General features: G+C 73.3%; 51 protein-coding genes, 1 pseudogene and 1 riboswitch (1 of these 53 only partly in view). Of the genes and pseudogenes, 37 read left to right on the forward strand and 15 right to left on the reverse strand.

The genetic code is table 11. The features are described from left to right. Positions 1-128: methionine adenosyltransferase domain-containing protein (locus ACFV9J_RS31870; protein WP_385360143.1), on the forward strand; the 128-nt coding region annotated here is incomplete at its 5' end. A gap of 124 nt (positions 129-252) precedes the next feature. Continuing rightward, positions 253-2,403, forward strand: a complete 2,151-nt coding sequence (locus tag ACFV9J_RS31875; protein WP_385359972.1) for a primosomal protein N' — start codon at positions 253-255, stop codon at positions 2,401-2,403. Between the two features lie 161 nt (positions 2,404-2,564). On the opposite strand, the gene ACFV9J_RS31880 is transcribed toward ACFV9J_RS31875, so the two are convergent. Continuing rightward, positions 2,565-3,116, reverse strand: a complete 552-nt coding sequence (locus ACFV9J_RS31880; protein WP_385359974.1) for a hypothetical protein — start codon at positions 3,114-3,116, stop codon at positions 2,565-2,567. 309 nt (positions 3,117-3,425) lie between these two features. Here ACFV9J_RS31880 and fmt point away from each other — a divergent pair, with 309 nt between their 5' ends. Both fmt and ACFV9J_RS31890 read left to right on the forward strand, forming a co-directional pair. Continuing rightward, entirely contained in the window at positions 3,426-4,358 is a 933-nt protein-coding gene (fmt, locus tag ACFV9J_RS31885; protein ID WP_385359977.1) for a methionyl-tRNA formyltransferase, read from the forward strand. Between the two features lie 88 nt (positions 4,359-4,446). Continuing rightward, entirely contained in the window at positions 4,447-5,874 is a 1,428-nt protein-coding gene (locus tag ACFV9J_RS31890; RefSeq protein WP_385359979.1) for an RsmB/NOP family class I SAM-dependent RNA methyltransferase, read from the forward strand. A 22-nt stretch (positions 5,875-5,896) separates the two neighbouring features. Here ACFV9J_RS31890 and ACFV9J_RS31895 read toward each other — a convergent pair whose 3' ends face one another. Continuing rightward, complete coding sequence (locus ACFV9J_RS31895) at positions 5,897-6,193, reverse strand: trypco2 family protein (RefSeq protein WP_016325785.1); 297 nt, start codon at positions 6,191-6,193, stop codon at positions 5,897-5,899. Between the two features lie 75 nt (positions 6,194-6,268). On the opposite strand from ACFV9J_RS31895, the gene ACFV9J_RS31900 reads away from it, so the two are divergent. From ACFV9J_RS31900 to ACFV9J_RS31960, 13 genes are all read left to right on the forward strand, one after another. After that, positions 6,269-8,713, forward strand: coding sequence for a trypsin-like serine peptidase (locus ACFV9J_RS31900; protein WP_385359981.1), 2,445 nt, complete (start codon positions 6,269-6,271; stop codon positions 8,711-8,713). After that, a complete protein-coding gene (locus ACFV9J_RS31905; protein ID WP_385359983.1) occupies positions 8,710-11,076 on the forward strand; it encodes a tetratricopeptide repeat protein in 2,367 nt (788 codons plus the stop codon). Before ACFV9J_RS31900 ends, ACFV9J_RS31905 begins: the two co-directional genes overlap by 4 nt. 66 nt (positions 11,077-11,142) lie before the next feature. Next, on the forward strand, positions 11,143-12,612 hold the full coding sequence (locus ACFV9J_RS31910) for a VWA domain-containing protein (protein ID WP_385359985.1): 1,470 nt from the start codon (positions 11,143-11,145) through the stop codon (positions 12,610-12,612). After that, positions 12,609-13,547, forward strand: a complete 939-nt coding sequence (locus ACFV9J_RS31915) for a hypothetical protein (RefSeq protein WP_385359987.1) — start codon at positions 12,609-12,611, stop codon at positions 13,545-13,547. The genes ACFV9J_RS31910 and ACFV9J_RS31915 overlap by 4 nt, the downstream gene beginning before the upstream one ends. Continuing rightward, positions 13,544-14,749, forward strand: a complete 1,206-nt coding sequence (locus ACFV9J_RS31920; protein WP_385359989.1) for an ABC transporter substrate-binding protein — start codon at positions 13,544-13,546, stop codon at positions 14,747-14,749. The genes ACFV9J_RS31915 and ACFV9J_RS31920 overlap by 4 nt, the downstream gene beginning before the upstream one ends. Positions 14,750-14,906: 157 nt before the next feature. Continuing rightward, a complete protein-coding gene (gene rpe, locus ACFV9J_RS31925; protein WP_385359991.1) occupies positions 14,907-15,593 on the forward strand; it encodes a ribulose-phosphate 3-epimerase in 687 nt (228 codons plus the stop codon). Between the two features lie 77 nt (positions 15,594-15,670). After that, positions 15,671-16,714 carry a sugar-binding transcriptional regulator gene (locus tag ACFV9J_RS31930; RefSeq protein WP_385359993.1) on the forward strand — a complete coding sequence of 348 codons (1,044 nt, stop codon included), beginning with the start codon at positions 15,671-15,673 and terminating at the stop codon, positions 16,712-16,714. 39 nt (positions 16,715-16,753) lie between these two features. Continuing rightward, positions 16,754-17,107 (forward strand): barstar family protein, encoded by a 354-nt coding sequence (locus ACFV9J_RS31935; RefSeq protein WP_385359995.1) that lies wholly within the window; start codon positions 16,754-16,756, stop codon positions 17,105-17,107. A 108-nt stretch (positions 17,108-17,215) separates the two neighbouring features. Beyond that, the gene (locus tag ACFV9J_RS31940) at positions 17,216-18,658 is read left to right on the forward strand and encodes a GuaB1 family IMP dehydrogenase-related protein (RefSeq protein ID WP_385359997.1); all 1,443 of its coding nucleotides are present in this window, start codon (positions 17,216-17,218) and stop codon (positions 18,656-18,658) included. Positions 18,659-18,732: 74 nt separating this feature from the next. Beyond that, on the forward strand, positions 18,733-19,128 hold the full coding sequence (locus ACFV9J_RS31945) for a hypothetical protein (protein ID WP_385360000.1): 396 nt from the start codon (positions 18,733-18,735) through the stop codon (positions 19,126-19,128). 297 nt (positions 19,129-19,425) lie between these two features. Further along, positions 19,426-20,916 (forward strand): amino acid permease, encoded by a 1,491-nt coding sequence (locus tag ACFV9J_RS31950; protein ID WP_385360002.1) that lies wholly within the window; start codon positions 19,426-19,428, stop codon positions 20,914-20,916. A 15-nt stretch (positions 20,917-20,931) separates the two neighbouring features. Next, positions 20,932-21,384 (forward strand): Lrp/AsnC family transcriptional regulator, encoded by a 453-nt coding sequence (locus ACFV9J_RS31955; protein WP_003977367.1) that lies wholly within the window; start codon positions 20,932-20,934, stop codon positions 21,382-21,384. A 169-nt stretch (positions 21,385-21,553) separates the two neighbouring features. After that, the gene (locus ACFV9J_RS31960) at positions 21,554-22,792 is read left to right on the forward strand and encodes an MFS transporter (protein ID WP_385360005.1); all 1,239 of its coding nucleotides are present in this window, start codon (positions 21,554-21,556) and stop codon (positions 22,790-22,792) included. Here the strand turns inward: ACFV9J_RS31960 and ACFV9J_RS31965 are convergent. Continuing rightward, positions 22,740-23,240: pseudogene (locus ACFV9J_RS31965) on the reverse strand (Repetin). The gene ACFV9J_RS31960 and the pseudogene ACFV9J_RS31965 overlap by 53 nt on opposite strands. A 309-nt stretch (positions 23,241-23,549) precedes the next feature. Here ACFV9J_RS31965 and ACFV9J_RS31970 point away from each other — a divergent pair. Both ACFV9J_RS31970 and ACFV9J_RS31975 read left to right on the forward strand, forming a co-directional pair. Then, positions 23,550-24,338 carry a carbon-nitrogen hydrolase family protein gene (locus ACFV9J_RS31970; protein WP_385360008.1) on the forward strand — a complete coding sequence of 263 codons (789 nt, stop codon included), beginning with the start codon at positions 23,550-23,552 and terminating at the stop codon, positions 24,336-24,338. 72 nt (positions 24,339-24,410) lie between these two features. Next, a complete protein-coding gene (locus ACFV9J_RS31975) occupies positions 24,411-26,108 on the forward strand; it encodes a flavin monoamine oxidase family protein (protein ID WP_385360010.1) in 1,698 nt (565 codons plus the stop codon). A 16-nt stretch (positions 26,109-26,124) separates the two neighbouring features. Here the strand turns inward: ACFV9J_RS31975 and ACFV9J_RS31980 are convergent, their stop codons facing one another. Next, the gene (locus ACFV9J_RS31980) at positions 26,125-27,057 is read right to left on the reverse strand and encodes an LLM class F420-dependent oxidoreductase (RefSeq protein ID WP_385360013.1); all 933 of its coding nucleotides are present in this window, start codon (positions 27,055-27,057) and stop codon (positions 26,125-26,127) included. A 133-nt stretch (positions 27,058-27,190) separates the two neighbouring features. Continuing rightward, complete coding sequence (locus tag ACFV9J_RS31985) at positions 27,191-27,886, reverse strand: DUF5995 family protein (RefSeq protein ID WP_385360016.1); 696 nt, start codon at positions 27,884-27,886, stop codon at positions 27,191-27,193. A gap of 221 nt (positions 27,887-28,107) precedes the next feature. Here ACFV9J_RS31985 and ACFV9J_RS31990 point away from each other — a divergent pair, with 221 nt between their 5' ends. Then, positions 28,108-29,205 carry a glycoside hydrolase family 6 protein gene (locus ACFV9J_RS31990; RefSeq protein ID WP_385360145.1) on the forward strand — a complete coding sequence of 366 codons (1,098 nt, stop codon included), beginning with the start codon at positions 28,108-28,110 and terminating at the stop codon, positions 29,203-29,205. Here the strand turns inward: ACFV9J_RS31990 and ACFV9J_RS31995 are convergent. After that, positions 29,187-30,656: a uracil-xanthine permease family protein gene (locus ACFV9J_RS31995; RefSeq protein WP_385360019.1), complete on the reverse strand. Its 1,470-nt coding sequence runs from the start codon at positions 30,654-30,656 to the stop codon at positions 29,187-29,189. The genes ACFV9J_RS31990 and ACFV9J_RS31995 overlap by 19 nt on opposite strands. Before the next feature lie 213 nt (positions 30,657-30,869). Between ACFV9J_RS31995 and ACFV9J_RS32000 the strand changes: the two genes are divergently transcribed. Then, positions 30,870-31,328: an acyl-CoA thioesterase gene (locus ACFV9J_RS32000; RefSeq protein ID WP_385360022.1), complete on the forward strand. Its 459-nt coding sequence runs from the start codon at positions 30,870-30,872 to the stop codon at positions 31,326-31,328. Here ACFV9J_RS32000 and ACFV9J_RS32005 read toward each other — a convergent pair. Next, a complete protein-coding gene (locus ACFV9J_RS32005) occupies positions 31,288-32,499 on the reverse strand; it encodes an MFS transporter (protein WP_385360024.1) in 1,212 nt (403 codons plus the stop codon). The genes ACFV9J_RS32000 and ACFV9J_RS32005 overlap by 41 nt on opposite strands. A 112-nt stretch (positions 32,500-32,611) precedes the next feature. Between ACFV9J_RS32005 and ACFV9J_RS32010 the strand changes: the two genes are divergently transcribed. Beyond that, positions 32,612-33,811, forward strand: coding sequence for an ROK family transcriptional regulator (locus tag ACFV9J_RS32010; protein ID WP_385360027.1), 1,200 nt, complete (start codon positions 32,612-32,614; stop codon positions 33,809-33,811). A 21-nt stretch (positions 33,812-33,832) separates the two neighbouring features. Here ACFV9J_RS32010 and ACFV9J_RS32015 read toward each other — a convergent pair whose 3' ends face one another. The 3 genes from ACFV9J_RS32015 to ACFV9J_RS32025 form a co-directional block, all read right to left on the reverse strand. Next, complete coding sequence (locus ACFV9J_RS32015) at positions 33,833-34,270, reverse strand: hypothetical protein (RefSeq protein ID WP_385360029.1); 438 nt, start codon at positions 34,268-34,270, stop codon at positions 33,833-33,835. Beyond that, the gene (locus tag ACFV9J_RS32020) at positions 34,267-35,031 is read right to left on the reverse strand and encodes an SDR family oxidoreductase (protein ID WP_385360031.1); all 765 of its coding nucleotides are present in this window, start codon (positions 35,029-35,031) and stop codon (positions 34,267-34,269) included. Before ACFV9J_RS32020 ends, ACFV9J_RS32015 begins: the two co-directional genes overlap by 4 nt. A gap of 162 nt (positions 35,032-35,193) precedes the next feature. After that, a complete protein-coding gene (locus ACFV9J_RS32025) occupies positions 35,194-37,575 on the reverse strand; it encodes a chitinase C-terminal domain-containing protein (RefSeq protein WP_385360033.1) in 2,382 nt (793 codons plus the stop codon). A 215-nt stretch (positions 37,576-37,790) separates the two neighbouring features. Beyond that, a riboswitch (FMN riboswitch) is annotated at positions 37,791-37,921 on the forward strand. Between the two features lie 148 nt (positions 37,922-38,069). Here ACFV9J_RS32025 and ACFV9J_RS32030 point away from each other — a divergent pair. The 9 genes from ACFV9J_RS32030 (at position 38,070) to ACFV9J_RS32070 (ending at position 45,429) form a co-directional block, all read left to right on the forward strand. Beyond that, entirely contained in the window at positions 38,070-38,672 is a 603-nt protein-coding gene (locus tag ACFV9J_RS32030; protein ID WP_385360035.1) for a riboflavin synthase, read from the forward strand. Then, positions 38,669-39,313 (forward strand): nicotinamide riboside transporter PnuC, encoded by a 645-nt coding sequence (locus ACFV9J_RS32035; protein ID WP_385360037.1) that lies wholly within the window; start codon positions 38,669-38,671, stop codon positions 39,311-39,313. Before ACFV9J_RS32030 ends, ACFV9J_RS32035 begins: the two co-directional genes overlap by 4 nt. Further along, positions 39,310-40,599 (forward strand): bifunctional 3,4-dihydroxy-2-butanone-4-phosphate synthase/GTP cyclohydrolase II, encoded by a 1,290-nt coding sequence (locus ACFV9J_RS32040; protein WP_385360039.1) that lies wholly within the window; start codon positions 39,310-39,312, stop codon positions 40,597-40,599. The genes ACFV9J_RS32035 and ACFV9J_RS32040 overlap by 4 nt, the downstream gene beginning before the upstream one ends. 21 nt (positions 40,600-40,620) lie before the next feature. Then, positions 40,621-41,106 carry a 6,7-dimethyl-8-ribityllumazine synthase gene (ribH, locus tag ACFV9J_RS32045; protein ID WP_385360041.1) on the forward strand — a complete coding sequence of 162 codons (486 nt, stop codon included), beginning with the start codon at positions 40,621-40,623 and terminating at the stop codon, positions 41,104-41,106. 33 nt (positions 41,107-41,139) lie between these two features. Continuing rightward, complete coding sequence (locus tag ACFV9J_RS32050; RefSeq protein WP_385360043.1) at positions 41,140-41,412, forward strand: phosphoribosyl-ATP diphosphatase; 273 nt, start codon at positions 41,140-41,142, stop codon at positions 41,410-41,412. A gap of 48 nt (positions 41,413-41,460) precedes the next feature. Then, on the forward strand, positions 41,461-42,345 hold the full coding sequence (gene hisG / locus ACFV9J_RS32055) for an ATP phosphoribosyltransferase (protein ID WP_385360045.1): 885 nt from the start codon (positions 41,461-41,463) through the stop codon (positions 42,343-42,345). A 37-nt stretch (positions 42,346-42,382) separates the two neighbouring features. Further along, positions 42,383-42,853, forward strand: a complete 471-nt coding sequence (locus tag ACFV9J_RS32060; protein WP_385360047.1) for a PH domain-containing protein — start codon at positions 42,383-42,385, stop codon at positions 42,851-42,853. Between the two features lie 204 nt (positions 42,854-43,057). Then, a complete protein-coding gene (locus tag ACFV9J_RS32065) occupies positions 43,058-44,389 on the forward strand; it encodes a hemolysin family protein (protein ID WP_385360049.1) in 1,332 nt (443 codons plus the stop codon). Beyond that, positions 44,386-45,429, forward strand: coding sequence for a hemolysin family protein (locus ACFV9J_RS32070; RefSeq protein WP_385360051.1), 1,044 nt, complete (start codon positions 44,386-44,388; stop codon positions 45,427-45,429). Before ACFV9J_RS32065 ends, ACFV9J_RS32070 begins: the two co-directional genes overlap by 4 nt. 206 nt (positions 45,430-45,635) lie before the next feature. Here ACFV9J_RS32070 and ACFV9J_RS32075 read toward each other — a convergent pair whose 3' ends face one another. Then, entirely contained in the window at positions 45,636-47,492 is a 1,857-nt protein-coding gene (locus ACFV9J_RS32075; protein WP_385360053.1) for an AAA family ATPase, read from the reverse strand. Positions 47,493-47,921: 429 nt separating this feature from the next. Then, a complete protein-coding gene (locus ACFV9J_RS32080) occupies positions 47,922-48,596 on the reverse strand; it encodes a uridine kinase (RefSeq protein ID WP_385360147.1) in 675 nt (224 codons plus the stop codon). 131 nt (positions 48,597-48,727) lie between these two features. Between ACFV9J_RS32080 and ACFV9J_RS32085 the strand changes: the two genes are divergently transcribed. From ACFV9J_RS32085 to ACFV9J_RS32095, 3 genes are all read left to right on the forward strand, one after another. Beyond that, positions 48,728-50,119 (forward strand): peptidase C39 family protein, encoded by a 1,392-nt coding sequence (locus ACFV9J_RS32085; protein ID WP_385360055.1) that lies wholly within the window; start codon positions 48,728-48,730, stop codon positions 50,117-50,119. Positions 50,120-50,248: 129 nt separating this feature from the next. Next, positions 50,249-50,392 (forward strand): SCO1431 family membrane protein, encoded by a 144-nt coding sequence (locus ACFV9J_RS32090; RefSeq protein WP_385360057.1) that lies wholly within the window; start codon positions 50,249-50,251, stop codon positions 50,390-50,392. Positions 50,393-50,469: 77 nt separating this feature from the next. After that, positions 50,470-51,132: a TetR/AcrR family transcriptional regulator gene (locus tag ACFV9J_RS32095; RefSeq protein ID WP_385360060.1), complete on the forward strand. Its 663-nt coding sequence runs from the start codon at positions 50,470-50,472 to the stop codon at positions 51,130-51,132. 134 nt (positions 51,133-51,266) lie between these two features. On the opposite strand, the gene ACFV9J_RS32100 is transcribed toward ACFV9J_RS32095, so the two are convergent. Next, positions 51,267-52,523: a glycoside hydrolase family 18 protein gene (locus ACFV9J_RS32100; protein WP_385360063.1), complete on the reverse strand. Its 1,257-nt coding sequence runs from the start codon at positions 52,521-52,523 to the stop codon at positions 51,267-51,269. 380 nt (positions 52,524-52,903) lie between these two features. On the opposite strand from ACFV9J_RS32100, the gene ACFV9J_RS32105 reads away from it, so the two are divergent. Next, positions 52,904-54,079 (forward strand): acyl-CoA dehydrogenase, encoded by a 1,176-nt coding sequence (locus ACFV9J_RS32105; protein WP_385360065.1) that lies wholly within the window; start codon positions 52,904-52,906, stop codon positions 54,077-54,079. Here ACFV9J_RS32105 and ACFV9J_RS32110 read toward each other — a convergent pair. After that, entirely contained in the window at positions 54,042-54,359 is a 318-nt protein-coding gene (locus ACFV9J_RS32110) for a hypothetical protein (RefSeq protein ID WP_385360067.1), read from the reverse strand. The two genes, ACFV9J_RS32105 and ACFV9J_RS32110, sit on opposite strands and share 38 nt — an antisense overlap. Before the next feature lie 164 nt (positions 54,360-54,523). Continuing rightward, positions 54,524-54,961, reverse strand: a complete 438-nt coding sequence (locus ACFV9J_RS32115) for a hypothetical protein (RefSeq protein ID WP_385360069.1) — start codon at positions 54,959-54,961, stop codon at positions 54,524-54,526. Positions 54,962-55,228: 267 nt separating this feature from the next. On the opposite strand from ACFV9J_RS32115, the gene ACFV9J_RS32120 reads away from it, so the two are divergent. Continuing rightward, positions 55,229-55,669, forward strand: coding sequence for an Lrp/AsnC family transcriptional regulator (locus tag ACFV9J_RS32120; RefSeq protein WP_104633953.1), 441 nt, complete (start codon positions 55,229-55,231; stop codon positions 55,667-55,669). 89 nt (positions 55,670-55,758) lie between these two features. Next, positions 55,759-56,466: the start of an amidohydrolase gene (locus ACFV9J_RS32125; protein ID WP_385360072.1), read on the forward strand. Its footprint extends 897 nt past the window's final position; the window shows 708 of its 1,605 coding nt (coding positions 1-708); the start codon lies at positions 55,759-55,761; its stop codon lies beyond the right edge, outside the window.

Raw genomic sequence — 56,466 nt, forward strand, 5'->3', positions numbered from 1 at the left:
ATCTCGACCTGCTGCGCCCGATCTACGCCCAGACCGCGGCGTACGGTCACTTCGGCCGTGAGCTGCCCGACTTCACCTGGGAGCGCACCGACCGCCTGGACGCGCTGCGCGAGGCCGCGGGCCTGTAAGGATCCGGGGCGCACCGCGCCCCACGGCATGTGACGAGGTCCGGCGCTCCCCGAGGGGGCGCCGGGCCTCGCCACATGTGCCGGTCCCGGCGGTGTTGTCAGTGGCCTTTGCGAGAATGCAGGCGTGAGCAGCGAGAACGGACCGGAGCAGGGCGGCGCGCAGGACGCGCCGCCCGAGCAGCTCGCGCTCATCCGGGAGACGGTGCGCAGGACGGCGGCCCCGAGGGCCAAGCCGCGCACCTGGCGCGGGGCCGCGCTCGCCAAGGAGCTGCCGGTCGCCAGGGTCCTCGTCGACAAGGGCGTGCTGCACCTCGACCGGTACTTCGACTACGCCGTACCCGAGGAGCTGGACGCCGACGCCCAGCCGGGTGTCCGGGTGCGGGTGCGGTTCGGCGCCGGACGGCACCGGGTGCGGGACGGGCGGCGCGAGGGCGGCGGGCTCATCGACGGCTACCTGGTCGAGCGGCTGGCGGAGTCCGACTACGCGGGGCCGCTGGCCGCGCTGGCCCAGGTCGTCTCGCCCGAGCGGATCCTCGACGAAGAGCTGCTCGGCGTCGTCCGGGCGGTCGCCGACCGGTACGCGGGCAGCGTCGCCGACGTCCTCCAGCTCGCCGTGCCCCCGCGCAACGCGCGCGCCGAGAAGCGGGCCTCGCCGCAGCCACTGCCCGCGCCGCCGGTCCCCGAGCCGGGGTCGTGGGCGCGATACGAGCAGGGGGCCGCGTTCGTGGCCGCCCTCGCGTCCGGCGGCGCGCCCCGCGCGGTGTGGAACGCGCTGCCCGGTCCGCAGTGGACGGACGAGCTGGCGCGGGCCGTCGCGGCGACGCTGGCCTCCGGCCGGGGCGCCCTGGTGGTCCTGCCGGACGGGCGGGCGGTCGCCCGCGCCGACGCCGCGCTCACCGCGCTCCTGGGCGAGGGGCGGCACGCGGTGCTCACCGCCGACGCCGGTCCCGAGAAGCGGTACGCGCAGTGGCTCGCGGTGCGCCGGGGGGCCGTACGGGCCGTGATCGGGACCAGGGCCGCCATGTTCGCGCCGGTTCGGGACCTCGGTCTGGTCGCCCTGTGGGACGACGGCGACGACAGCCACAGCGAGCCGCACGCTCCGCAGCCGCACGCGCGCGAGGTGCTGCTGCTGCGCGCCGCCCAGGACCGGTGCGCCTTCCTGCTGGGCGGCTGGAGCTGCACCGTGGAGGCGGCCCAGCTCGTGGAGACCGGCTGGGCCCGGCCGCTGATCGCCGCGCGGGAGCAGGTACGGGCCGCCGTGCCGCTGGTGCGGACCGTGGGGGACCAGGACCTGGCCCGGGACGAGGCCGCCCGCGCCGCGCGGCTGCCCACCCTGGCCTGGCAGGCCGTCCGGGACGGGCTGCGGCACGGACCGGTACTCGTACAGGTGCCCAGGCGGGGTTACGTACCCCGGATGGCCTGCGCGGCGTGCCGGACGCCCGCGCGGTGCCGGCACTGTTCGGGCCCCCTGGAGGGGCAGGAGTCCGGATCCGCACTGCGGTGCGGCTGGTGCGGGCGCGAGGAGAACGCCTGGCACTGCCCGGAGTGCGGGGCGTTCCGGCTGCGGGCGCAGATCGTGGGCGCCCGGCGGACCGCGGAGGAGCTGGGGCGGGCCTTCCCCGCCGTGCCCGTGCGCACCTCCGGGCGGGAGCACGTGCTGGACACCGTGTCCGAAACCCCGGCGCTGGTGGTGAGCACCCCGGGGGCCGAACCCGTCGCGGAGGGCGGCTACGCGGCGGCGCTGCTGCTCGACGGCTGGGCGATGCTCGGCCGCCCCGATCTGCGCGCCGGGGAGGACGCGCTGCGGCGCTGGCTGGCAGCCGCCGCCCTGGTGCGCCCGCAGAGCGCCGGGGGCACCGTCGTCGCGGTCGCCGAGCCGACGCTGCGGCCGGTGCAGGCGCTGGTGCGCTGGGACCCGGCCGGACACGCGCTGCGAGAGCTGGCGGAACGGGCCGAGCTGGGCTTTCCGCCGGTGTCGCGGATGGCGGCCGTGGCGGGGCCGCCGGAGGCCGTGACCGGCTTCCTCGACGCGGTGGAACTGCCCCGGGAGGCGGAGGTGCTCGGCCCGGTGCCCCTGCCGGTCACGCCGGCGGGGCGGCCGCGGCGGGTGGGGGCGCCCCCGCCCGGGGAGCACTGGGAGCGTGCGCTGGTCCGGGTCCCGCCGGGGCGCGGGGCGGCGCTGGCCGGTGCGCTCAAGGCGGCTCAGGCGGCACGGACGGCCCGGGGGAGCGACACGGCGGTGTGGGTGCGGATCGATCCGCCCGACATCGGATGAGGCGCGGAATCGGATGAGGCGCGGAATCGGGTGAGGCACGGACACGCCGTGGCCCCGCCGTCCCCGGGGAGCCGGGCGGGCGGGGCCGGTGTGACGTCTTGAGCGGCCGGCACGAGCGGCCGGCGCGGGCGGTCGCCCGGTGTGGGGCGGGCCGGTGCGGATCAGCCGTTGCGCGGGCCGGGGAAGGCGGTCGGACGGACCTCGTCGCGCAGGGACGGGCTGCCGGACGTCGGCTGGGTCGGCATGGAGCGGGCCGCCGGGACCGTGGGCACCGGGGGGAGGCCCGAGCCCACGTTGACCGGGCGCGTACCCGTCGGCTCCTGGGTGTGCTCGTCGGCCTCGGGGGCGGCCACCGTCTGGGCGGCGGCGCGGCGGGAGCCGTAGCGCCGGTGCACCGCCTGCTTGGTGACGCCGAGGGCGGAGCCCACCGCGTCCCACGAGAAGCCGAGCGAGCGGTCGAAGTCGACGGCGGCGGTGACCAGGGTCTCGACGCTGTCCCGCAGCTCCTGGGCGAGGCGGACGGTCGGGGCGGGGGCACGTCCGTAGACGACGAAGCCCGTGGAGGGGCCGGAGCGGCGCGGGCGGTAGACGTTGCCCAACTGGGCGGTGAGGGTGCGCAGTGCGTCCACCTGCCGGCGGACCCGCTCGATGTCCCGCACCAGCAAGTGCAGGCTGGCCCGAGCCTGGGCGTCGTGGGTTGCGTGGTCGGCCATGAACAAGCCTCTCGAACCGGCGTTGAAAGGAATCGGGCCGCGCGGGCGGCCCGGTGTGTCAACTCTTTCTTGACCAACGTGTGGGTGCGGAGTTGGTCACGGGGCGGGGCGTGGGGGTTTTGTCGTGCGCCCCTTCGGCCTTCGGCCTCGGGGGTCTCCCACCCGCGCACCACCCGTTCGCCGTCGGTCGAGAGGTGGGCGTGTGCCGTCGTGGTGCCGCGCCGTCGGCGGCTTTCCGTGACCTTGGGGGCTCGTAGACTGGTGCGTCGCCCGCAACAACAGCCCCCGCCCGAGAGGCCCGTCCCACCCATGAAGCTCGTCTTCGCCGGTACCCCCGAGGTCGCCGTTCCCGCCCTGGACGCCCTGATCGCCTCCGGGCGGCACGAGGTGGCCGCCGTCGTCACGCGGCCCGACGCTCCGGCCGGGCGGGGGCGCCGGCTGGTCGCCTCTCCCGTGGCCGAGCGGGCCGAGGAGGCGGGCATCGAGGTGCTCAAGCCGGCGAAGCCGCGCGACCCGGACTTCCTGGAGCGGCTGCGCGAGATCGCGCCCGACTGCTGCCCCGTCGTCGCCTACGGCGCCCTGCTGCCCCGCGTCGCCCTGGACGTGCCCGCCCGCGGCTGGGTCAACCTGCACTTCTCGCTGCTGCCCGCCTGGCGCGGCGCCGCCCCCGTGCAGCACGCGCTGATGGCGGGCGACGAGATCACCGGCGCGTCCACCTTCCTGATCGAGGAGGGCCTGGACTCCGGCCCCGTCTACGGCACGGTCACCGAGACCGTCCGCCCCACCGACACCAGCGGCGACCTGCTGACCCGGCTGGCCTTCGCCGGTGCCGGCCTGCTCGCGGCCACCATGGACGGCATCGAGGACGGCAGCCTGGAGGCCGTACCGCAGCCCGGCGAGGGCGTCACCCTGGCCCCGAAGATCACCGTCGAGGACGCGCGGGTCGACTGGACCGCCCCGGCGCTGCGCGTGGACCGGGTGGTGCGCGGCTGCACCCCGGCCCCCGGCGCCTGGACCACCTTCCGGGGCGAGCGGCTCAAGCTCGTGCAGGCCGTTGTCCTGCCCGACCGGAGCGACCTGGCCCCGGGGCAGCTCGCCGCCGGGAAGAACACCGTGTACGTCGGCACCGGCTCGCACGCCGTCGAGCTGCTGTGGGTGCAGGCGCAGGGCAAGAAGCCGATGCGGGCCGCGGACTGGGCGCGCGGGGCGCGGATCACCGAGGGCGAGCGGGTCGGCGACTGACCCGCGCCGCAGCGTCTCCGCATCACCGTTCACCTGCCCGGCGTACGCTGGGGAGCGCACTTCACCCCACACCCGGAGCACCTTTTTCGTGAGCGAGCAGCCTCGTCGTCCCCGCAAACCCGGCAAGCCCTACCGCAGGCCCCAGAAGGACCCCGTCCGCATGCTCGCCTTCGAGGCGATCAGGGCCGTGGACGAGCGGGACGCGTACGCCAACCTCGTCCTGCCGCCCCTGCTGCGCAAGGCACGGGAGAAGGAGGGCCCCGAGAAGTTCGACGCCCGGGACGCGGCCCTCGCGACCGAGCTGGTGTACGGGACGCTGCGGCGGCAGGGGACGTACGACGCGATCATCGCGGACTGCGTGGACCGGCCGCTGCGCGAGGTCGACCCGCCGGTGCTCGACGTCCTCAGCCTGGGCGTGCACCAGCTGCTCGGGACGCGCATCCCGAGCCACGCCGCCGTCTCCGCCTCCGTGGAGCTGGCGCGGGTCGTGCTCGGGGACGGACGGGCCAAGTTCGTCAACGCCGTGCTGCGCAAGGTCGCGCGGGACGACCTGGACGGCTGGCTGGAGCGGGTCGCCCCGCCCTACGACGAGGACCCCGAGGACCACCTGGCCGTCGTGCACTCGCACCCGCGCTGGGTCGTCTCGGCGCTGTGGGACTCGCTGGGCGGCGGCCGGGCGGGCATCGAGGAACTGCTGGCCGCCGACAACGAACGCCCCGAGGTCACCCTCGTCGCGCGGCCGGGCCGGGCCACCCGCGAGGAGCTCCTCGGCGAGGAGGCCGCCGTACCGGGGCGCTGGTCGCCGTACGCGGTGCGGCTGAGCGAGGGCGGCGAACCCGGGGCCGTCGAGGCCGTGCGGGAGGGCCGCGCCGGGGTGCAGGACGAGGGCAGCCAGCTGGTCGCCCTGGCCCTCGCCAACGCGCCCCTGGACGGACCGGACCGGCGCTGGCTGGACGGGTGCGCGGGCCCGGGCGGCAAGGCCGCGCTGCTCGGAGCCCTGGCCGCCGAGCGGGGTGCCTTCCTGCTGGCCTCCGAGAAGCAGCCGCACCGCGCCGGGCTCGTGGCCAGGGCCCTGGACGGAAATCCCGGCCCCTACCAGGTGATCGCCGCCGACGGGACCCGCCCGGCGTGGCGGCCCGGGAGCTTCGACCGCGTCCTGGTCGACGTGCCGTGCACGGGCCTGGGCGCCCTGCGCCGCCGGCCCGAGGCGCGCTGGCGGCGTCGCCCCGAGGACCTGGACGGCTTCGCCCCGCTCCAGCGCGGGCTGCTGCGCGGCGCCCTGGAAGCCGTACGGGCCGGGGGCGTCGTCGCCTACGCGACCTGCTCGCCGCACCTCGCCGAGACCCGCGCCGTCGTCACGGACGTCCTGAAGCAGCACCCCGGCACCGAGCTGCTCGACGCCCGGCCGCTGCTGCCCGGCGTCCCCGGCCTCGGCGAGGGACCCGACGTCCAGCTGTGGCCGCATGTGCACGGCACGGACGCCATGTACCTGGCGCTCCTGCGCCGGACCTCGTGAACGACGCTGCGAGTCGATACACCTAGCGTCTGCTCACCTTCACCCGCTCCCCGCCCGCCAGCTCCGGTTTCAGGTCCACCTGGACCTGATGGGTGGTCTGATGGTCGACGGAGCCGCCCAGTTCGGCGGTCACCACGCCGATCCGGACGCCGCCCCGGCCGCTGCCCGCGCGGTGGACCTGCACGGTGAAGGTCAGGCTCACGTTCTCCACGGCGAAACCGAGGTCCCGGCCCTCCGCGTCGGCGCGGGCCTCCTCCAGTTCGCCCCGGATCCGGCCGATCACCTCGGCCAGTCCCACGAAACCCGGTTCGTTCGTCAATTCGCCTCCGTACAAAGCCCGTTCACTCTTGTCGCAGCAGTATGCGACAGGAGCAGACGCCCGTATAGTTCGCATATGGCTGCTGGCGGGGGAGGCCCGGCCGTCTCGCCGATGACGACGCCGAGCTGGGCGGTGCGGATCCGGGGAGCGGACGGGGAGATCGCGGGAGCCGGCATTCTGCTGACTCCGCACTGGGTGCTCACCTGCGCCCACGTGGTGGACCGGACGGCGGACCCGATGACCGCGGAGTTCGTCGGCGCGGCCGGCCACGGCGTGCCCGCGGTCCCCGCCAGGCTGGAGCGCGACGCCTACGTGCCGGAGACGCTGGACGCCGACGGCGACCCCAGCGGCGACGTGGCGCTGCTGCGGCTGGAGCGGCCCCGCCCGGTCGAGGAAACGGTTCGGCTGCACCGGCTGTCCGCACCCAACCGTGAGGTGCGGATGTACGGCTTCCCGTACGAGCACAACGGCGGCATCTGGTTCCGCGCCACCGCCGTCGGGGTCTGCGGCCGCGACGGACAGGTGCAGCTGATCCCGGCCAGCCCCGGTGAGCTGGCCAGCCCGGGGTGCAGCGGTGCGGGCGTCGCCGACAGCGACACCGGCGAGGTCATCGGCATGGTGCTCAGCGGTCAGGAGGACCGGCACGGCAACCGGTTCTCCTTCATGAGTCCCGTCGAGACCATCGTGCGCCACCTGCCCCGGCTCGACCCCGTCACCACGGGCCCCAGCGCCGTCGACCCCCAACTGCGGTCCACCGCCGACGACATACTGCCGGAGCTGCTCGACCGGCCGTTCGCCCAGCGCCTCGCCGCCTGGCTGCGCGACGACGGCAGCCAGGTGAAGATCAGTGTCGTCCGGCACGGCGACGCGGCGCGCGAGGCCACTCTGCGCCGCGCCATCACCCTCGCCGACCGCGAGTTGCGCACACCGGTCTCCGTCGACCGGGCCTCCCTCGACCCGCCGGGCACCGTCCCGCAGGCCGGCGGTCACGACCTCGCCGTCCACGCGCAGGGGCGGACCTCGGCCGGTATCGCCGAGCGGATCGCCGAACGCCTGGGGCTGCCGCATCCAAAGGAAGCCCCGCTGGATCGCATCCGCGCCGCGAGGGCCGTCCTCAACCTGGTCGTCGTCGGAGTCGACGAGGCGGTCGATCCGCTCGGCGTGCTGGACCTGCTGGACGTGCTGCGTGCCGACGGCAGCCGTCTGCTGCTCGTCCTGCGCACGGCCGGGGACTGCCACCGCCGTGCCCGCGAGCAACTGCTCACCGGGCCCGAGCGGGGGCGGCGTGCCCGGCTCGTCGAGCGGCTGAAGGAGATCACCGGTCCGCTCGCCGCGGACCTGCGCGAACGCCTCGCCGCCGTGGTGCCCCAGGGCATGCGCCCCCTCGACTCCGACCTGGTGGCCGCACACGCCGCCCTCGCCGACCTGCTCCGCGCGGCGGGCGCGGCGGACCACGACGGGGAAGGTCATGGGGAAGCGGTCCCTGGACCCGGCCCGGACCTCCCGCGCTACGAGCGGCTGGCCGACCGGGTCGGGGGCCGCCTGACGGCGGGTGTCGCGGCACTCGACCGGCTCCGCGACCGGCGCGACGAACTCGCCGGGCGCCTGCGGAGCTACCAGGTCATGCACCAGCACTCCCTGCGGGGCGAGGAGGACCCGGCGGTGGACGGCCTCTACCTCCGGGCCCACACCCTGCTCCGGGCAAGGCCCTGCGACGTGCGCGCGGCGGAAGCGGCGGTGGACGCCTACACCCGGCGCGTCGACGCCCACGCCGGAGGCCCCGGACCGGACGCCCGGGACGGGTACGGCGCCGGGGACGCGTTCGGGGCCGGGGACGGCTACGGCGCCAGGGACGGGCACGCCGGAGGGGACGGGCCGCGGCCCCCGGGACGGGTACGGCGCACGGGACGCCTACGGCGCCCGGGACGGGAACGGCCGAGGAGACGGCCGCGGAGTCCCGGATGGTCACGGGACCAGGGAGGGCCGCGGGTACGGGCACGGCGGAGGGGACGGGCACGGGTCCGGAGACGGCCACGGCCCCCAGGATGGGTATGCCGGAGGGGACGGGCACGGTGCCCGGGACGGGTACGGGTCCGGAGACGGCTACGGCGCCCGGGATGGGCATGCGGGAGGGGACGGACACGGCCCCCGGGATGGGCGCGCCGGAGGGGACGGCCGGGGAGCCGGGGACGGGTATGCGGGAGGGGGCGGTCGCGGAGCCTGGGAAGGCCACGGTGCCCGGGACGGGTACGGGTCCGGGGACGGCTACGGCGCCCGGGATGGGCATGCGGGAGGGGACGGACACGGCCCCCGGGATGGGCGCGTCGGAGGGGACGGCGGGGGAGCCGGGGACGGGCATGCGGGAGGGGACGGCCACGAAGCCCGGGACGGGTACGCCGGAGGGGGCGGTCGCGGAGCCCGGGACGGCTACGGCGCCCGGGACGGTTACCGCGGAGGGGATGCGTCATGACACCGAGAACGCCACGGCACGACCCGCCGCCCGGGGAGCCCCCGGCATGAGCGGGCGAGCCTGCGCCAGAGCCGACTGCCGGGGCGGCGGCCACATCATGGTCACCGGGTTCTGCGACACCTGCTTCCGCCGGCCCCTCGCACCCGAGCCCGCCGCCACGCCGCCCGACACCGACCCGGCCGGGCCCGACGCACCGGCCCGGCCCGCGCAGGGCCCAGGGGCCCCCACCACCGGAGAGCTGGACCGCGACGGGCTGCTGGTCCTGCCGCACCTCCCCTCCCCGGAACCCTCCGAGGCCGCCGACCCCGTCGCCCGGCCTCCCACCGGCGGCCGGCGCTGCGGCGTCGACAACTGCGCCGGCATCATCGGTGTCTCCTACGACGGCGGCCCCGCGCCCGACCACGGGTTCTGCCCCGAGTGCGGGACCGAGTACTCGTTCCGGCCGAAGCTGCGCCCCGGAGACCGGGTCGCCGGGCACTACGCGGTGCTCGGCTACCTCGCCGTCGGCGGCCACGGCTGGGTCTACCTCGCCGAGGACACCCGGGTGCCCGGCCTGCACGTCGTCCTCAAGGGCCTGATCAACACCGGCGACGCCGTGGCCCGCCGGGCGGCCGTCGAGGAGCGCCGCTCGCTCACCACGCTGCACCACCGGGACATCGTCCGCATCGTCACCCACGTCCAGCATCAGGCACCCGGCGACGCCGAACCGACCGGCTACATCGTGATGGAGTACGTCGGCGGCCGGTCCCTGTCCTGGATCCGCTTCGCCCCCGAGGAGGAGCTGGCGCGGCTGTTCGGCACCGGCGGCTTCGAGTTCGGGCACGTCATCACCTACGGCTGCAAGATCCTCGGAGCCCTGGAGTACCTGCACGACCGGGGCCTGCTCTACTGCGACATGAAGCCCGAGAACGTCATCCACTACGGCCGGGAGATCAAGGTCATCGACCTGGGCGCCATCCGCCGGATCGACGACCGCTCCTCTGGGCTCGTCCACACCCACGGATACGCCCCGCCGAAGCGCGAACGCGACCGGCGCGGACTCGACGTCGACAGCGACCTGTACACCGTCGGCCGGACCCTCAAGGTGCTCGCCGAACGCGCCGCCCGGCCCGCCGGACTGGCCGCCCGCTCCTTCGAGGCGCTGATCCGCCGCGCCACCCATCCCGAGCCCGCCGCCCGGTTCCGTTCCGCGGCCGAGATGTCCCGCCAGCTGTGGGAGGTGCTGCGCGAGGACCAGGCCCTCGGCGGGCACGACCCGTATCCCGAGCGCTCCACCCGCTTCGAGCCGACCGCGGCGGTCTTCGGCGCCGCCCTCGGCACCGTCCCGGCGCTCCAGTGGTGGACGCGACGCCCCGGAACCGGGACACCCGAGCTGCCGGCCGGCGCCCCCGAACCCCGGGCGGCGGCCCGGGCCCTGCCGGTCCCGCTCCCCGACGCCTCGGACCCGGCGGCCGTACTGCTCGGCGGGCTCGCCGCGGACACCCCCGACCGCATCGCCGAACGCTCGGAGGGCGACCCGGCGCTGCGGACCGTGGAGACGGCGCTGTGGCTGTGCCGCGCCTATCTGGAGGCCGGGGACGCCGCGCGGGCCGAGGAGTGGGTGGCCCGCGCCAAGGGGTGGAGCGGCGACTACGACTGGCGGATCTTCTGGCACCGGGGACTGATCCACCTCACGCGTGGCGCGGTGGACAAGGCGGAGGACGAGTTCGCCGCCACCTACGCGGCCCTGCCCGGCGAGGCGGCGCCCAAGCTGGCGCTCGGATTCTGCGCCGAGTACCTCGCGGAGCGGCCCCGCGAGTCCGCCGAGGGAAGGGGCGGACCGGCCGGCGCACCGGCGGCCGCACGGATGCGGGCCCGTCAGGCGCAGGCCGAGGAGTTCTACGAGGCCGTCCTGCGCCGCGACCCCACCCAGGGCAGTGCCGCCTTCGGACTGGCCCGTATCCGGCTGCGCCGCGCCGGACGCCGCCCGGCCGTCGACGTCCTGGACGGCGTGCCGACCACCTCCCGGCACTACGACGCCGCCCGCGTCGCGGCGGTGCGGATCCTGACCGGCAAGGTGCCGGACCGGCCCGCCCCGCTCGCCGACGAACTGCGCGAGGCCGCCGAACGGCTGGCGGGGCTGCACCTGGACGGCAGCGGGTCCTGGGACCGGCTGGTGACCGAACTGCGCGAGCACGCGCTCGCCTGCCGCCCGCCCGGCGGCTGGGGGAGCGGCTTCCCCGCCGGCGAGCTGTGCGGCCCACAGGACACCGAGGAGGCGCTGCGCGGGCTGCTGTCCGCGTCGCTCAGGCGCCTCGCCGACCAGGCGGGCGGCGTCGGCGAGCGCGGCGACCTGCTGGACAGGGCGTACGCGGTGCTCCCGGCACCGGCCGGGCTGCGCGAGCTGGTGCGGGGGTGGCGGCGTACGGCGTGAGCGCGTGAGCACGTGAGCACGTGACGGTGCGAGGCAGCGACGACGTGGTCGAGGGGGCACGGAGACGTGGAGACAGGAACGCCCCGGACGGGCGAGGCGGCCGGACAGGTGGCCGCCGGACTGGAGATCAGCCAGTGGAAGTACCTGCCCGGCGAGGCGGGCGACCCGCAGATGCACGCCATCCTCAGCGTGCGCGTGGACGGCACCGGGGGCGACGGCCACCCGGGCGGCCCGGTGCTCGCGCAGGTGCTGGTCATGGACTGCTCCAGCTCGATGACCTGGCCGGTGGAGAAGCTGCACGCGGCACAGCAGGCGGCCGTCGCGGCGATCCGCAAGCTGCCCGACGGCACCCCGTTCGCGGTGGTCCGGGGCAACGAGCAGGCGGCCGTGGTGTACCCGGACACCCCGCGCATGGCCCGCGCCTCCGCCCGCACCCGGTCGCGGGCGGAACGCGCCGTGCGCGAGACGGTCGCGGGCGGCGGCACCTGCATCGGCGCCTGGCTGGACCTGAGCCGCCGGCTGCTGACGGAGCAGGACGCTCCCATCGGGCACGTCCTGCTGCTCACCGACGGCAGGAACCAGCACGACGAGCAGATGCCGCTCGCCCGGGTGCTGGAGGAGTGCGCGGGCCGGTTCGTCTGCGACGCCTGGGGCATCGGTGACGGCTGGGACGGCCGGGAACTGCTGCGGATCACCGGCCGGCTGCACGGCAGCGCCTCCTCCGTGCGCGAGGAGGAGGCCCTGCCCGGGGAGTACGAGCAGCTGATGAACCGCCTGCTCACCAAGACCGTCCCCGAACTGGTCGTCTCCGTGACCGCCATGCCCGGATGCACCGTGCGCTACCTCAAACAGGTCTTCCCCACCGAGGCGGAGCTGACCGCCGAGGACGGCACCGGCCGGTTCGTCACCCGGGCCTGGGGCGACGAGACGCGCCGCTACCAGCTGTGCCTCGCCGCCGACCCGACCGGCCGCCCACGGGGGGAGGACCTCCAGCTCGCCGTGGTCGCCGTCGACGTACCCGGCGGCCGCGAGGTCCGGCTGCCGCCGCCGCGGCCCTGCCTGGTGCACTGGACCGACGATCCGGCCCTGTCCCGGCACACCGACGCCCAGGTCGAGCACTTCGAGCAGCACCAGCGGCTCGGCGAGGCCGTCGCCGCCGCCACCGACGCCCACCGCCGGGGACAGCGCGACCTGGCCGAACAGCAGCTCGGCCGGGCCGTGCGGCTCGCCCACGCCATGGGCGCCGACGAGCAGCTGACCCGGCTGGCCCGGCTGGTGCGGATCGAGGACGCGCCGTCCGGCCGGGTCGCCCTGCGCCCCGAGGTCACGGCCGTCGACTTCCAGCACCTGATCACCGCGAGCAGCCACAGCACCTACGGCCCCGCATCCGGCACCGGTACCGGGACCGGCCCCGGTGCGGCAGGCGGCGCGCCGGGCGGCGGGGCCACCGTGCCCTGCCCGGCCTGCTCGCGGAAGGCCCCGGCGGCCGCCAGGTTCTGCCCGGCCTGCGGCCACCGCTTCGAGGCGCGGCCGTGAGCACCACCGGCCGGGACCTCGTCCGCAGACTCAGGCTGCTGCTCGTGCTGGCGACCGCGACCACTCTCGCGCTGTTCTTCGCCTACCGCGGCGTGCACGACGACACCGTGCCGCTGTCCACCGCGAGCACGCCCGGCATCCGCGCCGTCGACACCGCGCAGAGCGCGCTGCGCCAGGCGAACGCCGTGGTCCGCGAGACCGGCGCCGAGGGCGACACCAGCGGCGAGTTCCTCACCCAGGTCTCGGTCGCCCAGCAGAGCCTCGCCCTGGCCGCCTCGGAGAACGTCACCGGCCTGGCGGGCCGGCACGACGTCCAGACCGTCACCGGGCTGATCGCCGTCTACTCGGGCTGGGTGGAGCGCCGGGGCCGCGAACCGGACGGCTCACCGCTGCGCGCGGCCTTCCTCCATTACGCCGAGAAGGTCCTCGGCGTCGAGGCCGAGGCCGGAACCGAGGGCGACATCATGAGCCGCCTGGACGCCCTGCGCGGCGAGCAGCTGGCCGAGGCCCGGCGGCAGGCCGCCTTCCCCTGGCAGCTGTGGCTCGGCTGGTGCACCGTCGCGGTGCTGTACGCGGCCCTGTGCGGGGCGCTGCTGGAGAGCCAGCGGTTCCTGCGGCGCCGCTTCCGGCGGCCCGTGCAACTGCGGTTGCTGGCCGCCACCGCGGTGTGCGCCGTGGGCGTGCCCGTACTGGCCTGGCAGACCGTCTCGGCACACCGCGCGATGACCGACTCCGTCGCCGGGGTACGAGTGCCGCCGGCCGCCCCGGAGGCCATCCCCGAGGTGGCCGACGAGGTGCAGGGCGCGCTCGCGGACGCCGGGTTCTGGGCCTCGCTGTCCGACTGGATACTCTTGGGAGGGGCCGTGGTGGTGGCGCTGACGCTGTGGGGGCTGTGGCCGCGGATCGCCGAGTACCGGTTCCGGGGGCGGCGATGAGCCGCCCGGGCGCCCGCACCCTCGGCGTCCTCTGCGTCTGTCTGGTCCTGCTCGGCGCCGGGGTGTACGCCGGGGTGCGCTGGGCGCGCGGCTGGCAGGGCTCGGTCACCCTGCTCGCCAACTGGAGCGGCACGGAGCGCGAGCAGTTCGAGGAGCAGGTCATCGAGCCGTTCGAGGAGAAGTACCGGATCGACGTTGTCTACCAGGGCAGCTCCGCGCTCAGCCAGGTGCTGGCCGCCGACATGGCGGCCGGCGACCCGCCCGACGTGGCGGTGCTGCCCGGCCCCGGCGAACTGCTCGCCTACGCCGTCGACGGCCGGCTCCACCCGCTGGACGGCCTCTTCGACGCCGGGGACTACGACCGGTTCTGGGCTCCCGAGGTCACCGTGCCGGGGCAGGGCCCGCACACGTACTGGCTGCCCGTGAAGACCGGCCTCAAGAGCATGGTGTGGTACGCCGGACCGGCACCGACGGCCGGGACGGCCGGCCCTCCCGCACGGTGGTGCGCCGGCCTGGAGTCCGGCGCGACCTCCGGCTGGCCGGGCACGGACTGGGTGGAGGACATCCTGCTCCAGCAGGCCGGCCCGCGGGTGTACGAGGAGTGGGCCAACGGCAGGCTGCCGTGGACCGACGACGCCGTACGCAGGGCCTGGACGACCTGGGCCGACCTCGTGGGCGCGGGCGACCGTGCCCGCGTCGAGCAGGTGCTGACCACCGCCTTCGACGCCGACTGCGCGCCGGGCCGCCTGGAACACCAGGGTTCGTTCCGCGCCGGGCACTGGCGGCAGGAGGGCGGCGACCACGTCCACTTCTCCGAGGTCGTGCCCGGCGCCGGAGCGGACGCCGGCGCCTGGGAGGTCTCCGGCGACCTCGCGGCCGTACTGGACCCGACCCCGGAGGCCGAGCGGCTGATCCGCTACCTCGCCGACCCGGACACCGCGCTGCCGGAGTACACGGCGAACAGGTCGGCCGCGGCCCGCGGGGACCAGGACGCCACCGAGCGGGAGATCGGGGCCATCCTGCGCGAACCCGGCCGAACCCGCTGCTGGGACGCCTCCGACGCGATGCCCCGCACCACCCGCGACGCCTTCCACCAGGCGGTCCTGCGCACCTTCGCCGACCCGACGGCCCTGGACACCCGCCTCAAAGAACTGGACCGCCTCCGCAAACCCCAGAACCTCCCGGTCTGCGGCGCTGCCTGAACCAGGGGGTTCTGGCGACCCACGTTCAGGGGACGCGCCCCAAAGGGGCGCGGGGAACTGCGCGAGCAACCACGGACAACCCGCACCCGAAGAACAACCCCCACAACCCGAGGACCCATCCCCGCCCACCCCCGGAGGGCATGGCAGGCTTGGCCCCATGGCCGCGCAGATCAACCCCAGCATCCTGTCCGCCGACTTCGCCCGCCTCGCGGACGAGGCCAAGGCGGTCGAGGGAGCCGACTGGCTCCACGTCGACGTCATGGACAACCACTTCGTCCCGAACCTCACGCTCGGCGTGCCGGTGGTCGAGTCCCTGGCCCGCGCGACCGACACCCCGCTCGACTGCCACCTGATGATCGAGGCCCCCGACCGCTGGGCGCCGCAGTACGTGGAGGCGGGCGCCGGTTCCGTCACCTTCCACGCCGAGGCGGCCGCCGCGCCGGTGCGGCTGGCCCGGGAGATCCGGGCCAAGGGCGCCCGCGCGTCCATGGCGCTCAAGCCCGCGACGCCGATCGAGCCGTACGAGGACCTGCTGCCCGAACTCGACATGCTGCTGATCATGACGGTTGAACCCGGCTTCGGTGGGCAGGCGTTCCTCGACATCATGCTTCCCAAGATCCGTCGCACCCGTGAGCTGATCAAGAAGCACGGTCTGGAGCTGTGGCTCCAGGTCGACGGCGGTGTCTCGGCGGCCACGATCGAGCGGTGCGCCGACGCCGGCGCCGACGTCTTCGTCGCGGGGTCCGCGGTGTACGGGGCGTCCGACCCGGCCGAGGCGGTACGTGCACTGCGCACGCAGGCCGACGCGGCGACCGCCGGGGCATCCTGGTCCTGCGACCACTGAGGAACAGAAAGTGAACGGCTCCCACCAGGGCTGATCAAGTGCGCCGAATCTGCAAGGATGAACGGCGTATCCAGAGTGTGAACAGCAGTGAGGAGATCGCCGTGTCGGGTATGTCGGCGGGCCGTTCAGCCATGCGGATGGGACCCGCTGAGCTGGTCCAGGCGGCGGCCATGGCCCGCCGCTTCTACCTCGAGGGCAAGTCCAAGATCCAGATCGCGGAGGAGTTCGGCGTCAGCCGCTTCAAGGTGGCCCGGGTTCTCGAGACCGCCCTCGAGCGGGACCTTGTACGCATCGAGATCCGGGTGCCGGCCGAGCTGGACGCCGAGCGCTCGGACGCCCTGCGGGCCCGTTACGGGCTGCGGCACGCCGTCGTGGTGGAGTCCCCGGCCGACGCCGAGGAGACACCCGACCCGGAGAACCTGGGGGAGGTGGCCGCAGACCTGCTCGGCGAGCTGGTCAACGAGGGCGACGTGCTGGGCCTGGCCTGGGGCCGGTCCACCATCCACATGGCAGCGGCGCTCGACCGGCTGCCGCCGTGCACCGTGGTGCAGCTGACGGGCGTGTACGACGCCGGGACCGCCGAGCGCGGCTCGGTCGAGGCCGTGCGCCGCGCCGCCCAGGTGTCGGGCGGCGACGCCCACCCCATCTACGCGCCGATGCTGCTGCCGGACGCGGCCACCGCGCAGGCGCTGCGGCACCAGACCGGGATCGCCCGGGCCTTCGAGTACTTCGACAAGGTCACGGTCGCCTGCGTCTCCATCGGCTCGTGGGAGCCCGGCATCTCGACGGTGCACGACATGCTCAGCGACGAGGAGCGCGCGCACTACGCCTCGCTCGGGGTCGCCGCCGAGATGTCCGCGCACCTCTTCGACTCCGAAGGGCGCCGGGTCGGACGGGACCTGGGGGAGCGGTGCATCACCGTCAAGGCCGACCAGCTCCGGCGTATCCCCGAGGTCGTGGCGATCGCGGGCGGGCAGCGCAAGGCGGCGGCCATCGACGCGGTGCTGCGCTCCGGTCTCGTCACCAGCCTGGTCACGGACACGTCGGCCGCGGACTACCTGATGACGGCGGGCTCGGCGCCGAAGTCGACGCTCAACCGGACCGACCCCGACGGGATCTGACGGCGAATCGGCAGGGGAGCACGGGAAGAAGGGCGCGACATGACCGAGGACTCCGCGGGACGGCTCGTTCTCACGCTGGACCTCGGCGGGGTCACGGACAAGGCGGGCCTGATGGACCGCTGCGTCCGTGACCTGGCGCTGCCCGACTGGTTCGGCCGGAACTGGGACGCGCTCGCCGACTCCCTCGCCGACCCCTCCGTGTGGCCCGAGGACGCCGCCGATCGGGGTCTGGTCCTCTCCGTCGAGGGCTGGCGGGCGTACGCCGAGGCGCGGCCGGACGAGTGGGCCGTCGCCGAGGAGGTCTTCGCCGAGGCCACCGACCGCGGCCCGGGGCTGTTCGTCACCCTCGGCCCTGGAGGATCCTCCAGGGAGGCCGCTGACCAGGCTGGATGATCTGCCGGGGGACTATCGGCCACTCGTCATGGGAGAATGAAGTACGTGCTCTTTCCCCCTGGCTGACCTGTCCGGGGGCCACCTCTGATCGACTGGGATGTGCAGCACGTGCGTTTCCTCAATGACATCCAGCCCTCGTACGACCTGACGTACGACGACGTGTTCATGGTGCCGAGCCGCTCCGCCGTCGGCTCCCGGCAGGGCGTGGACCTCGGCTCCCCGGACGGCACGGGCACCACGATCCCGCTGGTCGTCGCCAACATGACCGCCATCGCGGGCCGCCGGATGGCCGAGACGGTGGCCCGGCGCGGCGGCCTCGTGGTCATTCCGCAGGACATCCCGATCGAGGTCGTCACCGACGTCGTCTCCTGGGTGAAGAGCCGCCACCACGTCCTGGACACCCCGATCGTGCTGGCCCCGCACCAGACCGTCGCCGACGCGCTGGCCCTGCTGCCCAAGCGCGCGCACAACGCGGGCGTCGTCGTGGACGAGGACGGCAAGCCGGTCGGCGTGGTCACCGACACCGACCTGAACGGCGTGGACCGCTTCACCCAGCTCGAGGAGGTCATGTCCAAGGACCTGATCCTCATCGACGCCGACCTGGACCCGCGCGAGGCCTTCAACACCCTCGACGCGGCCAACCGGCGCTACGCGCCCGCCGTGGACAAGGACGGCCGCCTCGCCGGCATCCTCACCCGCAAGGGCGCCCTGCGCGCCACCCTGTACACCCCGGCCGTCGACGCACAGGGCAAGCTCCGCGTCGCCGCCGCCGTCGGCATCAACGGCGACGTGGCCGGCAAGGCCGAGCAGTTGCTCGACGCGGGCGTGGACACCCTCGTCATCGACACCGCGCACGGCCACCAGGAGTCGATGATCAGCGCCGTCAAGGTGGTGCGCGGCCTCGACCCGCGGGTCCCGATCGTCGCGGGCAACATCGTCTCCGCCCAGGGTGTGCGCGACCTGATCGAGGCGGGCGCCGACATCGTCAAGGTCGGCGTCGGCCCCGGTGCCATGTGCACCACCCGCATGATGACCGGCGTGGGCCGGCCGCAGTTCTCCGCCGTCCTGGAGTGCGCCGCCGAGGCGAAGAAGTACGGCAAGCACGTGTGGGCCGACGGCGGTGTCCGCCACCCCCGCGACGTGGCGATGGCCCTCGCGGCCGGCGCGTCCAACGTGATGGTCGGCTCCTGGTTCGCGGGCACCTACGAGTCCCCGGGCGACCTCCAGCACGACGCCGACGGCCGCGCCTACAAGGAGTCCTTCGGCATGGCCTCCGCGCGCGCGGTGCGCAACCGCACCTCGGAGGAGTCGGCGTACGACCGGGCCCGCAAGGCGCTGTTCGAGGAGGGTATCTCCACCTCGCGGATGTTCCTCGACCCGGCCCGGCCCGGCGTCGAGGACCTGATCGACGCGATCATCGCGGGCGTCCGCTCGTCCTGCACCTACGCCGGTGCCGGCTCCCTGGAGGAGTTCGCGGAGAAGGCCGTCGTCGGCATCCAGAGCGCCGCCGGTTACGCCGAGGGCAAGCCGCTGCACGCCAGCTGGAGCTGACCGGCCCCCGAAGCCCGGCACAGCGAGCGTCAGGACGGCTTGACGTCAAGCCGTCCTGACGCGACGTTGGACGCATGACGACACCGCAGAGCATCGAGCCGCAGCACACCCTGCTGACCGCCGTGGGCCGCCTCGACGAGCTGCGCGCCCGCGAGTCCCTCGCCGGGTTCGGCAGCGACGACGAGGCCCTGGACCGCCCCCAGCTCCTCGAACTGCTCGCGCTGAGCGAGGTGGTCGCCCGCAAGGCCGCCTACGGGCGCCAGCTCACCGTCCGCGCCGCCCGCGAGGCCGGTGCCTCCTGGGCACAGATCGGAGCCGCCCTCGGCACCAGCAAACAGGCCGCCTGGGAGGCGCACACCCGCTGGATCGATGCCCAGGAGGCCGCCCGCGGCCAACCCGGACAGATCGGCTTCGACGCCGCGGACGCGGCCGAGGCACGCGCCGCCGCGGGCGAGCCGGACGGTCACTGAGCAGGCCCGATCCACCGTCCGTCGCCCCCGGGCGCACCACCGCACACCCCGCGCGCAACGAACATCCGCCCTGCCGCGTCGAACGCAACGATCGTGCCCGAACGCGCAAGGTTGCCGCATTACCGGGGCATCGCCCCGCTCGTAGTGTTCTGCGCTGTACGTGGCGTGGCGGGGACCCCGCTCGGTGGGTCCCCGTTCTGCACGAGCGCGCCCCCAGGTCCCCGCCGCTCCCCAGGCCCGCCGGGAGCCGTCCGCCCACCCCGGCGGCCCGACCGGCAGCGACAAAGGAGTCAACGCGTGCTCGACCACGGCGCACCCCCGCACCGCGACGCATCGGCCGTCCCACCGTCCCCGGGCCTGGCCGCGCGCCTCATGCGCCGCAAGCCGGTGGAACGCCTGGTCGCCGAGGGCGGCCAGGGCGAGGGCGGCAGCCTCCGCCGCTCCCTCGGCCTCTGGCAGCTCACGATGATCAGCATCGGAGCCACCCTCGGCACCGGCATCTTCGTCGTCCTCGGCGAGGCCGTGCCCAAGGCCGGACCGGCCGTCACGCTGTCCTTCGTCATCGCGGGCCTCACCGCGCTCTTCTCGGCCCTGTCCTACGCCGAGCTGGCCGGCACCATCCCGGTCGCCGGATCCTCGTACTCCTACGCCTACGCCACCATGGGCGAACTGGTCGCCTGGATCTGCGGCTGGTGCCTGGTCCTGGAGTACGGCGTGTCCGTGGCGGCCGTCGCCGTCGGCTGGGGCGAGTACCTGAACGAGCTGCTCGACGGCACCATCGGCGTCACCCTCCCCGCGGTCCTGTCGGCCCCGCCCGGCGACGGCGGGATCTTCAACCTGCCCGCGCTGATCGTCGTGCTCCTCGCCATGACGTTCCTGCTCGGCGGCGCCCGCGAGTCCGCCCGCGCCAACACGATCATGGTCGTCGTCAAGATCGCGGCCCTGGTGCTCTTCTGCGCGATCGGCGTGCAGGGCTTCCGCTCCGGCAACTACGAGCACTTCATGCCGCTCGGCATGGCCGGGGTCAGCGCGGCCGGCGCGACGCTCTTCTTCTCCTACATCGGCTTCGACGCGGCCTCCACCGCCGGCGAGGAGGCCAGGAACGCCCAGCGCGACCTGCCCCGCGCGATCATGCTGTCCCTGGTCATCGTCACAGTGCTGTACGTCCTGGTCGCGGCCGTCGCCGTCGGCGCCAAGCCCTGGCGGACCTTCACCGACTCCGAGGCGTCCCTCGCGCAGATCATGACCGACGTCACCGGGCAGAGCTTCTGGGGCACCCTGCTGGCCTTCTGTGCCGTCGTCGCCATCGCCAGCGTCGTGCTGACCGTCCTCTACGGCCAGACCCGCGTCCTGTTCGCCATGTCCCGCGACGGACTGGTGCCCAAGGTCTTCTCCAAGGTCCACCCGAAGACCGGCGCACCCCGCGCCAACACGCTGATCGTCTCCCTGTTCTGCGGCGTCCTCGCCGCCGCCGTCCCGCTCGGGCAGCTCGCCGACGCCACCAGCATCGGCACCCTCTTCGCCTTCGCGCTCGTCAACGTCGCCGTCGTGGTGCTGCGCCGGACCCGGCCCGACATGCGCCGCACCTTCCGGGTGCCGCTTTCGCCGGTCCTGCCCGCGCTGGGCTTCGGCCTCTGCGTCTGGATGATGGGGAGCCTGTCCAACGTCACCTGGGTGGTCTTCGGTGTCTGGATGGCCGTCGGGCTCGTGTTCTACTTCGGGTACGGCCACCGCCGCTCCCGACTCGCCACACCGGACCCGTCCGAGGTCCGCACGCACCAGAAGTGAAGTGAACGACCCGCAGTGCTGAACGATCTCGACGAACGCATCGTGCACGCCCTCGCCGAGGACGCCCGCCGCTCCTACGCGGACATCGGGCAGTCGGTCGGACTCTCCGCGCCCGCCGTGAAGCGGCGCGTGGACCGGCTGCGCGCCACCGGCGCCATCACCGGCTTCACCGTACGGGTCGACCCCGCCGCGCTCGGCTGGGAGACCGAGGGGTTCGTCGAGATCTTCTGCCGCCGCAACACCTCGCCCGAGACCATCCAGCGGGGCCTGGAGCGCTACCAGGAGGTCGTGGCCGCGTCCACCGTCACCGGGGACGCCGACGCGGTCGCCCAGGTCTTCGCCTCCGACATGCGGCACTTCGAACGGGTCCTGGAGCGGATCGCCGGGGAGCCCTTCGTGGAGCGCACCAAGTCCGTGCTGGTGCTCTCGCCGCTGCTGCGGCGCTTCTCGTCGGGCTCGCCCACGTAATCCGGTGGGCAGGGCGCCGCGTGCCCTCTAGCATCGGTGCCATGACCTGGCGACATTGATTCACCCGCGCCACCCGCGCCACCCGTAGCGCCTTCCGTAGCGCCTCCCCCCGAGGGCCGCCGCGGACGCCGTACCTCCGGTGTCCGATCCGCCCCCTCGGGAAGGCCTCATGACTGTCTCCACCTCGCCCGGGCGTGCCCACGCACCCGCCGGCACCCGCCGGCTCGTGCGCACGCTGTACGCCTCCGCGTTCTGCGACGAGTTCGTCCTGCTCTACCCGGTGTACGCGCTGCTGTTCGCCGACACCGGCCTGTCCGTCTGGCAGACGGCCTCGCTGTTCGGCCTGTGGTCGCTGACGGGCATGCTGTTCGAGGTGCCCTCCGGCGCCTGGGCCGACGCCGTCTCCCGGCGGCTGCCGCTGATCCTCGGCCCGCTGCTCACCGCCGCCGGCTTCGCGCTGTGGGTGCTCGCGCCCTCCTACGGCGCCTTCGCGCTCGGCTTCGTGCTGTGGGGCGCGGGCGGCGCGCTCGGCTCGGGCGCGCTGGAGGCGCTGGTCTACGACGAGCTGGACCGGGCGGGCGCGGCCGGCCACTACGCCCGCGTCATGGGCCGGGCCCGGGCGATCGGCATCGCCGCGACCATGTCCGCCATGGGCCTGGCCGGCCCGGTGTTCGCCTGGGGCGGCTACGATGCGGTGGGCGCCGCGAGCGTGCTCGCCTGTCTGGCGGCGGCGGCCGTGGCCACCCGGTTCCCCGAGCACCGGACCCCCTCCGGCGGCGGCGAACGCCGGTCCGCGACCCTGCGCGCGGGACTCGCCGACGCGCGCGCCGACCGGTCCGTGCGCGGCGCGCTGCTCCTCGTACCGGCCGTGACCGCGGTGTGGGGCGCGCTCGACGAGTACACGCCGCTGCTGGCGCACGACACCGGCGTGGCGGCCGAGACCGTGCCCTGGCTGCTGCTGGTGATCTGGGCCGGAGCCACGGCAGGCAGCCTGCTGGCCGGTGTCGCGGAGCGCCTGACCACCAACGGGTTCGCCGCGCTGCTCACCGGTTCCGCGCTCGCCCTGGCCGTGGGGGGCCTCGCCGGCACACCGGCCGCCCTGGTCCTGGTGGCGTTCGCCTTCGGCGGCTTCCAACTGGCGACCGTGCTGGCCGACGCCCGCCTTCAGCAGCGCATCGACGACACCGGGCGGGCCACCCTGACCTCGATCGCGGGCCTCGGCACCGAGCTGGGCAACCTCGCCACCTACGGTGCCTACGCCGCGGCGGCCACGGCATGGGGCCACGGCACCGCCTTCGCGCTCTCCGCGCTGCCCTACGTCCTGACGGCGCTGCTGCTGGCCGGCGCCGCCCGGACTACAGCGGCGGCTGCCAGGGCACGACGTCGAAGCCGCCGGTCCCCTTCCTGACCTTCTCGAAGGGCGCCGACTTCACGCACCGGGGCAGCTCCCCACCCTCCGCGGGGCTGCCCGTCGCCGCCCAGCTGTAGCCGACCCGGTCGTGGCGGCCCAGGTCGTGGACGGTGATGCCGACCTGCTTCCCCTCGGCACCGGGTAGGTCGGAGTCGGTGATGACGCCGGAGACGACGGCCACGTCACCGCCGGTCAGGAGACAGTCCACGGTGGCCTCGGCCCGCGCGCCCTTGCCGTTCAGGTAGTGGCTGAACGCGAAGGTCCCGGTCGCCTTGAGAGGGTCCTCGTTGTCCAGCTAGGCGGTGCCGGTCAGGGCGGCGGCCTCCCTCGGGGGCGGGCCGTCGTGCGGTTTCCCGTCGGGGCCGGCGGCGACGGCCGCGCCGGTGGGGGCGGCGGTGAGCAGCAGGGCGGCGCAGAGTGCGGCGGTCGCGGTACGGCGCTTCATGGCGGGTCGTCTCCCGTGAGGTCGAAGCCGGTGAACCGAACGGTCACCACTGTCCCGGCGCCGCCTCCGCGCCACATCGGGCCCACGGCGGGTACCACCTCCGCCGCGCGGCGGGGAGGGACCGGGCCCGCTCTGCTTCCCGGGGAGGACGTGAGCGTCCGCCGGGGGCGCAACGAATCGCCGACGGGTGCCGGATGCACGCAACGAACCGCTCACCGGCGCGCAACAGGTCCGTCTTGTCCGGCCGAGTCCGCCGACCGTACCGTCTATCTGGCCCCCGAACCCCCCTGCGACCGGTGAGGAACACGCATGCGCACCGCCCTGCTCCAGAGCTCCGGCCGCCCCGGCTCCACCGCCGAGAACCTCAAGGTCCTCGACGAGGCCGCGGGCCGCGCCGCCGCCGCTGGAGCCGCGCTGCTCGTCACCTCCGAGCTGTTCCTGACCGGATACGCCATCGGCGACGCCGTCGGTGTCCTCGCCGAGCCCGCCGACGGCGACGCGACCGACGCCGTCGCGGAGATCGCCGAGCGGCACGGCCTGGCCGTCGCGTACGGCTACCCCGAGCGGGACGGCGCGCGCGTCTTCAACTCGGTCCAGCTCATCGCCGCGGACGGCACCCGGCTCGCGGGCTACCGCAAGACCCACCTCTTCGGCTGCTTCGAGCGCGACCACTTCACCCCCGGCGAGCAGCCCGTCGTCCAGGCCGAGCTGAACGGCCTCACCGTGGGCCTGATGATCTGCTACGACGTCGAGTTCCCGGAGAACGTCCGCGCCCACGCCCTGGCCGGCACCGACCTGCTGCTCGTCCCCACCGCGCAGATGCACCCGTTCCAGTTCGTCGCCGAGTCCGTCGTGCCGGTGCGGGCCTTCGAGAACCAGATGTACGTCGCGTACGTCAACCGTGTCGGTCGGGAGGGCGAGTTCGAGTTCGTCGGCCTGTCCGTCCTCGCGGGGCCCGACGGCGTCGCCCGCGCCGGCGCCGGGCGGGCCGAGGAGCTGATCCTCGCCGACGCCGACCCGGCCTTCCTGGCCGCGTCCCGGGAGGCCAACCCGTACCTGAAGGACCGCCGCCCCGGTCTCTACGGCGCCCTCGCCTGAGCCGCGAACCACGCGTCCCGCCCCCGTTCCAGCCGTTCAACCCGTTCCACCCGCGCAAGGAGTCCGCACCCCATGACGTCCACCGTGCCCAACGCGATCGAGCACGCAGACGAGCAGCAGCCGCCGATCACCATGTTCGGGCCGGACTTCCCGTACGCGTACGACGACTTCCTCGCCCACCCGGCGGGACTCGGCCAGATACCCGCGACCGGGCACGGCACCGAGGTCGCCGTCATCGGCGGCGGCCTGTCCGGCATCGTGGCCGCCTACGAGCTGATGAAGATGGGCCTGAGGCCCGTCGTCTACGAGGCCGACCGGATCGGCGGCCGGCTGCGCACCGTCGGCTTCGACGGCTGCGACCCCTCGCTGACCGCCGAGATGGGCGCGATGCGCTTTCCGCCGTCCTCCACCGCCCTCCAGCACTACATCGACCTGGTGGGCCTTCGGACCCAGCCCTTCCCCAACCCCCTCGCCGAGGCCACGCCGTCGACCGTCGTCGACCTGAAAGGCGAGTCGCACTACGCCGAGACCCTCGACGACCTGCCGCAGGTCTACCGGGACGTGGCCGACGCCTGGGCCAAGTGCCTCGAAGAGGGCGCCGACTTCACCGACATGAACCGCGCCCTGCGCGAGCGCGACGTCCCGCGCATCCGCGAGATCTGGGCGAAGCTGGTCGAGAAGCTCGACAACCAGACCTTCTACGGCTTCCTGTGCGACTCCGAGGCCTTCAAGTCCTTCCGGCACCGCGAGATCTTCGGCCAGGTCGGCTTCGGCACCGGCGGCTGGGACACCGACTTCCCCAACTCCATCCTGGAGATCCTCCGCGTCGTCTACACCGAGGCCGACGACCACCACCGCGGCATCGTCGGCGGCTCCCAGCAGCTGCCACTGAGGCTGTGGGAGCGCGAGCCGGAGAAGATCGTCCACTGGCCGCACGGCACCTCCCTGCGGTCCCTGCACGCGGGCGGCGAGCCCCGCCCGGCCGTGACCCGGCTGAACCGCACCGCGGGCAACGGCATCACCGTGACCGACGCCGACGGCGACATCCGCACCTACCGGGCGGCGATCTTCACCGCCCAGTCCTGGATGCTGCTCTCGAAGATCGCCTGCGACGACTCGCTCTTCCCGATCGACCACTGGACCGCGATCGAGCGGACCCACTACATGGAGTCCAGCAAGCTCTTCGTGCCCGTGGACCGGCCCTTCTGGCTCGACAAGGACGAGGACACGGGCCGGGACGTCATGTCGATGACGCTCACCGACCGCATGACCCGCGGCACCTACCTGCTCGACGACGGCCCGGACAAGCCCGCCGTCATCTGCCTCTCCTACACCTGGTGCGACGACAGCCTGAAGTGGCTGCCGCTGTCCGCGAACGAGCGGATGGAGGTCATGCTGAAGTCGCTCGGCGAGATCTACCCGAAGGTCGACATCAGGAAGCACGTCATCGGCAACCCGGTGACGGTCTCCTGGGAGAACGAGCCCTACTTCATGGGCGCGTTCAAGGCCAACCTGCCCGGCCACTACCGCTACCAGCGGCGCCTGTTCACCCACTTCATGCAGGAGGACCTGCCGGAGGACAAGCGGGGCATCTTCCTCGCCGGCGACGACATCTCCTGGACGGCCGGCTGGGCCGAGGGCGCCGTGCAGACCGCGCTGAACGCGGTCTGGGGCGTCATGCACCACCTCGGCGGCGAGACCGACGCGACCAACCCCGGCCCCGGCGACCTGTACGAGGAGATCGCGCCGGTGGAGCTCCCCGAGGACTAGGGGATCCCCGGCCGGGCTAGACGCCGGCCGCCCTCGCCTTCTCGTAGACCTGGGCGGCGACGTCCTTGAGTTCCTCGGCGTCGCGCGTGGTGCTCTGCAGGTCGACGAGGATCTCGTCCAGGCCGATCTCGGCGTGCGCCGCCAGGTCCTCGACGATCTGGTCGACGCCGCCCTGGAAGGGACGGCGGTCGGAGCCCTCGTAGTTCCTGGCGCTGTAGCGGGTGTTGACCCGCAGCACCGTCCGGATCGGTTCCGTGCGGCCCCGTTCGGCGGCCAGCTCCCGCAGCTCTTGCCACTGCCCGGCGACGGTCTCGGCGCCCATGCCGGTCGGCAGCCAGCCGTCGGCGTGGTCGACCAGCCGACGCCGGGCCCGGCCGCTGTCGCCCGCCGCCAGCAGGATCGGGATCGGCCGGGCGGGTTTGGGGCCGACCACGGCGGACGCGATCTTCGTGACCTCCCCGTCGTACACCACCGGATCGGGCCCCCATACCGCGCGGCACACCCCGATCAGCTCGTCGAGGGCGGCGCCGCGCTCGGCGAACGGCCGCACGGACGCCGCCGCGTACTCGTCGTGCGACCAGCCGGTGCCGAAGCCCGCCACCACCCGGCCGCCGCTCGCCGCGTCCAGCGAGGCCAGCGACTTGGCCAGCTGGAAGGGGACGTGCAGCGGGGCGACCAGCACGCTCGTGCCCAGCCGGGCCCGCTCGGTGACCGCGGCGGCCAGCGCGAGGGTGACCAGCGGCTCCGCCACGCCGCGGTACGTGTCCGGCCAGGGCAGGCCCTCGACGCCGTAGAGCCCCTGGGTCGCGGGCTCCGGGAACAGGGCGCGCTCGAACACCCACAGGCTCTCGTAGCCCATCCGCTCCGCCGCGCGCGCCACGTCGGGGACGTCCTTGCCGATGTCGTACTGCCGCATCTGGGGGAGGCCGAGTCCGAGCCGGGTCGTCATACCGGGGTGCTCCTTCGCCGTCGGGGTGCGATGTTGCCCATGGTTCCCACCAGGTTGCCCATGGGGCCCACCAGTTGCAACGTACAGCGATCGCGCGGGAGTTCCGGGAGCGCCCGCCGCGGGAACCGGCCGGTCAGTCCGGCAGCGGTGTGAGCAGCATGCGGCCCGCGAAGCCCACCGCGGCGTCCAGCCGTACGGTGAACTCCCCGGCGACGTCCGGCAGCCGGCGCAGTGCCCACAGCGCGCGGGCCGCCGCCCAGGTGGCCTCGCGGGCGCGGTCCAGGCTCCAGGAGCCCAGCAGATGGGTCAGCGGGTCGGCGATCTGCAGGACGTCGGGACCCGGCATCAGCTCGTCGCGGATGCGCTCCTCCAGCGAGACGAGGAGATCGCCCACGCGGTCGAACTCGTCCTCCAGGTCGACGGGTTCGCAGCCGAGCGTACGACAGGTGTCCACCACGGCCAGCGCGAGGTCGTGGCCGATGTGCGCGTTGATGCCCGCCAGCGCGAACTGCAGCGGCCGTACCCCGGGATGGCGGCGGAACTGGAACAGGGGGCGCCAGCAGGCGGGCGGACGGCGGTCCTCCTCCGCCGCGTCCACGGCGGCCAGATAGCGCTCCGCGAACCGCACGTCCAGCGCGGTCGCGGCCGAGGCGTCCGCGAACCGGCCGCCGTCGATGTGCCGGTCCACGGCCTCCGTGACGGCGAGGTAGACGCGGTTGAAGACCGCCACTCCGTCCCGGTCCGGCAGCGCGGTGTCGAGGGCGCGCATCCGGGACAGGACGGTGTCCACCGTCAAGGCGGCCGTCGGGACTTGCTCGCAGTGCGCCATGGCCGCAGCGTCGCAGCTTTAGGCTGACGGGAGTGCCGGCGGGCCCGACGCTTCCCCAGAACGGGGGAACGCGCCCGCCGCGCGGGGGAGGGGGACCGTACGTGTCAGGCCGTCGTGCCCGGCGCCGGGCTGCTCGCGGGGCCGAGCGCAGGCGGGCCGCAGGACGCGGTGCGACGGTCGCGGCGGCGTCCGTCGTCGTCGCGGTGGGGACCGTCGCCGGAATGCTCACCGCGCTCGGCGACGAGGACGACAGGGGTGCCGACGCCGGCCGTCCGCGGGTGACCCACTCGGTGCGGCTGGACGCCCTGCCCGTCTCCCCGTCCCCGTCCGCGTCGGCGGTGCCGTCGCGATCCGTGTCGCCGGCGGTGTCACCGACGCCGACCGCCGCGAAGCCCACTTCCGCCCCTTCGCCGAAGCGGAACCCCACGAAGAGGGAACCCGGGACGACGGACGCCGCCACCCGGCTCTACCGGCACCCCGACTCCCAGGTCCTCGACTGGGTCCGGGCCCACCCCGACGACCCGCGCCGGGACGTCATCGCGTCCCGGATCGCCGGACACCCGGCCGCCGTCTGGTTTGCCGACCACACCCCGGCCACCATCACCGCGAGGGTCCGCGCCGTCACCTCCGCGGGCGCCGCCCAGGGCCGGGTGCCGGTCCTCGTGCCGTACGCGATACCCGACCGCGACTGCGGCGGCCACTCGGAGGGCGGCGCGCCCGACCTCGACGCCTACGACGCCTGGATCGACCGGTTCGCCGCCGGGCTGGGCTCCGGTGAGGTGATCGTCGTACTGGAGCCGGACTCGGTCGCCCAGTCCGAGTGCCTGACCGCCGGTGGGCGCGCCGACCGCTTCGCCTCCCTGGCCCGCGCCGGGCGGGTCATGAAGGACGCCAACCCGGCCGCCCGGGTGTACTACGACGCGGGTCACTCCGGCTGGCACGCGCCCGCCAAGCAGGCGGGCTGGCTGAAACAGGCCGGTGCCGCCTCGCCCGACTCCTCCGACGGCGTCTTCAGCAACGTCTCCAACTTCCACGCCACCGCCGACGAGGTCGCCTACGACCGCGCGGTCCTCGACGCCCTCGGCGGTCCGGCGAGCCTCGGTGCCGTCATCGACACCAGCCGCAACGGCAACGGCGCCCCGGCCGACGGCGAGTGGTGCGACCCGGACGGCCGCGGCCTCGGCCGCGCACCCACCCTCACCACCGGCATGGGTCGCATCGACGCCTACCTGTGGGTCAAGCTGCCCGGGGAGTCGGACGGCTGCCGGGGCGAGCCCGGGACGTTCACGCCCTCGTACGCCTACGACCTGGCACGCTGAGCGCCGCCGTCACCGCCGTCACTGCCGTCACTGCCGTCACCACTGTCACCGCCGTCACCACCGGCGCCGCCTGATTCGGTCTTCGCGTCGTACGACGACGTGCCCTCGTCCAGCAGCGGCTGCTGCGTCTTGAGGTGGGCCGGGGCGAAGGCCCGCAGCGCGTGGTAGCCGGTGATGACGACCAGGGTGCCGAGCGCGATGCCGCTGAGCGAGAACGTGTCGGTGAACTCCATGCTGACGTTGCCGACGCCGATGATGATGCCCGCGGCGGCGGGCACCAGGTTCAGCGGGTTGCGCATGTCGACCTTGGCGTTGATCCAGATCTGCGCGCCGAGCAGGCCGATCATGCCGTAGAGGATGACGGTGATGCCGCCGAGCACGCCGCCCGGGATCGCCGCCACGACCGCGCCGAACTTCGGGCAGAGGCCGAAGAGCAGGGCGAAACCGGCCGCCGCCCAGTACGCGGCCGTCGAGTAGACCCGGGTCGCGGCCATCACGCCGATGTTCTCGGAGTACGTGGTGTTGGGCGGGCCGCCGACCGCGGTGGAGAGCACCGAGCCGATGCCGTCGGCCGAGATCGCCGTGCCCAGCTTGTCGTCGAGGTTGTCGCCGGTCATCTCGCCGACCGCCTTGACGTGCCCCGCGTTCTCCGCGATCAGGGCGATGACGACGGGCAGGGCGACCAGGATCGCCGACCACTCGAAGCTCGGCCCGTGGAAGGACGGCAGCCCGATCCAGTCGGCCTGGCCCACGGCGGAGAAGTCGAGGCGCCAGTGGTCGGTGAGCTTGCCGCTGCCGTCCACCGAGTGGATCTGCCCGAAGATCCGGTCGAGCGCCCAGGACAGGACGTACCCGAAGACCAGCCCGAGGAAGATCGCGATCCGGGACCAGAAGCCGCGCAGGCACACCACGGCCAGACCGGTGAACAGCATCACGAACAGTGCCGTCCACTGGTCCTGCGGCCAGTAGGTGGAGGCGGTGACCGGGGCCAGGTTGAAGCCGATCAGCATCACCACCGCGCCGGTGACGACCGGCGGCATCGCGGCGTGGATGATCCGCGCCCCGAACCGCTGCACGGCGAGCCCCACCAGGAACAGCGCGACGCCGACCACGAGGACCGCGCCGGTCACCGTGGCGCTGGTGCCGCCCTGCGCCCGGATGACCGCGGCGACGCCGACGAAGGAGAGCGAGCAGCCGAGGTAGCTGGGCACCCGGCCGCGGGTGGCGAGCAGGAAGATGACGGTCGCCACGCCCGACATCATGATCGCGAGGTTGGGGTCCAGGCCCATCAGGACCGGAGCCACGAACGACGCCCCGAACATGGCCACCACGTGCTGGGCGCCCAGCCCGGCCGTGCGGGGCCAGGAGAGCCGTTCGTCGGGGCGGACCACCGCTCCGGGGGCGGGCACCTTCCCGTCCCCGTGCAGTTTCCAACGCACGCCGAGGTCCATGGTGAGGTTTCGCTTTCTCTGTACGTGAGGACTGTCGGGACCATTGTCAGGGGTACCCGACCCGTTTCCGTCCCGCGCCCCCGCTGACCAGCACCTTCCCGGAAGCCATCGGTGAGCGACCGCTTAGGATGAGGGGGTACCGCCCTACGTGAGCACGCGTGAGCACAAATGTGCACACGTGAGCACAGCCGAGCACTACCAGGAGCCCCGCCCGTGACCGCCGAAGCCCCCGCCACCCCCGTTCTCTCCCCCGGCCGGCTCGTCCCCGTGACCGTCCACTTCGACGACCTGGACGCCCTCGGACTGCTGCACAACGCCCGCTACCCGGTGATGGTCGAGCGGGCCTGGACCGAGCTGTGGGCCGGGCACGGCGTCCGGTTCGAGGGCGACTGGGAGGCGGCCGGCGATGCTTGCAACGCGGTCAGGGAACTGACGATCGGCTACGAGGCGCCGGTCACCCGGCCCGGCGCGTACGCCGTCCACCTGTGGCTGGAACGGCTCGGCACCACCGGTCTCACCTACGGCTTCCGGTTCTGCTCGGCGGACGGCGCCACCACCTACGCCCGGGGCGCCCGGGTGCTGGTCCGGCTGGACTCCCGGACGCTGCGCCCGGCGCCGTGGAGCGAGGCGTTCAGGACTGCCGGTCGGGCACTTCTGCGACCGGCCCACTGATCTTCGGCCGGTTCCGGTCCCCGGCCCGCAGCACCCTCGCGAACACCACCAGGCAGCAGGCCAGCAGGGTCACCAGACCGAACGACACCACCAGGCTGGTCGCCTGGGCCAGACCGCCGATCGCGCTCGGCGCGACCAGGCCCGAGGTGTACGTGATGGTCGCGACGCCCGCGATGGCCAGGCTCGGGTTGGAACCGGCCCGGCCGGCCGCGGCGAAGCACAGCGGGACGACCACGGCGATGCCGAGGCCCATCAGCGCGAAGCCGGTCATCGCCACCGCCGGATGGCCGCCGACCACGACGAGCAGACCGCCGAGGGCGGCCAGCACACCGCTCACCCGTACCGTGCGGACCGCGCCGAACCGGTCCACCACCTGGTCGCCGGCGAGCCGGGCCAGCGCCATCGTCAGCGTGAAGCCCGTCGTGCAGGCCGCCGCCAGACCGGCCGAGGTCTCCAGCTCGTCCCGCAGATAGACCGCGGACCAGTCCAGGCTCGCGCCCTCCGCGAACACCGCGCAGAACCCGACCGCGCCGATCAGCAGCGCCGACCTGGGCGGCAGCGCGAAGCGCGGCGGCGGGTCCTCGTCCTCGGCGGGCTGCAGGTCCAGCACCCAGGTGCAGGCGACCAGGCCCGTCACGGTCAGCACCGCGGCGGCCAGGAGGTGGTGCGTCCGGGCGTCCGTGCCCAGGTGGGCGGCGAGCGTCCCGGCCGCCGAACCCGTCAGCGCGCCCGCGCTCCACATGCCGTGCAGCCCGGACATGATCGACTTGTCCAGGCGGTTCTCGATCTCGACACCCAGGGCGTTCATCGCCACGTCCGACATGCCCGCCGTGGCGCCGTAGACGAACAGGGCGAGACACAGGGTGAGCAGGTTCGGCGCGAGGGAGGGCAGGGTCAGCGCCAGCGTCCACAGGGCCAGCAGGCCGCGCAGGGCGGCGCGGGCACCGAAGCGGTGGGTGACGCGGCCGGCCAGCGGCATGGCGAGGGACGCGCCGAGCGCCGGGAAGGCGAGTGCCAGCCCCAACTGGCCCGCGCTCACGCCGGCGTGGTCCTGGATCCAGGGCACCCGGGTCGCGAAGGAGCCGGTGACCGAGCCGTGCACGGCGAACACGGCCGCCACGGCGTACCGGGCGTGTCTCACCTCGCGCCGCCCGTAGGTCCCTGTGTCCATGGTCCACCCCTCCGTGTCCGTCAGTCCGCGGCGTAAACTATCAGGGAGCCTGCCTGATAGATAGTGGATTACCGGTGCGGCCCCCGCGCCGCCGATCTGGAAGGATCCCGGCATGCCCGCATCACCGAGCACCGCCCGGGCCATCAACGACCGGCTCGCCCTTCAGCTGCTCCAGCGGGAGGGCCCATTGACGGCAGGGCAGTTGAAGCAGCTGACCGGCCTGTCCCGGCCCACCGTCGCCGACCTCGTCGAACGCCTCACCGCCTCCGGACTCATCGAGGTGGCGGGGGAGTCGGGCGAGCAGCGCCGCGGACCCAACGCGAAGCTGTACGGCATCGTCGCCGAGCGCGCCCACCTCGCCGCCCTCGACGTGCGCACCGAAGGCGTCGCCGTGCTCGTCTCCGACCTGCTCGGCCGGGTCCTCGCCGAGGCGTCGGTGCCGATCGACGACCACTCCGGCACCGGTCCCGCGGTGGAGCAGGCGGTGAGCCTGGTCGAGCGCGCGGTCAAGGAGGCCGGCGCCGACCGGCTGCACACCGTCGGCATCGGCGCGCCCGGCCTGATCGACCCGGCCGGCGGTGAACTGCGGGACTCCACCGGGCTGCCGGAGTGGCATCGCCGGCTGATGGCCGCGCTCCAGGAGAAGTTCCCCGAGGCCCGGGTCGGCGTCGAGAACGAGACCAACCTCGCCGCCCTGGCCGAACAGCGCGACGGTGCCGCCCGGGACCGGGACACCTTCGTCCTGCTCTGGCTCGGCCTCGGCATCGGCGCCGCCGTCGTCCTCGACGGCACCCTGCGCCGGGGCGTGTCCGGGGGCGCGGGCGAGATCGGCTTCATGCCGGTGCCGGGCACCGCCGGCCTGCCCTCCGCCACCGACTGCGACGGCGGCTTCCACTCCGTGGCGGGCTCGGCGGCGGTGACCGCCCTCGCGGCGGAGCACGGCGTGACGGCACGGCCCGCCGGGCCCGAGCCGCACGCCGCCGCGCTGGTCCGGGAGGCGGTACGCCGGTCGGCGTCCGGGAGCGACCCGGCCGCCGAGCGGTTCCTCGACGCGCTCGCCGACCGCGTCGTCCTCGGCGCCGCCGCCGTCGTCTCCGTCCTCGACCCCGGCTGCCTGGTCCTCGCCGGTGAGATCGGCCGGGCCGGTGCCGACGCCCTCGCCGACCGCGTCCAGCACCGGCTCACCCGCATGTCACCGCTGGCCACGGAGGTACGGCCCAGCACCCTGGGGGGCGGCGCGGTACTGCGCGGCGCCCTGCTCACCGCCCGCGACCGTGCCCAGGACGACCTCTTCGCCCCGCCCGAGCGGTAGCCCGCGGCGCCCGGAGGGGTCTCACTCGCGGCGCCGGCCGGTGCCCGCGGAGCCCGGCTCCCGGAACGCCGTGCCGTCCGCCGCCAGCCACACCAGTACCGCCGGGAGCAGGACCGCCGCTCCCAGCAGCGCCATGAAGCCCGCGGCACTCCCCGCGGACAGGGGCACCAGATGCCGGGCGTGGAACAGGAGGTGGGCGACGGAGGAGACCAGATAGGCCGCCAGGGACGTGAGCACCAGGCGGCGCTCCATCGTCGCCACCGCCGCGCACAGCACCACGGCGAGCGCGAGGCTCGCCCCGCCGAAGTCCCGGAGCAGATGCTCGTTGTAGGGCGGCAGGTGCGACACCCAGGGCCACTTCCAGAACAGCTCGGGCAGCAGCAGGATCCACAGCCCCAGCACCACCTGGCCGCCCGCGAGCAGCCCCAGCCCCGCCCGCAGCCACACCCGTCCGGTCATCCGCGCCGCCCGCCCTCCCCGCCGCCGAACCGCCTCGCCAGGTACTCCTCGAACGTGCCCTCGCCGACCGCGTGTTCGGGCGCGAGATGCCCGCCCGCGCGGAACGCGCGGTAAGTCTTCCCCGCGAGCGGCAGGTTCACCACGGCCCGCCGGCGTCCCGTCGCGCCCAGATAGGCGCGGGCCAGCGACGCGAAGGTGCGCACCTCGGGACCGCCCATGTCCGGCACCCGCCCGGCGGGCGGTCCCTGGGCCAGTCCGGCGAGCCGGTCGGCGACCTCCGCCACCTCCACCGGCTGGTCCGAGGCGTGGGCGGGCAGCACCACGACCGGCAGTTTGGCCAGCGCCTGGAGTATCTGCACCACCAGGTTGTGGAACTGGGTGGCCCGCAGCACCGTCCACCCGATCCCCGACTCCTCCACCAGCTTCTCGACCGCGAACTTGGACCGGTAGTAGCCGAGCGGCACCCGGTCGACACCGACGATCGAGATGTAGACCAGGTGGGTCACGCCGGCCCGTCGCGCCGCCGCGATCAGGTTCGCGGCCGACCGCTCGTCCCCGCCGCGCTGTGTGGTCGCGCAGTGCACGACCGTGTCGACACCGGCGAGCGCCGTGTCCAGGCCGCCGCCGCCCTGCCGCAGGTCGACGGCGTACGGCTCGCTGTGCCGGCTGAGCACCCGCACCTCGTGCCGGTCGGCGCGCAGCCGTTCGGTGACGAGCCGGCCGAGCGTGCCGGTGCCGCCGGTCACCAGGATCGTGGTCATGCCGTTCAGTCCCCTGCCGGATGTGGGCGTGTGGTTCGCCCATCACACCGTGGCGCGGCCCGAAGGACAACGCACCCTGCCCGTGTCCGGCAGGGTGCGCTGGGGTGACCCGGCGGCGGGCAAGGGCCTTCGTCACCGCCGCCGGGCCCGTTCGGGCGGGGGTCAGCAGGCGCCGAGGTCCTGCCAGACACCCCATTCACCGGTGGTCCCGGGCTCCTCGCCCTTCGTCCACCACTTGGACTTCCACGTGTGCCCCTGGTGGGACACCGTGGTGCCGCCGCCGTACGGCGAGGCCGTGTCCCAGGCGGGGGCGGTGCACTGCCCGGTGCCGTCCGTCGGGCTGGGGCTCGGCCCCGGGGACTCGGTGCCCGTGGGCGTGGGGGTGGGGGTGGGGGTGGGCGTCTGCGTCCCGGGGTCCACCACGGTCGTGCCCCGGGCGAGGTCACCCGCCAGGGCGTACGCCGTGCCGCCGATCGTCACCGTCCAGTTCGACGGGGTCGACACGGGCAGGTAGTAGTTGAACGCCAGGTCCACGGTCGCGCCCGGCGCCAGCGACTGCCACGCCGGCAGCTTCAGCGACACCCGGTGGAAGTCACCCTTCAGACCGCCCGCGTTGCCGCCCGTGTGGTCGCTGCGGATGACCTTGGTGCCGAATCCCGACTGGTCGGAGGCGTTCCCCGGGGCAGAGGTCCCGTAGTCGAACTGGAACTCCGTGCCGCCCGGCAGCGCGGTCTTCGTGTTGTTGGTGATCCGCAGCTTGGGCGTGATCGGGTAGTTGGAGTCGCCCAGCTTGAAGTCGGTGAACTCCACGTCCACGTCCACGGCCTGCGCCGGCAGGTCCGCGTTGGACTTCTTCGCGCCGTAGGGCGCGGCCGACTTGAACGTGTCGTACATCAGCGAGGTGAGGGTGTCGCCCATCTCGTACTGGCCCTTGGCGGCGTTCCAGCCGTAGTCGCCGGCCAGCTCCCAGATCATCGCGCCACCGATGCCGCGGTCCACCACGTAGTCGGCCTTGGCCCCGACCGACTGCTCGTCCTCGGTGGACAGGAAGACCTTCTTCTCGGCGTTCCACAGCCAGGGGGCCACCAGCGTCGCGTCGTACTTGCGGGCGTAGGTGCCGGTCAGCTTCGTGTCCGCCGGGAAGCCGTAGTCGGTGACGTAGTCGCCGACGATGCCCTTCTCCAGGTTCTTGGCGTGCCACATCGGGTTGGAGCCCGCCGGGGACTCCTTGCCGTTGGTGTCGAGGTCGTGCCAGAGGTTGTCGATGCCGACGGCGCCGTCACCGCACTTGGTCAGGCCGGAGCCCGCCGGGCAGGTGGACGCGGAGGCCTTGCCCCACAGGCCGTCGGTGCCGCCCTGGACGTTCTTGTGGCCGCGCGTGTAGTACGGCAGCCCGATGTTGATGCGGCCGGCCGGCATGGAGCCGCGGAAGTAGTGGTAGGCCCAGTCGGTGTTGAGGTAGCCGATGCCGCCGTACTGGGCGCTGCCGTAGACATTGGCGGCGGCCAGCTCGGCGTCCTTGCCGTCGTCGAAGAGCGCGGCGTTCGGGCCGACGTACTCGTTCCAGGCGCCGTGCAGGTCGTAGGACATTATGTTGACGTAGTCCAGGTACTTCTGGACCTGGAAGGTCTCCATGCCGCGCAGCAGGTACCCGGAGGACGGCGCGGCGACGGAGAGCAGGTAGTGCCTGCCGTCCGCGGCGCCCGCGCGGTCGAGCTTCTCGCGCAGCGTCTTCATCAGCGCCGCGTAGCCCTTGACCAGCCCCGCCCGGCGGCCGTTGGCGAAGGACCAGTCGAGCGGGTTGCCCGCGTCCTTCATCGTCGTCGGGTACTCGTAGTCGATGTCGACGCCGTTGAAGCCGTACTTCCGGACGAAGTCGACCGCCGAGTCCGCGAAGGTGTCGATGCCGGCCTGGTTGACCGAGCCGTCCGCGTTGGTGGCCATCGAGTAGAAGCCGCCCGAGTCGACGCGCGAGCCGTCGTCCGCGAAGTAGCCACCCGTCTCGGCCCAGCCGCCCACCGAGATCATCGTCTTGACGTCCGGGTGCTGCTTCTTGAACTTGCCCAGCAGGTTGAAGTGGCCCTTGTAGGGCAGGTCCGGGTCCATCTCGGCGCCCTCGACCCCGGGCCAGGTCATGCCGGTCGCCGCGTTCTTCTCGCCGTCCGAGCCCACGGAGAGCCTGTTGCCGCCGTCGACGTGCGCGAAGGCGTAGTTGATGTGGGTGATCTTGTCCCACGGGATGTCCGAGGCGAGGTAGGCCGGCTTGCCGTCCTTGCCCGTGCGCCAGCTCGTGAAGTACCCGATCACCCGGCGCGGGTGATCGGCGCCCATCTTCTCCCTGCCGTCGGCGTCGTAGACCGTGCAGTAGGGGACGTCGACGCCGGGGGTCTCGTAGAGCCCGTCGGGTCGACAGGACTCCTGGTCGGCGGCTTGCGAGGCGGTCGCCGGGAGACCGGCGAGCAGCAGGCCGGCGACGGCGGCGACCGCCGCGAACAGGGCCGGCCCCGCTCTGTGGCGGGATCTGGAGCGTGACGGGGAAGGCACAGTCGGTTCCTCTCCACGGAAGTTGCGCAGACCCTAGAGAGGACTAGACCAGTGAGTCAATAGGTATGGACCAATCTCAAGACGGTTGGACGGCCGCTCAGTTGGAGCGGCCGCGGTGACGCCCCGGTCGTGGAAAGAGCGTTCTGTGAGCCACTCCACACCCTCCGTTCGCATGGACGGGGATCAGTCGTGGCACACTGGCCCTGTACCAGAAGCAGCGCACTCCGGGGTCGGTGAAAGTCCGAACCGGCGGTTACAGTCCGCGACCCGGTCGCCTCCAGCGACCGGTTGACCAGGTGAAATTCCTGGACCGACGGTTAAAGTCCGGATGGGAGGCAGTGCGCGGCGGGCGAGCACTCGTGCGCGCCGCCGATTTCTGGGCGTGCCCCTCAGGGGTGCGCCCTGTGCGGCGTCGCTCCCGGTGTCCTCGTTCGTGACTCTGTCGTTCCGACAGCCCCGGAGTCCGTGCCCGAAGAGGCAGGAGGACCCGGGAAGTGTTCACCGGAATCGTCGAAGAGCTGGGCGAGATCACCGCAGTCGAGACCCTCGACGACGCCTGTCGCTTCCGCGTGCGCGGCCCCGCGGTCACCGAAGGTGCCCGGCACGGCGACTCGATCGCCGTCAACGGCGTCTGCCTCACGGTCGTCGACCACGAGGGCGACGCGTTCACCGCCGACGTGATGGCCGAGACCCTGAACCGCTCCAGCCTCGGCGCCCTCGCCGTCGGCTCCCGCGTCAACCTGGAGCGCCCCACCGCCGTCGGCGCCCGGCTCGGCGGGCACATCGTGCAGGGCCACGTCGACGGCACCGGCCAGATCCTGGAGCGCAAGCCCTCCGAGCACTGGGAGATCGTCAGGATCTCGCTGCCCGCCGACCTCGCCCGCTACGTCGTGGAGAAGGGCTCCATCACCGTCGACGGCATCAGCCTCACCGTCGTCGACGCGGGCCCCGACTTCTTCACCGTCAGCCTCATCCCCACCACCCTCGCCCTGACCACGCTCGGCATCAAGCAGCCCGGCGACCCGGTCAACCTCGAGGTCGACGTCATCGCCAAGTACGTCGAGCGGCTGCTCGGAGCCCAGGGGAGTACCAAGTGAACTGGCTCAACTCCGAGGCGTTCACGCTCTTCGACCAGCACATCAAGTGGTCGGACATGATCGGCAACGTGATCGGTCTGCTCGGCCTCGCCCTCGGCTGGCGGCGCTCGATCTGGACCTGGCCCGTGCAGTTCGCCTCCGGGCTCGTCCTCTTCGCGGCCTTCGCCACCGCCCACCTCTCCGGCAGCGCCGGCAAGCAGATCGTCGTCATGGTCGTCGCCGCCTGGGGCTTTTGGCAGTGGAACCGCGGCCGGCGGCAGTCCCAGGACGGCTCCGTCGCCGTACGGTTCGCCACCTGGCGCGAACGCGGCGCGCTGGCCGCCGCGGCCGCCGTCGGCACCCTCGCGGTCGGCGGACTGTTCACCGCCTACCCCACCCTGTCCTGGGACCCCTGGCCGGACGCGTACATCTTCGTCGGCACCGTCGTCGCCATGTACGCCCAGGCCCGCGGCATGGTCGAGTTCTGGTTCGCCTGGCTGCTCGTCGACCTCGTCGGCGTCCCGCTGAACTTCGCCAACGGCTTCGCCTTCTCCGGCTTCGTCTACGTCCTCTACGGCGCGCTCGTCCTGTGGGGCCTGCGCGACTGGTGGCTGCGCTCGCGCGACGCGGCCCGCCCCCTCCCGGAAGGAGCGCCCGCATGAGCACGGCACCCATCCTCTACAGCCCCGACGGCCCCGCGGACCTCGTCCTCGACCCCGTCGAGCGGGCCGTCGCGGACATCGCCGCGGGCCGCCCCGTCGTGGTCGTCGACGACGAGAACCGCGAGAACGAGGGCGACCTCGTCATCGCCGCCGAGAAGGCGACCGAGGAGATCGTCGCCTTCATGATGACCGAGTGCCGCGGCCTGATCTGCGCCCCCATGGAGGGCGGGGAACTGGACCGGCTCCGGCTCCCGCAGATGGTCGACGACAACACCGAGTCGATGAAGACCGCCTTCACCGTCTCCGTGGACGCCACCGCCGCGCACGGCGTCAGCACCGGCATCTCCGCCGCCGACCGCGCCACCACCCTCCGGCTCCTGGCGGGCGGCACCGCCGAACCCACCGACCTGGTCCGCCCCGGGCACGTGTTCCCGCTGCGCGCCCGCCCCGGCGGCGTACTCGTCCGCAACGGCCACACCGAGGCCGCCGTCGACCTCGCCCGCCTCGCGGGCCTGCGCCCGGCCGGCGCCATCGTGGAGATCGCCGGCGAGGACGGGCGCATGCTGCGGCTGCCCGAACTGATCCCGTTCGCCCGCAAGCACGGCCTGACCATCATCTCCATCGAGGACCTCATCGCCTACCGGCGCACCGAGGAGCCCACCGTCCGCCGCGAGGCCGAGGTCCGGCTGCCCACCCGGCACGGCGAGTTCACGGCGTACGGCTACCGCTCCACGGTCGACGGCGTCGAGCACATCGCCCTCGTGCACGGCGAGATCGGCGACGGCGAGGACGTCCTGGTCCGTGTCCACTCCGAGTGCCTCACCGGCGACGTCTTCGGCTCCCAGCGCTGCGACTGCGGCCCCCAGCTCGACGCCTCCCTGGACCGCATCCAGGCCGAGGGCAGGGGAGTGGTCGTCTACCTGCGCGGCCACGAGGGACGCGGCATCGGCCTGATGTCCAAGCTGCGCGCCTACGAACTCCAGGAGCGCGGCCGCGACACCCTAGACGCCAACCTGGAACTCGGCCTGCCCGCCGACGCCCGCGACTACGGAGCCGGCGCCCAGATCCTCCAGGACCTCGGCGTGCGCGCCGTCCGCCTGATGACCAACAACCCGGACAAGAGCGGGGCCCTCGAACGGCACGGCGTCACGGTCACCGGCCGCGAGCCCATGCCCGTCCAGGCCGGCGAGCACAATCTCCGCTACCTGCGCACCAAGCGGGACCGGATGGGACACGACCTGCCCTGGCTGGACACGACCCCCGTGTCCACCTGCGGCAACCAGTAAGCAAGTACCACGAGGAGACACGTGAGCGGCAAGGGTGCACCGGAACTGTCCGTACGCAACGTCGGGGACCTCAGGGTCGCCGTGATCGCGTCGCAGTGGCACGACAAGGTGATGGACGGACTGGTGGACGGCGCCCTGCGCGCCCTGCACGACCTGGGCATCGACGAGCCGACCCTGCTCAGGGTCCCCGGCAGCTTCGAACTGCCGGTGGTCGCCAAGGTCCTCGCGGGCCGCGGCTACGACGCGATCGTCGCCCTCGGCGTCGTCATCCGCGGCGGCACCCCCCACTTCGACTACGTCTGCCAGGGCGTCACCCAGGGCCTGGTCCAGGTCTCCGTCGAGACCGGCGTCCCCGTCGGCTTCGGCGTCCTCACCTGCGACACCGAGGAGCAGGCCCTGGACCGGGCCGGCATCGAGGGCTCCAGCGAGGACAAGGGCCACGAGGCGGTGACCGCGGCCGTCGCCACGGCGGCCACGCTCCGCTCAGTATCCGAACCCTGGCGATAGGTCGGCCACACAACCCGTAAAGTGGTCGGCACCATGTCCAAGAAGACTTTCGAGGAGCTGTTCACCGAGCTCCAGCACAAGGCCGCCGACGGCGACCCCGCCACCTCCCGCACCGCCGAACTGGTCGACAAGGGCGTCCACGCCATCGGCAAGAAGGTCGTCGAGGAGGCCGCCGAGGTCTGGATGGCCGCCGAGTACGAGGGCAAGGACGCGGCGGCCGAGGAGATCTCCCAGCTGCTGTACCACGTCCAGGTGATGATGGTCGCCCGCGGCATCTCCCTGGACGACGTCTACGCCCACCTGTAAAGCCGGACCCCCTTCTCTCCACCCCTTCACACAAAGGAAGCCGACCTCATGCTGCGCATCGCCGTCCCCAACAAGGGTTCCCTGTCAGGCCCCGCGGGGGAGATGCTGCATGAGGCCGGCTACCAGCAGCGCCGCGAGTCCAAGGAACTGCGGATCGTCGACCCGACCAACGAGGTCGAGTTCTTCTACCTCCGCCCCCGCGACATCGCGATCTACGTCTCCTCCGGCAAGCTCGACATCGGCATCACCGGCCGCGACCTGCTGGTCGACTCCGGCGCCCACGCCGAGGAGATCCTCCCGCTCGGCTTCGCCCGCTCCACCTTCCGCTTCGCCGGCAAGCCCGGCACCGCCACCGGCATCGACGACCTCAAGGGCCGTACCGTCGCCACCTCCTACGAGGGCATCGTCGCCGCCCACCTGGCCGACCGGGGCGTCGACGCCTCCGTCGTCCACCTGGACGGCGCCGTCGAGACCGCCATCGAGCTGGGCGTCGCCGAGGTCATCGCGGACGTCGTCGAGACCGGCACCTCCCTGCGCAACGCGGGTCTGGAGGTCTTCGGCGAGCCCATCATGAAGTCCGAGGCCATCGTCATCCTCCCCCAGACTTCGTCCGGGGGTGCCCCCAGCTCGGACACGGAGCCCGACGAGACCACCGAGCCCAAGGTCCAGCAGTTCCTGCGCCGCCTCCAGGGCGTCCTGGTGGCCCGGACCTACGTGATGATGGACTACGACTGCCGGGTGGAGCAGCTGGAGAAGGCCGTCGCCCTCACCCCCGGTCTGGAGTCCCCGACCGTGTCCCCGCTGCACAACGAGGGCTGGGTCGCCGTCCGCGCGATGGTCCCGGCCAAGGAGGCCCAGCGGATCATGGACGACCTGTACGAGATCGGCGCCCGGGCCATCCTCACCACGGCCATCCACGCCTGCCGGCTCTGACCCGCCGCCGCCCCAGCAGCACGCCCGGAGCCACGCCATGCCCGACACCACGCCGGACCACCTGCCGGCCCTGCCCGTCACCTTCCGTCCGGGACGCACCCGTGCCGTCCTGATCGTCCTCGCGGTCGTCACCTTCGTGACCGTCACGGCGCTCGGGATGCTGCTGGGCGGCCTCGGCCCCGGCGAGCGCGTCAGTTTCGTGCTGACCGCACTCGTCCTGGCCGGCGTGCTGCTCCTGCTGGCCCGGCCCCGGGTCGCCGCCGACGAGACGGGCGTCACCGTGGTCAACCTGACCACCACACGCCGCCTGGTCTGGCCGGAGATCCTCCGGGTCAACCTCCGTCAGGGCGACCCCTGGGTCTTCCTCGACCTCAGCGACGGCACCAGCCTGCCCGCGCTCGGCATCCAGCCAGGCATCGCCAAGCAGCAGGCCCTCGCCGACGCACGCGCGCTGCGCGACCTCGTGGAGGCCCGTTCCGGTGCCCTTCCCGAGGCGCCGCGTGACTAGACGCGGCGCCGTCGACCCTGCCGCGGGCCCCCTTTTCGTGATTAATCTGGGAGCGAGGACGCGGACGTCGCGTCCTCGCCCCCGTCGCTCCGCCCGGTGCGCGGGGTTCCTGCTACCCGAGGAGTGACTCCCTCCGGCGATGGACGGACCGTCCTGCAGTACCTGCGCCGCCCCCTGCTGTGACACCCCACAGGCGGCGGCCTCATGACCACCCCCCTGCTGCTCCTGGCAGCCGCGTTCCTGCTGATCCTCGCCAACGGCTTCTTCGTCGCGGCCGAGTTCGGCCTGGTGACCGTCGAACGGCCCGACGCCGAACAGGCCGCCGCGGCCGGCGACCGGCGCGCCCACCGGGTCGTCGAGTCCCTCAAGGAGTTGTCCTTCCAGCTCTCCGGCACCCAGCTCGGGATCACCATCACCTCGCTCGTCGTCGGCATGCTCGCCGAACCGGCGATGGCCCGGCTGCTCGACGGCCCGTTCACGGCCGTCGGCGTCCCCGACGGCGCCGTGTCCGGCGTGTCGGTCGTCGTCGGCATGCTGCTGGCCTCCGCCGTGCAGATGGTGATCGGTGAACTGGTGCCCAAGAACTGGGCGGTCTCCAAGCCGCTCCAGGTCGCGCGCTTCGTCGCCGGACCCCAGCACGCCTTCGCCCGGCTCTTCCACCCGGTGATCGCCGCGCTCAACACCGTGGCCAACCGCCTGGTCCGCACGCTGGGCATCGAACCCGCCGAGGAACTGGCCTCCGCCCGCACCCCCGGCGAACTGGTCTCCCTGGCCCGGCACTCCGCCCGGGCCGGCGCCCTGGAACAGGACACCGCCGACCTGTTCGTACGGACCCTCTCCCTCGGCGAACTGACCGCCCAGCACGTCATGACGCCCCGCGTGAAGGTCAGCGCCCTGCACTCCTCGGCCACCGCGGAGGACGTCGTCAACCTGACCCGCGCCACCGGCCTGTCCCGCTTCCCCGTCTACCGGGAGAAGATCGACGAAATCGTCGGCATGGTCCACCTCAAGGACGCCCTCGCGGTCTCCGTGCACGAACGGCTGCGCACCCCGGCCGGCCGGATCGCCCGTCCGGCGCTGCTCGTCCCCGAGACCCTGCCCGTACGGCCGCTGCTCACCCGGCTGCGCAGCGAGCAGCCCATCGCCGTGGTGGTCGACGAGTACGGCGGCACGGCGGGTGTCGTCACCCTGGAGGACATCGTCGAGGAGATCGTCGGCGAGGTCCGCGACGAACACGACGGCCTCGACGCGCCCGAACTGGCCCCCGCCCCGCCCGAGGACGGCCGCCCCGCCTGGGACGTCGACGGCAGCTGCCGCGTGGACGCCCTGCGCCGCGTCGGCCTGGACGCGCCCGAGGGGCCGTACGAGACCGTCGCCGGACTCGTCGCCGACCTGCTCGGCCGCATCCCGGCCGTCGGCGACCGCGCCGAGCTGCCCGGCTGGCGGCTCTCGGTCCGCCAGGTCGGCCACTACCGCGCCGAGCGGATACGCCTGGTGCGCACCGCCGCGGTCTCCGCCCTGGAGGCCGCCCGATGAGCGTCCTGCAACTCCTCTTCGCCGCGCTGCTCGTGCTCGCCAACGGCTTCTTCGTCGGCGCCGAGTTCGCGCTCGTCTCCGTGCGCCGCAGCCAGATCGAACCGCTCGGCACCGCCCGCGCCCGACAGGTGCTGTACGGCCTGGAACGACTGCCGCAGATGATGGCCGCCGCCCAGTTCGGCATCACCGTCTGCTCGCTGACCCTCGGCGCGGTCGCCGAGCCGACCGTCGCGCACCTCCTGGAGCCGGTCTTCGAGTGGATCCACCTGCCGCACGGCATGATCCACCCGCTCGGCTACGTCGTCGCGCTGGCCGTCGTGGTCTTCTGCCACCTGGTCATCGGCGAGATGGTCCCGAAGAACCTGGCGATGGCCGCCCCCGAGAAGGCCGCGCTGTGGCTCAGCCCCGGCCTGGTCGCCTTCGCCCGCCTGTGCAGGCCGATCACCGTCGCGCTCGGCGCCTGCGCCCAGGGCATCCTGAGGCTCTTCCACGTCGAGCCCAAGGACGAGGTCGAGGCCGTCTTCACCAGCGAGCAGCTCAACCGCCTGGTGGAGGACGCCGGCCAGGCGGGGCTCCTCGATCCCGAGGAGCAGGAACGCCTGGAGGACGCCCTGGAACTGGGCTCCCGCCCGGTGACGGACGTCCTCCTCGCACGCGAGTCCCTGGTGACGGTCAGCCCCTCGGTCACGCCCGGGGAGATCGTCGCGCTCACCGCCCGCACCGGGTACTCGCGCTTCCCGATCGCGGCGGACCAGGGCGCCTTCATGGGGTACCTGCACGTCAAGGACGTCCTCGACCTGGAGGAGTCCGACCGCGCCGTCCCCCAGCACCTGTGGCGCCCGATGACCACGCTGCGCCCCGAACTCCCCCTGGACGACGCCCTCACGGTGATGCGCCGCGCGGCGACCCACCTGGCCCAGGTCACGGACCCCTCGGGCCGGATCCTGGGCCTGGCCGCCCTGGAGGACGTACTGGAACTCCTGGTCGGCGAGGTAAGCGACCCGGCCCACAGAAACAGAGAGGTAACCCTGGCGACGTAGCTGCGGCCAGTCGTGCCGCCCCCCGCCCCGCTGCGGCCAGTCGTGCCGCCCCCCCCGGCCCCGCTGCGGGCAGCCGCCGCCCCCTCCCCCCGCCGCCGCTGCGGGCAATCGTGCCGCTGGGGCGGCACGGGTGGGCGCAGCGGCACCCCGCAACGCCGGGCTGCGCACCGCACCCCCCCCCGCACCGAGGCTCGGCACCCTTTCAGCTATACAGCGGACGGACCCCCCGGCCCCCGCCCCGACAACACCTCCCCATACGCCTGCATCAGATCCGGCAACCGCAACGTCGCCAGATCGTCCCGGGTCAACGCCCCCGGATACACCGACAACCGCAGATCCCGGTACGCACAGCTCTTCTCGTACAGCGTCCGCAGAAACCGCCCGTTCCCCAACTCGTCGATCCACCCCTGATCCACCACGTGCCCGGCGATCGACCGCAACTCGTCCAGCGCCTCCTCGTCCCACACGTCCCCGTTCTCCGCCGCGAGCACCTCACCGATCGAGGTCAGCTCCAGCGGCCGGTACGAGGGAAAGTCCACCCGCGTCGTGAAACGCGAGGACAACCCGGGATTGGCGCCCAGCAGCCGGTCCATGCCCTCCGGATAGCCGGCCAGGATCACCACCAGGTGGTCCCGGTTGTCCTCGGCCCGCTTCAGCAGCACCTGGAGCGCCTCGTCGCCGTACGCGTCGCCCTTGCCGTACCCGGAGTTGGACAGGGAGTACGCCTCGTCGACGAAGAGGACACCGCCGAGCGCGGAGTCGATCAGCTCGTTCGCCTTCACCGCGGTCTGGCCCAGGTACTCGCCGACCAGATCCGCCCGCTGCGCCTCCACCAGGTGGTCGCCGCCGAGCAGTCCGAGGGCGTAGAAGACCCGGCCCAGGATGCGGGCCACGGTGGTCTTGCCGGTGCCCGAGGGGCCGGAGAAGACGAAGTGACGTTTGGGCGGCTGCACGGGCAAGCCCTGCCCGGCCCGCAGCCGCGCCATGTTCAGCTGCGCGGACAGCGCCTTGACCTGGCGCTTCACCGGTTCCAGGCCCACCATCCGCTCCAGCTCGGTGAGCGCTTCCGCCAGCAGCGCCGGATCGGTGGGTCCGCTGGGCAGGGACGGCTCGGGCCCGCCCGCCTTCTCGCGCACCGACGGCCCGCCGAGCGGGGGCAGCGGGGCGGACAGCGTCGGTTCCGGGGCGGACACCTTGACGCCGCGCTCCTCGGTGCCGAACAGGGGGTCGAGCCCGTCCAGGCCGTCCGTCCCCGCACCCGCCTGCGCGTATCCCGTGAGGTCGGCCGGGTCGTCGTAGCCGTCGCCCTCGGCGATCGCGGCCAGCCGGGCCGAGGTGTCCATGAAGGCGGGGTCGACGCGGTGCACCGCCCGGTACAGCGGGAGCGCGGCGGCGCTGCGCCCGGTGCCCTCGTGGGCCCGCGCCAGCCAGTACCGCAGCTCCTTGCGCTGCGGCTGCTCGCTGCGGCACCGCATCAGGGCCGCCGAAAGGAGCGGCTCGGCCTGCCCGTACATCTCCAGGCGGACCCGGGCCATGCCGCTGAACAGCCCGGCCTCGATGCCCAGTAAGGGGTCGCCGAGCAGTGGGTCGGTGTGCCGGACGAGCTGCTCCCAGTCCTTGACGAGGTAGGCGCGGCACGCGTGCAGGAAGCGGACCTGCGCGTCGGAGTCCACCGGTGGCAGCCCGGCCAGGGCGCGGTCCAGCTCCGGGACGTGCCGACCGTCCAGCCAGTGCGAGGCGTGCGCCAGCAGCAGGTCGCGCGGGTTCTCCAGCACGGGCTGCACCCACCAGCCCAGCCAGTACCAGGAATTGAGGGTGCGGCGGTGGCGGGCCCGCTGCTCGCCGAAGCGGTCGCGGTTGCGGAACATTCGCAGGAGCGCGTTCGTGGTGTCGACGCGCAGCGCGTGCAGTCCCAGCCAGCCGTCGGCCATCGTGGGATCGATCCGCACCGCCGCCCGGAACTCCTCCTCCGCCTGCGGGTAGGCCCCCATGGTGTAGGCGTCCACGCCGCGCAGCCAGGCGAGTTCGGCCGGGGCCTGTGGGCCCTGCGTGCCGAAGTCCATCACGTCCCCCACCTACCGTGCCCCCGTCGGTATGCCACCGAGCCGTCGCTCGTCGGCCGCTTCGGTCAACGGCTGTACCGCGGACCGGAGTTGCAGGTGCGTGCGGCAATCTCCCGTAGGTCGCACCGAGGGCATCGTACCCGCGGCGGTCATTCCTCCGAAGGGTGCGGGAGGGGTCGTTCCGCGAGGTGGGAGCGGGCGGGGCGCGCGACCCGACGGTGACCGAGGGTGAGCGTATGGCGTCACGGAGGAGCCGGAAGGCGTGCTCAGGGCAGAACGAAGCCCCCGATCACGGGGGAACAACCGGGGGCTTCGCGTCTGTCGGCGGCTTCGAACTGCCGCACATTCAGAACGTAAGACCTGTACGGCCCCTGGGTCAAGCGAAGTTGGGGCACGTCGGCGGGTTGCCGGGTCGCGATCTTCACGAGTTCAGCACATTGCCGAAGGGTCGTCACCCTGTGTGAGGAAGTGGGCTCCGGAGGCGCTCCCCGCCGGCCCCGGCAGCACCTCGTACCCCTGTTCGCGCTGTCGCACCAGAAGGTGCGCGAAGGGGCGCGAGGGGTCCTCGGCGAAGTGCCGGCGCTCGGCCGGGATCCACCCGTCCCAGAACGTCCGCTGTTCCGCTCCGTCGCGCGCCCGTCCGCGCGCCCACGCCTGCTCCGCGGGCAGGTCCATCCACACGAGCCCGGCCAGGTGCGGCCGCAGCGCCCCGCGGCCGGCGCCGACGCCCTCGACCAGGATCACCGGAGCGGGCTCCAGCGCGCGCGGAGCCCCGAACCGCCGGGTCCGCCAGTCGTACGGCGCGTAGTGCGCGGTCTCACCGCGGCCCAGCGGCTCGATCACCTGGGCGAGCAGCCGCGCGGTCCAGTCGAACAGCTCGTCGTGACTGGCGATGTCGTCGAGATGCAGCACCGGCGCACCGCCCAGTCCGGCCGCCAGCCGCCCGGCGAAGGTGGACTTGCCGGACCCGGCGTGTCCGTCGACACCGATCAGACGTACGGGTCCGCAGGAGGCGGGAAGCCGGCGGAGCCGGGCTGCGAGGTCGAGGATGGCGGGTCCCGGGGGTGGTGCGGGGGCGGACGGGTTCCGTCGCACTCTAACCAGTGGTCGACACCAATATTGGTGGCGTGGCGTGCGTGGAAGTGCTGGCAGGAGCGGGCACCTGCGGCCATAGTTGGCGCACGACCGTGCACCGACGGACCCGCCCGACCCGGACACCTGGGGGTCTCCCGCTCATGAGCAGAGTCGAACAGCCGTCCCGCAGAGCCCTTCTGGCCGCAGCCGTCGCCGCGGCCGCCGTGACGGGCGGAGCGATCCCGGCGACCGCCCGGGCCGCGTCCGGCGCCGGTGCCGGCGGTGGCGCCGCGGGCCCCGGCCGGGACGGCGCCCGGCGGCCGGTGGACTACCGCGCCTGGACCACCTTCGGCGACTGGCGGCGCGGGACGGTACGGGGCGCCCGGCCCGTCGCGGGCGCCCGCCCGGGCGTCGTGATCGGCGCCCCGGCCGGCACCGTCGAGTACACCGACCCGCACACCGGCACCACCGCCGCCTGGGAGTACGCGACCTGGACCTCACCCGTCCACCGGCTCGCGGTGCCCTCGACGGAGGTCATCGCCTCCTGGAACGCGCACACGCCGGGCGGCACCTGGATCCAGGTCGAACTGAAGGGCACCTACTCCGACGGCACGGACACGCCCTGGTACGTGATGGGCCGCTGGACGGCCGGCGACGGCGAGCAGGACATCAGGCGGACCTCGGTCGACGACCAGGGTGACGGCAGGAGCAGCATCTGGACCGACACCTTCTCGATCGACGACGCCTCCACCGGCCTGCGCCTGGTCTCCTACCGGCTCCGGCTCACCCTCCACCGCCGCCCGGGCACCCGCGCCACGCCCACCGTCTGGCGGCTCGGCGCGATGGGCTCCGACGTCCCCGACCGCTTCACCGTGCCGGCCTCCACCCCCGGGTACGCCGGGGAACTGCGCGCTCCGCGCTACTCGCAGGAGATCCACAAGGGCCAGTACCCGGAGTACGACAACGGCGGCGAGGCCTGGTGCAGCCCCACCTCCTCGCAGATGATCATCGAGTACTGGGGCGGCCGCCTCACCGACGACCAGCTCGCCTGGGTCGACCCCTCCTACGCCGACCCGCAGGTCTGCCACGCCGCCCGGTACACGTACGACAACCAGTACGAGGGCTGCGGCAACTGGCCCTTCAACGCCGCCTACGCCGCCACGTTCAAGGGTCTGCAGGGCGTGGTCACCCGCCTCGGCTCCCTCACCGACCTGGAGACGCTGATCGCGGCCGGCATCCCGGCCATCACGTCCCAGTCGTTCCTGGAGGAAGAGCTGACCGGATCGGGGTACGGCACCTCAGGCCACCTGATGACCGTGATCGGCTTCACCTCCGACGGCGACGTGATCGCCAACGACCCGGCCTCGGACGACAACGACGCCGTGCGCCGCGTCTACAAGCGGCGCGAGTGGGAGAACATCTGGCTCAGGACGAAGCGGTACAACGCCAGTGGCAAGGTCGTCTCCGGCACCGGCGGAGTCTGCTACCTGTACTTCCCGGCCCACCCCGGGCCGCGGCAGCGCAAGGCCCTCGCGGCGGTGGGCGTGCGCTGACCGGACCGGCCCGGCCCGGACCGCACCGCTGTGACCAAGCTCTCGGCCGCAAAAGCCGCTCACGGTGGCAAGGTGGACACCGTGAGCGGGGGGACTCCGCCAAGCCGAAGCCGAGAACAGCGAGAAGCCATGACCGCACACACCGCAGCCGCCACCCGTGTCCGTACCGGCGGCCCCAAGGACGACGACGGCCCGAAGATCCTGGAACACGTCATGGGCTGGACCCTCGTCGTGGTGGTCGCGATGCTCGTGGTTCAGCTGGGCCTGCTGTGACGCGACCCTGACCTGCCCCACGACGCGACCTGCCATACTGCGGAGGTCCCGCCGCCCGTAGGAGACCAGGGTCGAAATTGAATATCAGTCAACAACGTGCCGACGCCCGTCCCCGGGCACGCGGCACCGAGCGCTCGGTGGCACGCCGCGCCGAACTCATCGCCATCGGGCGGAGGTTGTTCGCCGACACGTCCTACGACGCGCTCTCGATGGACGACATCGCCCGCCAGGCGCATGTCGCCAAGGGGCTGATCTACTACTACTTCCAGTCCAAGCGGGGCTACTACCTGGCGATCATCCAGGACTCCGTCGCGGGCCTCGTCACCACCGCGGCGCGCGGCACCGAACTGCCGCAGGTGGACCGCGTCCACCGCACCATCGACGGCTATCTGCGCTACGCCGAGCACAACCAGGCCGCCTACCGCACCATCGTCAGCGGCGGAGTCGGCTTCGACGCCGAGGTGCACGGCATCCGGGACGGGGTGCGTGAGGCCATCGTCGCCACCATCGCCGAAGGGGCGTACGGCCGTTCGGACATCGGTCCGCTGGCCCGTATGGGCCTGCTCGCCTGGGTGTGCAGCGTCGAGGGCGCCACCCTGGACTGGATCGGCCGGCCCGGACTGCCCCGCGAGACCATGCGCGAACTGCTGGTGAAGTCGCTCGGCGGCACGCTGCGCGCCATCGAGGAACTGGACCCCGCCTACCCGGCCCCGGCCCCGGCCCGCCGCGACGACGCCTGACGACCGGGACGACGCCTGACGACCGGGACGACGCCTGACGACCGGGACGACGCCTGACGACCGCGACGACGCAGACGAAGGGGCGGAAACCCGAGCCGGTCCCCGCCCCTTCGCCCCCGTACGCGCCAGGTGGTTCAGTCGATCGCCTTGATCAGCTCACCGTTCGCGGTGTCGCCGCTCAGCTCCCAGAAGAAGGTGCCGCCGAGACCCTGCTCGTTCTTGTACGCCATCTTGGTGGCGATGGTCTGCGGGGTGTCGTAACTCCACCAGTCGCTGCCGCACTTGGCGTACGCGGTGCCGCCCACCGTGCCGGTCGCGGGGCAGCTGGTCTTGAGCACCTTGTAGTCCTCGATGCCGTTCTCGTACGTGCCCTTCGCCGGGCCGGTCGCGGTGCCGCCCGGTTCCGACTGGGTGACGCCGGTCCAGCCGCGGCCGTAGAAGCCGAGGCCGAGCAGGAGCTTCGAGGGCGGGACGCCGAGCCCCTTGAGCTTCGCGATCGTCGCCGAGGTGTGGAAGTCCTCCTTCGGAATGCCGGAGTACGAGGTCAGCGGCGAGTGCGGAGCGGTCGGTCCGGTGGCGTCCCAGGCGCCGAAGAAGTCGTACGTCATCGGGTTGTACCAGTCGACGTACTGCGCGGCTCCGGCGTAGTCCGCCGCGTCGATCTTGCCGCCGGCCGTGGCGTCGGCCGTGATCGCCGCGGTGACCAGGTAGTCCTGGCCGAACTTGGCGCGCAGGGCGCCCATCAGCTTGGGAAAGGCGTCGCGGCCGCTGGTGTCGCAGCTCAGGCCGCAGGCGTTCGGGTACTCCCAGTCGATGTCGATGCCGTCGAAGACGTCGGCCCACTTGGAGTTCTCGACCAGGTCGTAGCAGGACTGCGCGAACGCCTCCGGGTTCTGCGCGGCCTGCGCGAAGCCGCCGGACCAGGTCCAGCCGCCGAACGACCAGAGGATCTTCAGGTCGGGGTGCTTCTGCTTCAGCTTGAGCAGCTGGTTGAAGTTGCCCCGCAGCGGCTGGTCCCAGGTGTCCGCGACGCCGTCGACGGAGTCGGCCGCGGTGTAGGCCTTGTCGGTCGCCGCGTAGGCGTCGCCCATGGCGCACTTGCCGCCGGTGACGTTGCCGAACGAGTAGTTGATGTGGGTGAGTTTGTCGGCGGAGCCCGACGACTCGATGTTCTTGACGTGGTAGTCGCGGTCGTAGACGCCCCATTCGGTGAAGTAGCCGACGACCTTGGACCCGGCCGCGGCCTGCGCGGCGGGTGCCTCGGCCGGCGCGGCGGCGGTGGCCGTGGCGGGACCGGCCCCGGCCAGCAGGCCGGCGCCGAGAGCGAGGGTGCACAGGGCGGAGAACAGCGTCCGGATGGGGCGGACGCGGGGGAGGTGCGGGACGTGCATCGGGTGTCTCCTCGTGGGGGGATGAGGGAAACGCGCGCCGATTGGCATGAACGCGGTAATGCGCTCGGTCCGTCACCGTAGGAGGACTAGACCAGTGTGGTCAATGGTTCGGACCATTCTTGGGTTCCGAAGCCGGAATCCCACCGGAATCCCGTCCCTCGCCGGCCAGGCCGGGGTCATTCCCGGAATTCTTTGAGTAAGCGGTCGTTAACTGGTGACTCCATGCCTCCGATCGGGCATACTCACAGCGCACAGCCGCTGGTCAGCCGCTTCCGCGACCCGGGAGTGCGAGCATCGGCCAGGCCCGAACGACCCGGCGGAGCCGCCTCCACCCAAGGCGCACGTCCGCCGATGTGCCCGACAGGGAGGAGAGCGTCGCCATGCCCGACCGCGCCCCGCAGCCGGTGGACCGGCAACTGCCCACGGACGAGGCACGGGACCTGATCTCGCTCGTCCGCGACATCGCGCAGCGTGAGATCGCCCCGAGCGCGGCCGAGGAGGAGGACACCGGACGCTTCCCGCGCGAGGTCTTCACCCTCCTGTCCGACTCGGGCCTCCTCGGACTGCCCTACGACGCCGAGTTCGGCGGCGGGGAGCAGCCGTACGAGGTCTACCTCCAGGTCCTCGAGGAACTGGCCGCGGCCCGGCTCACCGTCGGCCTCGGCGTCAGCGTGCACACGCTCGCCTCCTACGCGCTCGCCACGTACGGCACCAAGGAGCAGCAGGCCGAGCACCTGCCGGCGATGCTCGGCGGCGGCCTGCTCGGCGCCTACTGCCTCTCCGAGCCCGCCTCCGGCTCCGACGCCGCCTCGCTGCGCACCAAGGCCGTGCGCGAAAGCGGCGGAGACTGGGTGATCACCGGCACCAAGGCGTGGATCACGCACGGCGGCATCGCCGACTTCTACACCGTCATGGCGCGCACGGGCGAGGACGGACCGCGCGGCATCACCGCGTACCTGGTGCCCGCCGACGCCGAGGGGCTGAGCGTCGCGGTGCCGGAGAAGAAGATGGGGCTCAAGGGCTCGCCCACCGCACAGGTCCACCTCGACGGTGTGCGGGTCCCCGACGCCCGCCGCCTCGGCGACGAGGGGCAGGGCTTCGCGATCGCCCTGTCCGCGCTCGACTCCGGCCGGCTGGGCATCGCCGCCTGCGCGATCGGCGTGGCCCAGGCGGCGCTGGACGAGGCGGTGTCCTACGCGGCCGAGCGCAGGCAGTTCGGCAAGCCGATCGCCGACTTCCAGGGGCTGCGCTTCATGCTCGCCGACATGGCGACGCAGATCGAGGCGGGCCGTGCCCTGTACCTGACGGCGGCCCGACTGCGCGACGCCGGGCTGCCGTTCGCCAAGCAGGCCGCCATGGCCAAGCTGCACTGCACCGACACGGCGATGCGGGTCACCACCGACGCCGTGCAGATCCTCGGCGGGTACGGCTACACCGCCGACTTCCCCGCCGAGCGGTACATGCGCGAGGCCAAGGTGCTGCAGATCGTCGAGGGGACCAATCAGATCCAGCGGATGGTCATCGCCCGTCACCTCGCGGGTCCCGAGGAGCGGTGAGGTCGGCGGCGACGGCGAAGTCGCCGCCGCCGCTGAAGTCGCCGGTGGTGAAGAAGTCACCCGTGGCCAAGAAGTCCCCGAGGCCGCGCGGGGGTTCCGCGAGCCTGACCCACTCCGGGTCGTGGCGTCCGGGCAGGGTGCGGCCGCCGTCGGCCCAGGTCCGCATCAGCTCACGGTAGATCGGCGGGTCCGGGATCTGCGGGGCCGGTGGAACCGGTCCCGCGGGCACCGGCACGAACACGCGGCGCCGACTCCCGGTCGACGAGTACGTGGGGGTCATACACCGCCAACGCGGCGAAGTGCGGACAGGTCACCGGCGGAGGCAATCGAGCGTGAGTTCGTGGGCGTCCGCCACCGGCCCGCGCCACGGCATCCTGCGAGCCGCGGCGCGGGCGGGGTGACGCAATGGGCGGGCGAGCCCCCGAACCGGGCGCCCGGGGGGCCTCAGGCCGCTTCGCGCCGCATCGTCGGCACCCGCATCGGGCGCGAGCCCGGGCCGCCGACGTGGGAGAAGGGCTGGGTCCGCCAGTCGAGGCCCCGGGGGAGCGTCAACAGCAGGGCGGTGTCCTGCTCGTGGGGCCGGAACGAGTCGTCCGCGGGGCGCGCCTCGGTGGCCCTGCGGCCGGTGCCGGCGCAGACCGTGAGCCCGAACGGATTCCACGGGGAGGCGCACAGGGCGTGCTCCGGCAGCGTCTCCTCGTCCGCCAGCAGGGCGATGGGCTGCGCGCAGTCCGGGCAGAGCACCCGGTACATCTCGAAGGTGTCGTAGGCGTCGAGTTCCTCGTCGTCGAAGGCGTCGGGTTCGACGCCCTCCGATACGGGCTCGACGACCGGCTGCTGCCGCTTGGGCGTGGTACGACCAGGGCGCTTAAGACTCTGCATGGGATTCTCCCCCTCGGGCTGGGCCGTGACGGCACTGCGGCCTCGACCACAGCAAGCACTTCCCGTCCCCCCTCCGGGGTAATCACGAGAACATCACGGAGAACGTTCAACCAGTGTGGTCTTCGTCACATGCCGCTCGCAGATGCCCCGTGCGGCGGGTTTGTCCCCGCCCGGGCCCCGCCCGACGGCCCGTCACATCACGAACGGGGCATGACCCGGACTGCTCGGGTGTCCGAGGAGGTCAACGGCACTGTAGGTTCTTGCGCCATGGAGGAGCTGGACCGACAGATCGTGCAGCTGCTCGTCAAGGACGGGCGGATGAGCTACACCGACCTGGGCAAGGCCACGGGCCTGTCCACGTCGGCCGTGCACCAGCGGGTGCGGCGGCTGGAACAGCGTGGCGTCGTCCGCGGTTACGCCGCGGTCGTCGACCCGGAGGCCGTCGGGCTGCCGATGACCGCCTTCATCTCGGTGAAACCGTTCGACCCCAGCGCTCCCGACGACATCGCGGACCGCCTCGCCGGGGTCCCCGAGATCGAGGCCTGCCACAGTGTCGCGGGCGACGAGAACTACATCCTCAAGGTCCGCGTGGCCACCCCGCACGAGCTGGAGGAACTGCTCGCCCGGGTCCGCTCCCTCGCCGGTGTCTCGACCCGCACCACCGTGGTCCTCTCGACCCCCTACGAGTCCCGTCCGCCGCGCATCTGACGGCGCCCGCGCGGGAGTGCGGGGCCACGGCCGCGCGCCCGGCCGCCCCGGCTGCCGGGCGGCCCCCGCGAGGGGCGAGACTGGTGTCCATGAGTGAGTCCACCACCCCGACCTCGACCGTCCTGCTGCGCCGCGGCGAGGTCCACAGTCCCGCCGACCCCTTCGCGACGGCCATGGTCGTCGAACGCGGCCAGGTCGCCTGGGTCGGCTCGGAGGGCGCCGCGGACGCCTTCGCGGACGGGGTCGACGAGGTGATCGACCTGGACGGCGCCCTCGTCACCCCGGCGTTCACCGACGCACACGTGCACACCACCGCCACCGGCCTGGCCCTCACCGGGCTCGACCTGTCCGGCGCCCCCACCCGCGAGGCGGCCCTCGCCCTCGTACGGGACTTCGCCGCCGCCCGCCCGGACGACCGCGTGCTCCTCGGCCACGGCTGGGACGCCGCCCGCTGGCCCGACGGGCAGCCGCCTGCGCGCGCCGAACTGGACGCCGCGACCGGCGGCCGTCCCCTCTACCTCAGCCGGATCGACGTCCACTCGGCCGTCGTCACCACCGCCCTGCTCGACCTGGCGCCCGGTGACCTCGCGCGCGGGGACGGCCCGCTCACCGGCGACGCCCACCACGCCGTACGCGCCGCGGCCCTCGGGGCCGTCACCCCCGCCCAGCGCGCCGGCGCCCAGCGCGCGGCCCTCGCGCACGCCGCCTCCCTCGGCATCGGAACCGTTCACGAATGCGCAGGCCCGGACATCTCCTCCGAGGACGACCTGACCGGCCTGCTGCGCCTGTCCGCCGAG

The sequence above is a fragment of the Streptomyces sp. NPDC059906 genome (assembly GCF_042730645.1).
Taxonomy (GTDB): domain Bacteria; phylum Actinomycetota; class Actinomycetes; order Streptomycetales; family Streptomycetaceae; genus Streptomyces; species Streptomyces rubrogriseus.

What these genes read in the sequence shown, in the direction of transcription:
- ACFV9J_RS31990 (WP_385360145.1), top strand. Translation starts at nt 28,108, where the DNA reads ATGCTCACCGCGCTCGGCGACGAGGACGACAGGGGTGCCGACGCCGGC.
- ACFV9J_RS31935 (WP_385359995.1), top strand. Translation starts at nt 16,754, where the DNA reads ATGACCGAGGACTCCGCGGGACGGCTCGTTCTCACGCTGGACCTCGGC.
- ACFV9J_RS31900 (WP_385359981.1), top strand. Translation starts at nt 6,269, where the DNA reads ATGGCTGCTGGCGGGGGAGGCCCGGCCGTCTCGCCGATGACGACGCCG.
- ACFV9J_RS31980 (WP_385360013.1), bottom strand. Translation starts at nt 27,057, where the DNA reads ATGACGACCCGGCTCGGACTCGGCCTCCCCCAGATGCGGCAGTACGAC.
- rpe (WP_385359991.1), top strand. Translation starts at nt 14,907, where the DNA reads ATGGCCGCGCAGATCAACCCCAGCATCCTGTCCGCCGACTTCGCCCGC.
- ACFV9J_RS32010 (WP_385360027.1), top strand. Translation starts at nt 32,612, where the DNA reads ATGCCCGCATCACCGAGCACCGCCCGGGCCATCAACGACCGGCTCGCC.
- hisG (WP_385360045.1), top strand. Translation starts at nt 41,461, where the DNA reads ATGCTGCGCATCGCCGTCCCCAACAAGGGTTCCCTGTCAGGCCCCGCG.
- ACFV9J_RS32090 (WP_385360057.1), top strand. Translation starts at nt 50,249, where the DNA reads ATGACCGCACACACCGCAGCCGCCACCCGTGTCCGTACCGGCGGCCCC.
- ACFV9J_RS32075 (WP_385360053.1), bottom strand. Translation starts at nt 47,492, where the DNA reads ATGGACTTCGGCACGCAGGGCCCACAGGCCCCGGCCGAACTCGCCTGG.
- ACFV9J_RS32050 (WP_385360043.1), top strand. Translation starts at nt 41,140, where the DNA reads ATGTCCAAGAAGACTTTCGAGGAGCTGTTCACCGAGCTCCAGCACAAG.
- ACFV9J_RS31960 (WP_385360005.1), top strand. Translation starts at nt 21,554, where the DNA reads ATGACTGTCTCCACCTCGCCCGGGCGTGCCCACGCACCCGCCGGCACC.
- ACFV9J_RS31905 (WP_385359983.1), top strand. Translation starts at nt 8,710, where the DNA reads ATGAGCGGGCGAGCCTGCGCCAGAGCCGACTGCCGGGGCGGCGGCCAC.
- ACFV9J_RS32015 (WP_385360029.1), bottom strand. Translation starts at nt 34,270, where the DNA reads ATGACCGGACGGGTGTGGCTGCGGGCGGGGCTGGGGCTGCTCGCGGGC.
- ACFV9J_RS31975 (WP_385360010.1), top strand. Translation starts at nt 24,411, where the DNA reads ATGACGTCCACCGTGCCCAACGCGATCGAGCACGCAGACGAGCAGCAG.
- ACFV9J_RS31970 (WP_385360008.1), top strand. Translation starts at nt 23,550, where the DNA reads ATGCGCACCGCCCTGCTCCAGAGCTCCGGCCGCCCCGGCTCCACCGCC.
- ACFV9J_RS32115 (WP_385360069.1), bottom strand. Translation starts at nt 54,961, where the DNA reads ATGCAGAGTCTTAAGCGCCCTGGTCGTACCACGCCCAAGCGGCAGCAG.
- ACFV9J_RS32110 (WP_385360067.1), bottom strand. Translation starts at nt 54,359, where the DNA reads ATGACCCCCACGTACTCGTCGACCGGGAGTCGGCGCCGCGTGTTCGTG.
- ACFV9J_RS32120 (WP_104633953.1), top strand. Translation starts at nt 55,229, where the DNA reads ATGGAGGAGCTGGACCGACAGATCGTGCAGCTGCTCGTCAAGGACGGG.
- ACFV9J_RS31995 (WP_385360019.1), bottom strand. Translation starts at nt 30,656, where the DNA reads ATGGACCTCGGCGTGCGTTGGAAACTGCACGGGGACGGGAAGGTGCCC.
- ACFV9J_RS31920 (WP_385359989.1), top strand. Translation starts at nt 13,544, where the DNA reads ATGAGCCGCCCGGGCGCCCGCACCCTCGGCGTCCTCTGCGTCTGTCTG.
- ACFV9J_RS32100 (WP_385360063.1), bottom strand. Translation starts at nt 52,523, where the DNA reads ATGCACGTCCCGCACCTCCCCCGCGTCCGCCCCATCCGGACGCTGTTC.
- ACFV9J_RS31880 (WP_385359974.1), bottom strand. Translation starts at nt 3,116, where the DNA reads ATGGCCGACCACGCAACCCACGACGCCCAGGCTCGGGCCAGCCTGCAC.
- ACFV9J_RS32065 (WP_385360049.1), top strand. Translation starts at nt 43,058, where the DNA reads ATGACCACCCCCCTGCTGCTCCTGGCAGCCGCGTTCCTGCTGATCCTC.
- ACFV9J_RS32105 (WP_385360065.1), top strand. Translation starts at nt 52,904, where the DNA reads ATGCCCGACCGCGCCCCGCAGCCGGTGGACCGGCAACTGCCCACGGAC.
- ACFV9J_RS32020 (WP_385360031.1), bottom strand. Translation starts at nt 35,031, where the DNA reads ATGACCACGATCCTGGTGACCGGCGGCACCGGCACGCTCGGCCGGCTC.
- ACFV9J_RS31985 (WP_385360016.1), bottom strand. Translation starts at nt 27,886, where the DNA reads ATGGCGCACTGCGAGCAAGTCCCGACGGCCGCCTTGACGGTGGACACC.
- ACFV9J_RS32005 (WP_385360024.1), bottom strand. Translation starts at nt 32,499, where the DNA reads ATGGACACAGGGACCTACGGGCGGCGCGAGGTGAGACACGCCCGGTAC.
- ACFV9J_RS32070 (WP_385360051.1), top strand. Translation starts at nt 44,386, where the DNA reads ATGAGCGTCCTGCAACTCCTCTTCGCCGCGCTGCTCGTGCTCGCCAAC.
- ACFV9J_RS31945 (WP_385360000.1), top strand. Translation starts at nt 18,733, where the DNA reads ATGACGACACCGCAGAGCATCGAGCCGCAGCACACCCTGCTGACCGCC.
- ACFV9J_RS32060 (WP_385360047.1), top strand. Translation starts at nt 42,383, where the DNA reads ATGCCCGACACCACGCCGGACCACCTGCCGGCCCTGCCCGTCACCTTC.
- ACFV9J_RS32040 (WP_385360039.1), top strand. Translation starts at nt 39,310, where the DNA reads ATGAGCACGGCACCCATCCTCTACAGCCCCGACGGCCCCGCGGACCTC.
- fmt (WP_385359977.1), top strand. Translation starts at nt 3,426, where the DNA reads ATGAAGCTCGTCTTCGCCGGTACCCCCGAGGTCGCCGTTCCCGCCCTG.
- ACFV9J_RS32085 (WP_385360055.1), top strand. Translation starts at nt 48,728, where the DNA reads ATGAGCAGAGTCGAACAGCCGTCCCGCAGAGCCCTTCTGGCCGCAGCC.